Source organism: Flavobacterium sp. N502540 (assembly GCF_025947365.1).
Lineage (GTDB): Bacteria > Bacteroidota > Bacteroidia > Flavobacteriales > Flavobacteriaceae > Flavobacterium.
Map to the genome: position 1 here is coordinate 4,670,986 of NZ_CP110012.1, position 57,671 is coordinate 4,728,656.

The 57,671-nt window shown below is 32.0% G+C and carries 57 protein-coding genes and 1 pseudogene (2 of these 58 only partly in view); 20 read left to right on the top strand and 38 right to left on the bottom strand.

Going from position 1 to position 57,671, the window contains the following annotated elements:
• From OLM58_RS19510 to OLM58_RS19530, 5 genes are all read right to left on the bottom strand, one after another.
• On the bottom strand, positions 1-1,946 hold the 5' portion of the coding sequence (locus OLM58_RS19510) for a S9 family peptidase (RefSeq protein ID WP_264530246.1). It extends 403 nt beyond the left edge of the window; 1,946 of the gene's 2,349 nt are visible here — the first part of the coding sequence; the start codon lies at positions 1,944-1,946; the stop codon falls past the left edge of the window.
• Positions 1,947-2,130: 184 nt separating this feature from the next.
• Positions 2,131-2,961, bottom strand: a complete 831-nt coding sequence (locus OLM58_RS19515; protein WP_264530247.1) for a Cof-type HAD-IIB family hydrolase — start codon at positions 2,959-2,961, stop codon at positions 2,131-2,133.
• A 138-nt stretch (positions 2,962-3,099) separates the two neighbouring features.
• Complete coding sequence (locus OLM58_RS19520) at positions 3,100-3,462, bottom strand: DUF1801 domain-containing protein (protein ID WP_264530248.1); 363 nt, start codon at positions 3,460-3,462, stop codon at positions 3,100-3,102.
• Positions 3,463-3,469: 7 nt separating this feature from the next.
• Positions 3,470-4,153, bottom strand: coding sequence for a hypothetical protein (locus OLM58_RS19525; RefSeq protein WP_264532453.1), 684 nt, complete (start codon positions 4,151-4,153; stop codon positions 3,470-3,472).
• A gap of 137 nt (positions 4,154-4,290) precedes the next feature.
• Positions 4,291-5,241 (bottom strand): PhoH family protein, encoded by a 951-nt coding sequence (locus OLM58_RS19530; RefSeq protein ID WP_017496394.1) that lies wholly within the window; start codon positions 5,239-5,241, stop codon positions 4,291-4,293.
• A 239-nt stretch (positions 5,242-5,480) separates the two neighbouring features.
• Here OLM58_RS19530 and OLM58_RS19535 point away from each other — a divergent pair, with 239 nt between their 5' ends.
• The 6 genes from OLM58_RS19535 to OLM58_RS19560 all read left to right on the top strand — a co-directional run bounded on the left by OLM58_RS19535 (position 5,481) and on the right by OLM58_RS19560 (position 11,680).
• Positions 5,481-6,308 carry an S-adenosyl-l-methionine hydroxide adenosyltransferase family protein gene (locus OLM58_RS19535; protein WP_264530249.1) on the top strand — a complete coding sequence of 276 codons (828 nt, stop codon included), beginning with the start codon at positions 5,481-5,483 and terminating at the stop codon, positions 6,306-6,308.
• Positions 6,309-6,472: 164 nt separating this feature from the next.
• Entirely contained in the window at positions 6,473-6,769 is a 297-nt protein-coding gene (locus tag OLM58_RS19540; protein ID WP_264530250.1) for a putative quinol monooxygenase, read from the top strand.
• 204 nt (positions 6,770-6,973) lie between these two features.
• Entirely contained in the window at positions 6,974-7,699 is a 726-nt protein-coding gene (gldF, locus tag OLM58_RS19545) for a gliding motility-associated ABC transporter permease subunit GldF (RefSeq protein WP_264530251.1), read from the top strand.
• Complete coding sequence (gldG, locus tag OLM58_RS19550) at positions 7,699-9,384, top strand: gliding motility-associated ABC transporter substrate-binding protein GldG (RefSeq protein WP_264530252.1); 1,686 nt, start codon at positions 7,699-7,701, stop codon at positions 9,382-9,384. The genes gldF and gldG overlap by 1 nt, the downstream gene beginning before the upstream one ends.
• A gap of 108 nt (positions 9,385-9,492) precedes the next feature.
• The gene (dnaN, locus tag OLM58_RS19555) at positions 9,493-10,611 is read left to right on the top strand and encodes a DNA polymerase III subunit beta (protein WP_026109975.1); all 1,119 of its coding nucleotides are present in this window, start codon (positions 9,493-9,495) and stop codon (positions 10,609-10,611) included.
• A 439-nt stretch (positions 10,612-11,050) separates the two neighbouring features.
• Complete coding sequence (locus OLM58_RS19560; RefSeq protein ID WP_264530253.1) at positions 11,051-11,680, top strand: DsbA family protein; 630 nt, start codon at positions 11,051-11,053, stop codon at positions 11,678-11,680.
• Between the two features lie 91 nt (positions 11,681-11,771).
• On the opposite strand, the gene OLM58_RS19565 is transcribed toward OLM58_RS19560, so the two are convergent.
• Together OLM58_RS19565 and OLM58_RS19570 are read right to left on the bottom strand one after the other, a co-directional pair.
• Entirely contained in the window at positions 11,772-13,544 is a 1,773-nt protein-coding gene (locus tag OLM58_RS19565; RefSeq protein ID WP_264530254.1) for a MutS-related protein, read from the bottom strand.
• A 68-nt stretch (positions 13,545-13,612) separates the two neighbouring features.
• Positions 13,613-14,446, bottom strand: a complete 834-nt coding sequence (locus tag OLM58_RS19570; RefSeq protein WP_264530255.1) for a universal stress protein — start codon at positions 14,444-14,446, stop codon at positions 13,613-13,615.
• A 181-nt stretch (positions 14,447-14,627) separates the two neighbouring features.
• On the opposite strand from OLM58_RS19570, the gene mnmE reads away from it, so the two are divergent.
• The 6 genes from mnmE (at position 14,628) to OLM58_RS19600 (ending at position 20,070) form a co-directional block, all read left to right on the top strand.
• Entirely contained in the window at positions 14,628-16,028 is a 1,401-nt protein-coding gene (gene mnmE, locus OLM58_RS19575; RefSeq protein ID WP_264530256.1) for a tRNA uridine-5-carboxymethylaminomethyl(34) synthesis GTPase MnmE, read from the top strand.
• A gap of 323 nt (positions 16,029-16,351) precedes the next feature.
• Positions 16,352-16,540: a hypothetical protein gene (locus OLM58_RS19580; protein ID WP_264530257.1), complete on the top strand. Its 189-nt coding sequence runs from the start codon at positions 16,352-16,354 to the stop codon at positions 16,538-16,540.
• Positions 16,541-16,840: 300 nt separating this feature from the next.
• A complete protein-coding gene (locus tag OLM58_RS19585) occupies positions 16,841-17,536 on the top strand; it encodes an SLATT domain-containing protein (RefSeq protein ID WP_264530258.1) in 696 nt (231 codons plus the stop codon).
• Between the two features lie 482 nt (positions 17,537-18,018).
• Positions 18,019-18,891 carry a hypothetical protein gene (locus tag OLM58_RS19590; RefSeq protein ID WP_264530259.1) on the top strand — a complete coding sequence of 291 codons (873 nt, stop codon included), beginning with the start codon at positions 18,019-18,021 and terminating at the stop codon, positions 18,889-18,891.
• Between the two features lie 160 nt (positions 18,892-19,051).
• The gene (locus tag OLM58_RS19595; RefSeq protein ID WP_264530260.1) at positions 19,052-19,426 is read left to right on the top strand and encodes a hypothetical protein; all 375 of its coding nucleotides are present in this window, start codon (positions 19,052-19,054) and stop codon (positions 19,424-19,426) included.
• A 230-nt stretch (positions 19,427-19,656) separates the two neighbouring features.
• A complete protein-coding gene (locus OLM58_RS19600) occupies positions 19,657-20,070 on the top strand; it encodes a hypothetical protein (RefSeq protein ID WP_264530261.1) in 414 nt (137 codons plus the stop codon).
• Between the two features lie 264 nt (positions 20,071-20,334).
• Here OLM58_RS19600 and OLM58_RS22165 read toward each other — a convergent pair whose 3' ends face one another.
• The 3 genes and pseudogenes from OLM58_RS22165 to OLM58_RS19610 form a co-directional block, all read right to left on the bottom strand.
• Positions 20,335-20,706, bottom strand: a complete 372-nt coding sequence (locus OLM58_RS22165) for a DDE-type integrase/transposase/recombinase (protein ID WP_413614485.1) — start codon at positions 20,704-20,706, stop codon at positions 20,335-20,337.
• Positions 20,707-20,909: 203 nt separating this feature from the next.
• Entirely contained in the window at positions 20,910-23,417 is a 2,508-nt protein-coding gene (locus OLM58_RS19605; protein ID WP_264530262.1) for a T9SS type A sorting domain-containing protein, read from the bottom strand.
• A 211-nt stretch (positions 23,418-23,628) separates the two neighbouring features.
• Positions 23,629-24,305: pseudogene (locus OLM58_RS19610) on the bottom strand (IS6 family transposase).
• 222 nt (positions 24,306-24,527) lie between these two features.
• Between OLM58_RS19610 and OLM58_RS19615 the strand changes: the two are divergent.
• The 4 genes from OLM58_RS19615 (at position 24,528) to OLM58_RS19630 (ending at position 29,511) form a co-directional block, all read left to right on the top strand.
• The gene (locus tag OLM58_RS19615; protein ID WP_264530263.1) at positions 24,528-25,520 is read left to right on the top strand and encodes a fumarylacetoacetate hydrolase family protein; all 993 of its coding nucleotides are present in this window, start codon (positions 24,528-24,530) and stop codon (positions 25,518-25,520) included.
• Between the two features lie 246 nt (positions 25,521-25,766).
• Positions 25,767-27,257: a S41 family peptidase gene (locus tag OLM58_RS19620; RefSeq protein ID WP_264530264.1), complete on the top strand. Its 1,491-nt coding sequence runs from the start codon at positions 25,767-25,769 to the stop codon at positions 27,255-27,257.
• Between the two features lie 553 nt (positions 27,258-27,810).
• Positions 27,811-28,848 (top strand): hypothetical protein, encoded by a 1,038-nt coding sequence (locus OLM58_RS19625; protein WP_264530265.1) that lies wholly within the window; start codon positions 27,811-27,813, stop codon positions 28,846-28,848.
• 75 nt (positions 28,849-28,923) lie between these two features.
• Positions 28,924-29,511, top strand: a complete 588-nt coding sequence (locus tag OLM58_RS19630; protein WP_264530266.1) for a hypothetical protein — start codon at positions 28,924-28,926, stop codon at positions 29,509-29,511.
• A gap of 165 nt (positions 29,512-29,676) precedes the next feature.
• Here OLM58_RS19630 and OLM58_RS19635 read toward each other — a convergent pair whose 3' ends face one another.
• The 24 genes from OLM58_RS19635 to OLM58_RS19750 all read right to left on the bottom strand — a co-directional run bounded on the left by OLM58_RS19635 (position 29,677) and on the right by OLM58_RS19750 (position 48,919).
• Positions 29,677-30,426, bottom strand: a complete 750-nt coding sequence (locus OLM58_RS19635) for a hypothetical protein (protein ID WP_264530267.1) — start codon at positions 30,424-30,426, stop codon at positions 29,677-29,679.
• A 49-nt stretch (positions 30,427-30,475) separates the two neighbouring features.
• The gene (locus tag OLM58_RS19640) at positions 30,476-31,237 is read right to left on the bottom strand and encodes a hypothetical protein (RefSeq protein ID WP_264530268.1); all 762 of its coding nucleotides are present in this window, start codon (positions 31,235-31,237) and stop codon (positions 30,476-30,478) included.
• A 60-nt stretch (positions 31,238-31,297) separates the two neighbouring features.
• Positions 31,298-32,227 carry a hypothetical protein gene (locus OLM58_RS19645; RefSeq protein WP_264530269.1) on the bottom strand — a complete coding sequence of 310 codons (930 nt, stop codon included), beginning with the start codon at positions 32,225-32,227 and terminating at the stop codon, positions 31,298-31,300.
• Between the two features lie 132 nt (positions 32,228-32,359).
• Positions 32,360-33,391, bottom strand: a complete 1,032-nt coding sequence (locus tag OLM58_RS19650) for an oxidoreductase (RefSeq protein WP_264530270.1) — start codon at positions 33,389-33,391, stop codon at positions 32,360-32,362.
• A 68-nt stretch (positions 33,392-33,459) separates the two neighbouring features.
• On the bottom strand, positions 33,460-33,909 hold the full coding sequence (locus OLM58_RS19655; RefSeq protein ID WP_264530271.1) for a hypothetical protein: 450 nt from the start codon (positions 33,907-33,909) through the stop codon (positions 33,460-33,462).
• Between the two features lie 5 nt (positions 33,910-33,914).
• Positions 33,915-34,913, bottom strand: coding sequence for a hypothetical protein (locus tag OLM58_RS19660; RefSeq protein WP_264530272.1), 999 nt, complete (start codon positions 34,911-34,913; stop codon positions 33,915-33,917).
• Between the two features lie 6 nt (positions 34,914-34,919).
• Positions 34,920-35,213: a hypothetical protein gene (locus tag OLM58_RS19665; RefSeq protein ID WP_264530273.1), complete on the bottom strand. Its 294-nt coding sequence runs from the start codon at positions 35,211-35,213 to the stop codon at positions 34,920-34,922.
• 32 nt (positions 35,214-35,245) lie between these two features.
• A complete protein-coding gene (locus OLM58_RS19670) occupies positions 35,246-35,659 on the bottom strand; it encodes a hypothetical protein (protein ID WP_264530274.1) in 414 nt (137 codons plus the stop codon).
• 50 nt (positions 35,660-35,709) lie between these two features.
• Positions 35,710-36,510 (bottom strand): hypothetical protein, encoded by an 801-nt coding sequence (locus tag OLM58_RS19675; RefSeq protein WP_264530275.1) that lies wholly within the window; start codon positions 36,508-36,510, stop codon positions 35,710-35,712.
• Between the two features lie 2 nt (positions 36,511-36,512).
• Positions 36,513-37,475, bottom strand: a complete 963-nt coding sequence (locus tag OLM58_RS19680; RefSeq protein WP_264530276.1) for a hypothetical protein — start codon at positions 37,473-37,475, stop codon at positions 36,513-36,515.
• A gap of 45 nt (positions 37,476-37,520) precedes the next feature.
• Positions 37,521-38,228 carry a hypothetical protein gene (locus OLM58_RS19685; protein WP_264530277.1) on the bottom strand — a complete coding sequence of 236 codons (708 nt, stop codon included), beginning with the start codon at positions 38,226-38,228 and terminating at the stop codon, positions 37,521-37,523.
• A gap of 57 nt (positions 38,229-38,285) precedes the next feature.
• Positions 38,286-38,885 (bottom strand): hypothetical protein, encoded by a 600-nt coding sequence (locus OLM58_RS19690; RefSeq protein WP_264530278.1) that lies wholly within the window; start codon positions 38,883-38,885, stop codon positions 38,286-38,288.
• An 82-nt stretch (positions 38,886-38,967) separates the two neighbouring features.
• Positions 38,968-39,699: a YARHG domain-containing protein gene (locus OLM58_RS19695; protein ID WP_264530279.1), complete on the bottom strand. Its 732-nt coding sequence runs from the start codon at positions 39,697-39,699 to the stop codon at positions 38,968-38,970.
• Positions 39,700-40,039: 340 nt separating this feature from the next.
• Positions 40,040-40,795: a carboxypeptidase-like regulatory domain-containing protein gene (locus OLM58_RS19700; protein ID WP_264530280.1), complete on the bottom strand. Its 756-nt coding sequence runs from the start codon at positions 40,793-40,795 to the stop codon at positions 40,040-40,042.
• Between the two features lie 38 nt (positions 40,796-40,833).
• Positions 40,834-41,295, bottom strand: a complete 462-nt coding sequence (locus OLM58_RS19705; RefSeq protein ID WP_264530281.1) for a hypothetical protein — start codon at positions 41,293-41,295, stop codon at positions 40,834-40,836.
• A 74-nt stretch (positions 41,296-41,369) separates the two neighbouring features.
• The gene (locus OLM58_RS19710; protein WP_264530282.1) at positions 41,370-41,948 is read right to left on the bottom strand and encodes a TlpA family protein disulfide reductase; all 579 of its coding nucleotides are present in this window, start codon (positions 41,946-41,948) and stop codon (positions 41,370-41,372) included.
• A gap of 35 nt (positions 41,949-41,983) precedes the next feature.
• Entirely contained in the window at positions 41,984-42,724 is a 741-nt protein-coding gene (locus OLM58_RS19715; protein ID WP_264530283.1) for a hypothetical protein, read from the bottom strand.
• 30 nt (positions 42,725-42,754) lie between these two features.
• Positions 42,755-43,897, bottom strand: coding sequence for a hypothetical protein (locus OLM58_RS19720; RefSeq protein WP_264530284.1), 1,143 nt, complete (start codon positions 43,895-43,897; stop codon positions 42,755-42,757).
• A 51-nt stretch (positions 43,898-43,948) separates the two neighbouring features.
• Complete coding sequence (locus OLM58_RS19725) at positions 43,949-44,650, bottom strand: M949_RS01915 family surface polysaccharide biosynthesis protein (protein WP_264530285.1); 702 nt, start codon at positions 44,648-44,650, stop codon at positions 43,949-43,951.
• 11 nt (positions 44,651-44,661) lie between these two features.
• Complete coding sequence (locus tag OLM58_RS19730; RefSeq protein WP_264530286.1) at positions 44,662-44,970, bottom strand: hypothetical protein; 309 nt, start codon at positions 44,968-44,970, stop codon at positions 44,662-44,664.
• Between the two features lie 2 nt (positions 44,971-44,972).
• Positions 44,973-45,584, bottom strand: a complete 612-nt coding sequence (locus tag OLM58_RS19735; RefSeq protein ID WP_264530287.1) for a hypothetical protein — start codon at positions 45,582-45,584, stop codon at positions 44,973-44,975.
• Between the two features lie 148 nt (positions 45,585-45,732).
• The gene (locus OLM58_RS19740; RefSeq protein ID WP_264530288.1) at positions 45,733-45,999 is read right to left on the bottom strand and encodes a hypothetical protein; all 267 of its coding nucleotides are present in this window, start codon (positions 45,997-45,999) and stop codon (positions 45,733-45,735) included.
• Between the two features lie 212 nt (positions 46,000-46,211).
• The gene (locus OLM58_RS19745) at positions 46,212-48,140 is read right to left on the bottom strand and encodes a histidine kinase (protein ID WP_264530289.1); all 1,929 of its coding nucleotides are present in this window, start codon (positions 48,138-48,140) and stop codon (positions 46,212-46,214) included.
• Complete coding sequence (locus tag OLM58_RS19750; protein ID WP_264530290.1) at positions 48,140-48,919, bottom strand: LytR/AlgR family response regulator transcription factor; 780 nt, start codon at positions 48,917-48,919, stop codon at positions 48,140-48,142. The genes OLM58_RS19745 and OLM58_RS19750 overlap by 1 nt, the downstream gene beginning before the upstream one ends.
• Before the next feature lie 226 nt (positions 48,920-49,145).
• Here OLM58_RS19750 and OLM58_RS19755 point away from each other — a divergent pair, with 226 nt between their 5' ends.
• The 4 genes from OLM58_RS19755 to OLM58_RS19770 all read left to right on the top strand — a co-directional run bounded on the left by OLM58_RS19755 (position 49,146) and on the right by OLM58_RS19770 (position 53,255).
• Positions 49,146-49,889: a hypothetical protein gene (locus OLM58_RS19755; RefSeq protein WP_264530291.1), complete on the top strand. Its 744-nt coding sequence runs from the start codon at positions 49,146-49,148 to the stop codon at positions 49,887-49,889.
• 75 nt (positions 49,890-49,964) lie between these two features.
• Positions 49,965-50,876 carry a hypothetical protein gene (locus OLM58_RS19760; RefSeq protein WP_264530292.1) on the top strand — a complete coding sequence of 304 codons (912 nt, stop codon included), beginning with the start codon at positions 49,965-49,967 and terminating at the stop codon, positions 50,874-50,876.
• 813 nt (positions 50,877-51,689) lie between these two features.
• On the top strand, positions 51,690-52,364 hold the full coding sequence (locus OLM58_RS19765) for a hypothetical protein (RefSeq protein WP_264530293.1): 675 nt from the start codon (positions 51,690-51,692) through the stop codon (positions 52,362-52,364).
• Between the two features lie 213 nt (positions 52,365-52,577).
• A complete protein-coding gene (locus tag OLM58_RS19770; RefSeq protein WP_264530294.1) occupies positions 52,578-53,255 on the top strand; it encodes a hypothetical protein in 678 nt (225 codons plus the stop codon).
• Positions 53,256-53,574: 319 nt separating this feature from the next.
• On the opposite strand, the gene OLM58_RS19775 is transcribed toward OLM58_RS19770, so the two are convergent.
• From OLM58_RS19775 to OLM58_RS19790, 4 genes are all read right to left on the bottom strand, one after another.
• Positions 53,575-54,066 (bottom strand): DUF6985 domain-containing protein, encoded by a 492-nt coding sequence (locus OLM58_RS19775; protein ID WP_264530295.1) that lies wholly within the window; start codon positions 54,064-54,066, stop codon positions 53,575-53,577.
• 77 nt (positions 54,067-54,143) lie between these two features.
• Entirely contained in the window at positions 54,144-54,941 is a 798-nt protein-coding gene (gene mreC / locus OLM58_RS19780) for a rod shape-determining protein MreC (protein WP_264530296.1), read from the bottom strand.
• 1,098 nt (positions 54,942-56,039) lie between these two features.
• Positions 56,040-56,822, bottom strand: coding sequence for a hypothetical protein (locus OLM58_RS19785; protein ID WP_264530297.1), 783 nt, complete (start codon positions 56,820-56,822; stop codon positions 56,040-56,042).
• A gap of 67 nt (positions 56,823-56,889) precedes the next feature.
• Positions 56,890-57,671, bottom strand: the 3' portion of a protein-coding gene (locus OLM58_RS19790) for an N-acetylmuramoyl-L-alanine amidase (RefSeq protein ID WP_264530298.1). The gene runs 136 nt beyond the window's last position; 782 of the gene's 918 nt are visible here — the last part of the coding sequence; the start codon falls outside the window, past its right edge; the stop codon is at positions 56,890-56,892.

A 57,671-nucleotide genomic window follows, 5' to 3' on the forward strand; every position in this document is an offset into this window, starting at 1 on the left:
TAAGACCCTCCATAGATACCTACTCTGTTAGCGTCAATGCCATATTTTTCAACCAAATATTTTTTTCCATCTAAATGATCCGACAAGTCTTTTCCTCCCATAAAACGGTAAATTCCGGTTCTGAAATCACGACCGTAACCATCACTTCCTCTGTAATCTATGTCTAAAACAGTATAACCCAAATCAGTCAATAAATTATGGAACATATATTCTCTGTGATAATTACTCCAGTAATTGTGAGCATTTTGCAGATAACCTGCTCCGTGAACAAAAATGATTGCCGCTTTGTTGGCGCTTTCCGTTTTTGGAGTGTATAATCTAGCGTTTACAGGAGTTCCATCCTGAGCTTTGAAAGTGATTACTTCCGGTTCTCTCCACTTGTATTCTTTAAAACTTGCAGAAACTGAAGATGATATTTGCTGTAAGCTCGCATTCTTTTTATTGTCAGCAATATAAAAATCCCAAGGAATATTTTTATACGAATAACGTACTAAAAGTGATTTCTCGTCCGGAGAAACGACAACTTCATGCGCGCCGTCTTTGGTTAAAACAGGTTCTAAAGCACCACCTGCTGCAGGCAATTTATAAAAATTTCTATTTCCCGGATGTGTGGTATTGGTTGTTAAGTAAAATGTTTTTTTATCGTTAGACAAGGCTACATCACGAACTTCCCAATTTCCTGTAGTCAATTGTGTCTTTTTCCCTGATTTTAGGTTATACGTGTACAAATGTGAATAACCCGTTGCCTCAGATTGGAAATAAATAGTTTCATTGTCTGCTAAAAAGCCTAAAACTCCGGAATCAAATGAATAGGATGGAATTCCGGGACCCGCGATCCATGCATCATCATGCTGATGTTCGATTTCTTTAAACGTTCCGTTCTCAAGGTTCAGATTCACCAGCCATCTGTCTTTATTATCCTGACTTCTGATTTCTACAATTGCTGCAGAACCATTCTCGTTATAAACAGGAGCCTGAGCAGTAATAAAACGATCTTCCTTAGCTTTGTTTTTTAAGTTATCGTACGTTTCATAATACTTCGGATTGTCCTGAATATGGCTTAAAGTCGAAAAATTAACATAATAAACGCTGTCTTTGGCAACAGAATAAATTCCCAATTTAGTCTTTACCAGATTGGCTGTCGACACTTTTTCTTTTGTATCAGGAGTTTGATTATAACCGTCATCTGTTATAAAAACCTCCATCTTTTCTTTTTTATTGTCTGATTCTTCAGCCAAACTAAAAGTGGCAAAATTTCCGTTTGGATCTGCTTTTAAATTGTAAAAATTATCTTTTCCATAAAAATATTCCTTTGCAAAATCAGATTTAATGGCTTTGCTTTTGGCAAGATTCCATTGTTTTTTAGCCGCAGCATCTCTGACAAACTGAAACAGTTCTTTTTGCTGTGTTTTTAAAAAGGACTCTTTATCAGGCGTTTTTTCCTTTTTTACTCCTTTTTTAAAGTTTGTTAACTGCAAAACGGTTCCTTCTTTTGCATTGTACTTGAAAATGTTATCGTTCTGTTCAAAAAAAACAATCCCTGCAGCCGCGCCAAGTTCAACATTTGAAACCGGAGTGCTTTGCTGAATAATTTTCTTAACTGTTTTTGTACTGATGGAATACGAATACAAACCTCCTTTGTCACTGTAATACACTACGTCTGAAGTTGGTTTTCTTTTAAAATCCAGCTTAGAAAAGGCAGCTTCTTTAGGCTCTACCAAAGTTGGCTTTGCCGCTCCTTTTTGCCAGGAATAGGTATTCGCACCCAAATCATTGGTTGGATTCCATTCGAAATATACTTTTTTACCGTCTAAAGACCAGCGTCCGTAAGTCGGTTGATTTCCAGTAAAACCTTCCCCTTTCATTATTTCTTCTAATTTCAAAGTTTGGCTATTGCCCGAAATCGATAGCATAAAAAAGGCAAGAATAAAGATGTTTTTTGTCATGGTATAGTTTTTTGATAAAACAAAAATACACTTTGAAACTTACTAAAAAAATGTTTTTACAACTTCAAGCAGCCAATCCATAAAAGAGATAAAAAAAAGTCTTCAAAAACATATTTTGAAGACTTTCAGATTCTTTGATTGTAAAAGTGTTTAAAGTTTAAAGCAATACAACAAATTCTTATTTTTAATCCATTACGAATTCTTTATTCAAAATCTTAGAAGCGATGTAATTGGCAACACCGTCTTCTGCATTGGTTTTAATTACTTCCAGATCAGGTAAAGTTTCTTTTAGTAAGACCGGAGCATTCCCCATAATTAAACCTTTTCCGGTCGCAGATAACATTTGTAAATCATTAAAACCATCACCAAAAGAGACTGCTTCTTCTAAAGAAAACCCTTCTTTTTCTAAAACACGCTGAATCGCTACAGCTTTATCAACCGATTTATCCATGAATTCCAAACAGGTTGGCAAGCTAAATGCATGGTGTAAATCACCTGATGAATTTGCTAAAATTGCCTCTTTTAGGGCTACCAGTTTTTCGTGATTCTCATGCGAGAAGAAAATTTTAATGGCTGCAAAATCTTCCAGAGTTTTATAATCTACCAATTCAGGGTGGTATTTTAATTCGGCCTGAAAAGCATTTAATCGCTCATTAATTCTATTTGTCTGCCAAACGTTTTCTTTGAATAAAACTACTGTAATTTCAGGATCAATCTCGACATCTAAAGCCGCTTTTACTACATCACTTTTTAAATCGAACGCAAAAAGCTCTTCTCTTTCAGGAGAATGAATCCTTGCTCCGTTTGAACTCACCAGATAAACGGGAATTTCAAGTGTTTCAATAATAGCCATCGCATCCAAATGATGACGGCCTGTAGCTACAACGATAAGATAATTTTGATGGTGAAGTTCCTGAAAAATGGATTTGGTATAATCTGATATTCTGTGTTGAGGGTTGAGTAAGGTTCCGTCTAAATCGGTTACTACAACTTTTATATTTTTAAGCTTCGTCATGTTAAAATTCAGGTATTTAGGAATGACAAAATTACGGCTTTGCTCGCACAAGAGCAAAAATTACAGGCTTCGAAAGCTTCAAAAACAGCAAGTTTATTATATATTTAACTATTACGTTAAGTATTCCATTTTAAATATTCAAACTTTAATAGTTCCGGTTTTGTATAAATGGAGAGCTTGTCTAATAATTTGTTCAATTCTTTCTACAGGTAAATCTTCTTCAGGATCAAAAAGCATAATTTTCATTCTGGATCGGGCCTCCTGAAGTAAAAAAGGTTCATCAAAGTGTTTTCCTTCTACAATTCCGATATATGGCTTTTTGTATTTTTTATGCATCCATAAATAACAAAACATTTTCCCTTTATAACAGAAGAAAGGCATCCCGTATTTTAAAACATGAGTAATCTCTTTGTCCTGTCTTAAGATAATCTCTTTTAAGGCCAAAAAGACTCCTTTCCCGGGTTCTTCAAGTTTTAGGTAGAAATCATCTAGTTGTTTCATTTTACTATTAATTTAAAAAATAATCCTTTTTCCAATCTTTAATTGTTCTTGGATGTTCATTATTATTTGGATAATGTGATGTTACAAACTCAAATTGCTCAAGTGTTAACAAAACTATTCTTCCATCATTTCCTGAACTAATTGGATAAAATTGTTCTTTACTATTTTGAAATCTAAGCACGTTATTTAACATCTCAATAAAATTTACAAATGCAATCCCCCAATCATTTCCATCAAAATCATTATCAAATGCAACATATTCTTTTCCATTTAACTTGATTGTATGTCTCCAATGTTTTTCCGTTTGACTACTAAATTCATCAGAAACATCAAGTTTTAAGTTAAGTTTATCAAATAAAGGTTTTACAACTTCCAAATATTGAATTAACCCTCCTCCTTCAAACAGAGTCTCAGAATCTATAAAATAAAATCTATTATCAGTAAAAGTCAAGTTTTCTCTCATTGTACCTTCAAAATAAAACAATTTATCATATGATTTCTCAAATTCAACCTTAGCTGCCTTTAAATCAGATTTATCTGTTAAATTAAAAAAATTAAGTTTTATTAACTCTGTTACAATTTCTTTTCCTTTTATTTTATTTTTTACTACTCCATAATTATTATTCTGAGCACTCAAATTAAATACGAAAAAAAAAGCTACAAAAACTGGTATGATATTTATCCTTAGCATTCTCAAAATTTACAATTTTTATTTAAAAAAAAATATTCGTTCTACATCTCTCTAATTAAAGATAGATATAAAACGAATATTAATAAATGTTAAAACACATTTTACGATTTACATTTAACATTTCGCTATAATTAAACTTAGTCGTGATTTTCGATCTGCTTGTAAGCGTCAATTACTTTTTTGACTAATCGGTGACGTACAATATCTTTATCATCGAGATAAATAATTCCGATACCTTCAATGTCTTTCAGTACCAAAAGTGCTTCCTTCAGACCGGAAATAGTTCTGCGTGGCAAATCGACCTGTCCGGGATCACCTGTAATCATAAATTTGGCATTTTTTCCCATACGGGTCAGGAACATTTTCATTTGTGAATGTGTCGTGTTCTGTGCCTCATCCAGAATTACAAAAGCATTATCAAGTGTACGCCCACGCATAAAGGCTAATGGTGCAATCTGAATAATTCCTTTCAAAATGTAATCTTCGAGTTTTTCGTTGGGAAGCATGTCACGCAACGCATCATAAAGAGGCTGCATGTAAGGATCGAGTTTTTCTTTCATATCGCCGGGTAAAAATCCCAGGTTTTCACCTGCTTCTACTGCCGGTCGCGTCAATATGATCCTTTTTACCTCTTTGTCTTTAAGCGCTTTTACCGCCATTGCAACACCCGTGTACGTTTTTCCTGTTCCGGCAGGTCCAACAGCAAACACCATATCATTTTTTTTGATGGTATCTACCAGTAACTGCTGGTTAGGCGTCATGGCTTTAATGATTTTTCCGCCAACACCATGAACTAATATTTTGTCATGATCGTATGCTTTTTTTTCATCTTGTCCATCGCTCATAATTACCCGTTCGATTACATTATCGTCAATGTTATTATATCGGGTAAAATGAAGCATAAGCCTCTGGAATCTTTTTTCGAATTCATCTAAAACTTCTTTCTCGCCAAATGCCTTCAAAGTGGTCCCTCTCGCTACTATTTTAAGCTTTGGGTAATACTTTTTAATGATTTCAAGATGCGTATCCTGAGCACCCCAAAAGTCTTTTGGAGCGATGTCTATGAGCTCAATAATTCTTTCGTTCAAATGAGATAGTTTTAAATTAAAAATAAATCAGTTTTTATAAATCAGTAGTTGTCGGGTCTTTTTTTCGTCGCAGTTTCGGCGGGAGTTTTCGGTTGGTGTGACCGAGACTGAAAACTCTGGCCAATAATTGCAATTTGTCTTTTCATTTCTTCATTTTTGCAATTACTATTACTAGCTTTGCATTTCTCAAATTTAATGAAAATTAGATTTAAATACTACCAATAGTTATAAACAAAATTATGTCAATAATTACCCTCACTACCGATTACGGCTTAAAGGACCACTTTGTTGGTTCACTAAAGGGTAAAATACTATCGGAATATCCGGAGGTTACACTTGTTGACATTTCGCATGATATTGACCCATTTAACACAGCCGAAGCTAGTTACGTTATTGGCGCGTCGTATTTGAGTTTCCCAAAAGGAACCGTTCACTTAATTGGAGTAGATATCGAACGCAATAAAGAAAATCAGCATATTGCCATGCAATGGAACGATCATTACTTTATTTGTGCCGATAATGGTATTTTAAGCATGCTTACGCAGAAAATTGTTCCGCAAAAAATTGTTGCCATCAATATACACGACCGCTTTCCCAGCGAATTTAGCGATTTGGATATTTTTATTAAGGTGGCCTGTCACATTTCTAAAGGCGGTTTACTTAATGTTATTGGCAAAGAAATCAAAGAAATCAAGCAAATTACAGAGTTGCAGCCCGTAGTTGCCGGTGACAACAACTCTATAAAAGGATACGTGATTTACATTGACCATTTCGGGAACGTAGTAACCAATATTTCGAAAAGGCAGTTTACAGAAGTTGCAAAAGGACGGGCTTATGAAATTGTAATGAAACCCAAAAGCATCAAAACCATTTTACCCAATTACTCCGACATTGCAAGTTCTGACAAATACCCCATAAAAACTTACGAAGGAGAGAAACTGGCTATTTTTAACGAAGCCGGATTTCTTGAAATCGCTATTTTCAGAAGCAATCCGTCTAAAGTGGGTTCGGCAAACAGCCTTTTAGGATTAAATTACAGAGATGTAATTACGATTAAGTTTTTATAATATTTTTTTGGATTTCAGATCTGGAATTTCAAACTTAAAATACACAAAATTTCGAATTTATTTTTTTTCATCAAAAGAACAATCAATTTTGGTATTTTTGCGCACCTTTAGCATTTGAGATAGCAGTAATCTAAAATCTAAAATCAGAAATTTAAAATTGTAATATGTTTATTCGAATAGTAAAAATGAGTTTTCATGAAGAGAAAATCCCTGATTTTCTGGAGAATTTCGAAAGTGTGAAAAACAAAATACGAGCAGCGGATGGAAATCGTTTTTTAGAGATGTATCAGGATAAAAATAATAAATGCATATTTTTCACTTACAGCTACTGGGAAACTGAAGAAGATTTAGAAAATTACAGACAATCTGAGCTCTTTAATACGGTTTGGAGTTTTACCAAAAAACTTTTCAATGCCAAACCCGAAGCCTGGAGTGTGGATAAGCTGGTGAGTTTAAATTAATTTGTTTCAAGTTTCAAGTTTCATGTTTCATGTTTCATGTTTCATGTTATATGCTGGATTTGAAAATTGGAACCGTTTAACCGCAAAGATCATGCTTAAAAGCTTTTACAAAACACAAAGTTCGCAAAGGAAAGCGACTTGAAACTTGAGACCTGAAACAAAAAAAATTACACGATTAAACAAATAAACGAACAAACGTTATACATGAAATCAATCATTTTAAGAGAAATAAAATCCTTTTTTGGCTCTCCTATAGGTTATTTGGTCATTGCTATTTTCTTAATCAGCAACGGACTATTTTTATGGGTATTTGAAGGCGACTACAATATTTTAAATTCGGGTTATGCTGATTTAACGCCATTTTTCACCCTGGCTCCGTGGATTCTGATTTTTCTGATTCCGGCTGTCACTATGAGAAGTTTTTCTGATGAAAAAAAACAGGGAACACTGGAATTATTACTAACTAAACCTTTATCCATCTGGGAAATCGTAAACGGAAAATTTCTCGGCTCTTTCTTATTAATTGTTTTGGCCATTGTTCCAACACTTATTTATGTGAAAGTCATTTCAAATTTAGGTGCTCCCGAAGGAAATATTGATATGGGAAGTACTATCGGTTCTTATTTTGGACTATTGTTTTTAATTGCTGCTTACTCGGCAATCGGAATCTTTACTTCTACCCTGTCCGAGAATCAGATTGTTGCTTTTATCATAGCTGTTTTTCTGTGTTTTATTCTTTATTTTGGTTTTGAAGGACTCGCATCACTGATTCCGGGATCTTCTGCTATTGTTTCAGTATTTGGAATGCAGGACCATTTTAAAAGTATGAGCCGCGGTGTAATCGATACTCGTGATGTGATTTATTTTTTAAGTATCACTGCATTATTTCTCTCGTTTACTGTTTATCAATTAAAATCTTTTAAAGCGTAATGAAGTCATCTACTCAACAAAATATTAAGACATTAGGCATCACCGTTTTTGTTTTAATCGCTTTAAATGTATTGGGAAGCTTATTCTTTCAACGATTCGATCTAACCAAAGACAAACGATATACTTTATCCGAAACTTCGTTGCAAATCGTAAAACAGGTAAAGAATCCACTATCGATTAAAATTTATATGCAGGGTGAACTTCCGGCAGACTTCAGACGTCTTCAGCAAGAGACTCGTCAGTTACTGGAAGAATTTCAGGCCTACAACAGCAATGTTGTTTTTGAATTTGTTAACCCTCTGGAAAACGAAGACGAAAGCATGGACGTTATTAAATCGCTGTATCAAAAAGGTCTTACACCTATAAACATTACGGTCGATGATAAAGGAAAACAATCGCAAGCAATGGTTTTTCCGTGGGCAGTTGCAGTTTACAATAATAAAGAAGTTAATATTCCATTGTTGAAAAACATCATGGGGGCTTCAACAACTCAAAAAGTAATCGGATCAATTCAGCATTTAGAATATTCGATTGCAGATGCGATCAATAAAATTAGTAAAGACAGACAAAAAAAGGTAGCTATTATAAAAGGAAATGGAGAGCTAAACGAGATTCACATTGCCAAAATGCTGCAGCAAATTCGTGAAAGCTATTATATTGGTCCGTTTACATTAGATTCTGTGGGACAAAACCCAACAGGAACTTTAGCTGCCTTAAAAAAGTATGACTTAGCCATTATCTCAAAGCCAACCGAAACTTTCACAGATGAGGAAAAACAGGTTTTAGACCAATTCATCATGAACGGAGGTAAAACTTTATGGCTAATTGATCAGGTTGCCGCCGATATGGACAGCTTGTACAACCAGGCGGGAGCGACTCTGGCTTATCCCAGAGATCTGAATCTTAACGATATGTTTTTTAAATATGGAATCCGAATCAATCCTGATCTGATCAAGGACGAACAAGGAAGTCCGCTTAAACTGGCTACAGGCGAACAAGGAAGCGCTACACAATATCAGGATTTCATATGGAAATACGCTCCTCTGGTGCAGCCGAGCAGTCAACATCCGATCGTTAAAAATCTGGGGGGAATCAAATTTGATTTCGCCAGTCCGATTGATACTTTGAAAAACGGAATCAAAAAAACGGTTTTACTACAATCCTCTCCTTATTCAAAAGCAATCGGCACTCCGGCTCCCATTACTTTAAATAGCGTTACCGAAAAAACGACTCCGCAGGATTATGCAAACAAAGGAAACATTCCGCTTTCGGTTTTACTGGAAGGATCCTTCCACTCTGCTTTTGAAAATCGTGTTTTACCTTTCAAAGAAAACTCGTTTTTAGCAAAAGGAAAACCAAACAAAATGATCGTAATAGCTGATGGGGACCTAGACAGAAATCAACTCGACAAAAATATGATGCCGGTTGAATTGGGCTACGATCAGCGTACCGGAAACCTGTACGACAATAAAGATTTTATGATGAACTGTATTAATTATTTATTGGACGATACAGGACTTATTAACATTAGAAGTAAAGATGTCAGTCTGCCATTATTAGACAAAGAGAAAGTTTATGAAAATTACACACTCACGCAATTCATAACTATCGGACTTCCAATTCTAATTTTATTGATTTTCGGACTGGCATTTACCTACATTCGAAAAAGAAAATACAGCAACTAGATGTTAATAAAAAAAATGCGCAAATTAAGATTGTTTACGATATATTTGTAAAACCTATCTTAGTTGAGAAAAGACTAAAGAAAAGAGCAAAAAAATAAAACAATAGAGATGAAATTTATAGTATCGAGTTCGTACTTATTAAAACAATTACAAGTTTTAGGTAGTGTAATTAACAGTAACAATACGTTGCCCATTTTAGACAACTTTTTATTTGAACTAAACAACAGCGAGCTGACCGTTTCGGCTTCAGATCTTGAAACTACCATGTCTGCTACGTTGTCAATCGATTCTACAAGTAAAGGAAGCGTTGCTGTACCGGCTAAACTTTTGCTTGAAATTTTAAAAACGTTCCCGGAACAACCTTTAACTTTTACCGTTGAGGAAAACAATACCGTTGAAATTAGCTCAAACTCGGGAAAATATGCTTTAGCATATGCTGCAGGAGAAGAATTTCCAAAATCAGTAAGTCTTGAAGAACCATCTGTAACGCTTGTTCCTGCTGATGTTTTGGCAACTGCTGTAAGTAAAACTATTTTCGCAGCCGGAAATGATGATTTACGTCCGGTAATGTCGGGGGTTTTCTTCCAATTCTCACCAGAAGGATTAACTTTCGTAGCAACAGATGCTCATAAATTGGTAAAATATGCCCGTACAGATGTAAAAGCCTCTCAGGTAGCCGATTTTATCATGCCAAAAAAACCTTTGAATATTTTAAAAAGTATCCTGGGAACTTCTGATGCTGAAGTAAAAATTGAATACAACGATTCAAATGCAACTTTCTCATTTGACAATTATATTTTAACCTGTCGTTTGATTGACGGAAAATACCCTAACTATGAAGCGGTAATTCCAAAAGAAAATCCAAACAAATTAATGATTGACCGTTCTTTATTTTTAAGCTCGGTGAAACGTGTGGCCATTTTCTCTAACAAAACGACACACCAAATTCGATTAAAAATTGCCGGAGCTGAATTAAACGTTTCTGCAGAAGATATCGATTACTCTAACAAAGCAGAGGAAAGACTAACTTGTGATTATCAGGGAGATGATCTTCAAATTGGTTTCAACTCACGCTTTTTAACTGAAATGCTGACTAACTTACAATCAGATATGATTATGTTGGAAATGTCATTACCAAACAGAGCAGGAATCCTAACGCCGGTAGACGGTTTAGAAGAAGGAGAAACTGTTACAATGTTAGTAATGCCGGTAATGTTAAATAGTTAACATCAAAACTTCTTTTTGTTACAGAGATCTTTTTTAGTTTCAAATTAAAGACATATCATTGTAAAAAAAATACAACATCGCTATTAACCAACCATTTTTTATACCTAGAAACCGCAATTCCCAAAAAGAGTTGCGGTTTTTTATTTTTGGTGTTTTTTTTGTTTCAAGTTTCAAGTTTCAAGTTTCAAGTTTCAAGTTTTAAGTTTTAAGTTTCAAGTTGAAATGCGATCAAAGATTGAGCAGACTTTAACCGCAAAATTTTTAATATTTTTTTTACTTAGTTTGTACTCATTACCGCAGTGTTCGCAAATCCTTGCGGTTAAATGCACAATAAATTTAGGTTTGAAAGGTTATAAATACCTCTCGGATCTATATCATTTAAATCAAATCCAAAACTTAAAACCTGAAACCTGAAACATTTTTTTTTTAACTTTACAAAATGAAAATAGAAATTTGGTCGGACATCATGTGTCCGTTTTGTTATATCGGAAAAAGACAACTGGAAACAGCTTTAGCTGAATTTCCTAATGACGAGTTTGAAATTGAATGGAAAAGTTTCCAACTTGATCCTACTATTGAAGCACAAACAGATAAAGACGTTTACACCTTTCTTGCCGAACGAAAAGGGATCTCTGTTGAACAATCTATCGAAATGCACAAAGGAGTCGTAGAACACGCTAAAAGCGTTGGTTTGGATTATCATTTTGATAAAGCGATAGTTTCAAATTCACTGTCGGCACATCGCATTATTCAGTTGGCTAAGACCAAAAATATTGCCGATGAAATGGAAGAAATTTTCTTTAAGGCTTATTTTACAGAAGGAAGAGACTTAAACGATCCGGAGACTTTAATTGAACTTGGTGTGAAAGCAGGTTTAAACGCAGAGGATGTCAGAGAAACAGTTGAAAATGAAAAACTCTATATAAGCGATGTACATACTGATCTTATTCAGGCGCAGAATATGGGCATACAAGGAGTTCCGTTTTTTGTTTTTGATCGAAAGTATGCAATTTCGGGAGCTCAGCCTGTCGAAGCTTTTGTGAATACAATCAAAGAAGTACAAAAATAAATTATAGATTTTTAGATTATTCGATTTCTGGATCTTTAGATTACATACAGAGTTTATACTTTTACTCAAAATCCAAAAATCGAATAATCTATCATATCACTCCCATTTTCTTCATCAGGAAGGTTGCGCTCTTATTTTTACAAATTCCATCACGCAGCTTGTAATCAAAATGAAGTTCATTGTCTTTAATTTCGACTTCAAAACACTGATTGGTTAAAACCTCAGGATATTCATTTGTTGTCAAACACACCTCAATATCGTGTGTGGCAATCGCACCAATTGCATTCTTAGCGATTACTTTTTTAACGACTTCGATAGTTCCGTTTCGTTTATCATCAGAGTTTGTTCCTCTCAAAATTTCATCTAACAAAACAAAAGCAGGACGTTCTTCCAAAGCGTCCATAATTTGCTTCAAACGTTTAATTTCAGCAAAAAAGTACGATTCACTATCGGCTAACGAATCAGACAATCGCATTGAAACCAAAACAGGAAGTGGATGCATGTTAGCTTTTGAAGCACAAACTACTGAACCAATTCCTCCCAGTACCATATTGATCCCTAAACTTCTTAAAAAAGTACTTTTACCCGACATGTTAGAACCTGTTAAAATCATGAAAGATTCAGGATAAAAGTGAGTGTCATTCCCTACTCTCGTAGCCGAGTTTAATAAAGGATGACTCAAATTTGAAAACCCAATTTTATAATCGGAATTAATTTCAGGAAACACAAAATCAGGATTATTATACGATAAGTTAGCTAAACTGTTCAGTGCTTCAAACTCGCCAACAATATTAATCCATTGCTCTAATTTTTCAGAATAGTTTTCTTTCCATTTCAAAAGCGCTTTTAAAACATGTAAATTGAATAAAAACATACCGTTAAAAACCATTGCTGTTACAAAATTGTTAATCGTATCCATCCTGGAAAACAGCTCCGAAAGATCTTTTAAATGCTGACTCGCCGTTGCATTCTTAAAAATAAGCTCCTGCTGCAAGTCAATCAATCTTTTTGACTGAAAAGTTTCTGTCTCGATTTTTTGAACCAGTAAACTATATTGCTTAATAATTTTATCCACATTATCAGCCTTCGCTATTTCAGATTGAATTCGTTTAAAAGAACTTCCCAAAACAATCATATTGGCGATAAAAACATAGGTCAGATACGATAATAAAATTATTTTTGAAGTAATAAAATAGGCTGCCAAAAAACCAAAAAACAAAACTGGAAGAATAACAGATAACGCAATTAAAACTTTAGGTAATTTATTATTTTGAAATGATTTCCAATAAATTAAAGCATCATAAGTATTCTTTGTGTCATAACTAATCATTGCCAAGGCCAAAAAATCCTGACGCCAATCCATTTTAGTTTTCAATTCCTCAATTGCTTCCTGATTTTCGAGAATAGTTTCATTGGAAGACAAATTCAGCAATTGATTTGCCAGTGTTTTTTCTCCGATATAAGTGGCAGTTCTGTTTAGATTTTGAAATAGCGAATGCTCTCCAAAAATATCCAGATCGTAAGCATAAGGATGACTGAAGTCATTGAATTCGATTCCATTCTCAAAAGGAATTCTTTCCCTTTTCAAATAAGTAATTTCATTCTTATTGAGTTTTAGAATTGCCTTAATATGTTCTCTCCTAAAAGATAAATGCGAATGAATACGCATTAAAAAAAGAAAACCAACAAAAGACAGAAAAGCAAAAGCTACGCAAAGTATTTCATTCGTTTTTATGTAGTAAAACAATAAAAACAAACACAGAAATACGCTTAAAAGACGCAGAATACTGATGCTGTTGTATTTTTTGTTGATTTTATTAAAGAGTACTGTATAGTATTCAACTTTATTGTGATAGACTTCCATTCTTATAAATTAATGAAACACAAATATAGCTTTTACACTTACATTTAAACACTAATTAGTCTTTGAATTTAGGTTTCATGCATCACCAAAACCGGTATCGAAACTTCCTTGGTTATTTTTTTACTGAAACTGGATTCGAAAATACTTTCAAAGAAAGATTTTTTGTGTGTAATAACAGTCAGAACATCCACATCTTTATACAGTACAAAATCGAGAATAGTCTCTTTTACTTCATCACTTGGCAAGACCAAAAACTCTACATTTTCATGAGCAAATTCTTTATCCCATTCTTTAATTGTGGCATCAGAAACGTCTGTATTTGACGCTCTAACGTATAGACTTTTTACTTTAGCATTTGTTTTCTTTGCGATTTCCAGCACTTTTCGAAGCTCGGCCTTGTCTTTTTCACGATAACGGGTTGTAAAACCAATTGTTTTTATTTTTTTGAATTTTGCATCTGCGGGAATACACAAAACGGGGACTTTGACCTCCGAAATTACAGAACTTGTATTCGATCCGAGGAAAAATTTTATCCAGTCTGAAACACCTGAAGTTCCCATTATCACAAAATCGATATGATCTTCTTCTACTGCATTTTTCAGATTAAAAATCAAATCACCGTCCATCAAACGATGTTTGATTACAATGTGATCTAATTTACGTTCCGCGGCAATAGTTCTAAGCTTTGGAATCTCATCCTTAAACATTTCAAACTTTGCCAGTTCGATTGAGCTGTAAATAGAGGCATAATTTTCGGGGAAAAACTGACTATCGTAAACCGGAATCTCAAAAGTGTGTAACAAAACTAATTCGGCGTTTACAATTTTGGCAAATTCTAAGGCATGAACAAAAGCATTTGTTGCCGCTTCAGAAAAATCTGTGGGAAATAGTATCTTTTTCATTTTGCTTGAGATTAAAGGTTTGTTTCTCAAATTTAAACATTCTAAATACAAATCAAACTGATAATTATCAGTATTTTAACATTTAAAAAATTACTAAAATTGACATCTAAAAGATCGGAAGTCTCCTTATCAACTCTTCTTTGAGTTCGCAACTTTATGGCTTTTTTTATACCTTTGCAACATGATAAATCAAGATTCTATAGTTGCATTGGCTACCCCATCCGGGGCTGGAGCTATTGCGATCATCCGTATTTCAGGCTCCGATGCTATTACGATCGGAAATTCGGTTTTTAAATCCATAAAAAACAAGGACTTAACCGTCCAAAAAACACATACTTTGCATTTAGGTCATATTGTTGATGATTCTAAAACACTTGACGAAGTATTAGTTTCTGTTTTTAAAGGCCCTAACTCCTATACTGGTGAAAATACGATCGAAATTTCATGTCACGGTTCCACTTATATCCAACAGCAGATTATTCAGCTGCTGTTGCGAAAAGGATGCCGAATGGCTGATGCGGGAGAATTTACCCTTAGAGCTTTTCTAAACGGCAAACTTGATTTATCGCAGGCAGAGGCTGTCGCCGATTTGATTTCATCTGATAATGAAGCGTCGCACCAAATCGCCATGCAGCAAATGCGCGGTGGTTTCAGCAATGAAATTGCCAAACTTCGTGAAGAACTTTTAAATTTTGCTTCTCTAATTGAACTGGAACTAGATTTTGCAGAAGAAGATGTAGAATTTGCCGACCGTACCCAATTTCATGAGTTATTAAATAGAATTGAATTTGTTCTAAAACGTCTGATTGACTCTTTTGCCGTTGGTAATGTTATCAAAAACGGAATCCCGGTCGCTATTGTGGGAGAACCAAATGTGGGTAAATCTACTTTACTGAATGCCCTTTTAAACGAAGAACGTGCCATTGTTTCCGACATTGCAGGAACCACACGTGACACGATCGAAGATGAATTAGTGATTGGAGGAATCGGCTTCAGATTTATTGATACAGCTGGAATTCGTGAAACCAAAGACGTCGTAGAAAGCATTGGAATCAAAAAAACCTTTGAAAAAATTGATCAGGCTCAGCTTGTTGTTTTCTTATTTGATGGTTTCAGGTTTCAGGTTTCAGGTTCTGATTATATTGTAGAGATTGAAAAAGTTAAAAACAAATATCCACTTAAACCCATACTAGTAGTTGTCAATAAAGTTGATTTATTGAGCGAAAATGAAATTGAAAACATCAATCAAAAACTTCAAACTTTAAACCTGAAACTTCTAAAAATTTCAGCTAAAGAAAATATTGGAGTGGAAGAATTAAAGAGTCAATTGCTTTCTTATGTCAACACAGGTGCACTTCGTAATAATGAAACTATTGTAACCAATACAAGACATTACGATTCTCTACTTAAAGCTCTGGATGAAATTCAGAAAGTAAAATTCGGTTTAGAAAGTAATCTTTCAAGCGACCTGATTTCGCTTGATATTCGTGAAGCTTTATACCAATTTGGTCTTATTACCGGTCAGGTTTCCAACGATGAATTGTTAGGGAATATATTTGCAAATTTCTGCATTGGTAAATAGCTTTCATAAAACATTACAAAACAAATAATCCCTTTTAAAATGTTATTCAATAGCATTTTAAAAGGGATTATTTAATTAAATATTTTTTTTATTAAACTATGAATGTTTTTCTAAGTACAGCACATATACCTATTAACATTACGTCTTCACTTAAAACAATTATAATTAATAAAGGAAACATCACATAATCTCTAATCTTACTTTATTCCGGATCTTTTCTTCATATGCACAAAATAACTTTAAAACGAGAACCAGGGACGAGCTGCAGAAAGCCAAAATAACGTAAAAAAGAAAAAGCGCTTACATCTGACCAATTAAGAATTATGAAAACAAGTTTTATGGAGGTAAAAGTTATTATCGAAAGAGGAACAGATGAAAGTTATGGAGTTTACATTGGCTCTGATAATATATCTTTTGGAATTGTTGGAGATGGCAAAACTGTTGAAGAAGCAAAAGAGGATTTCTTCAACTCTAATGAGGAAATGAAAGAATATTACAAAGAACAAAATTAAAACTTTGCAGAATTCAAGTTTTAATTTCTTGTTGTAAAATAAAAATTTCGATTCTACATAAACTCCTCTTAAAAATGTGACTTAATTTTAAAAATATACCATATAAATAATTAGTATATTTTATCTATAAGCAGCTATAAATTAAATAAAGATATTTCCTATATTAGCTTGAAATAAGTACAAACTTATGACATAAAGTTGATTAAATTTGATTCTCTTGAAACCATTGTATAACTACAATAAATAAGTTACCAACAATTATAAAAAAGACTGTATTAATAAATAACCTGCGAAAAACTAATGATTGAATATTTTTATAAGAAATGGAAAGCTATAAAAAGAGCAAGGAATATACGTAAGAACAAAAACAAAATCCCGCCATATCTCAAAAACAATAGCTTTGAAGAAGAATTAAATTATAAATTATGGTCAACAAAAGGAGCAAGATTTGCGGCAAGTCACAGAAATCATACTTTAAACAAATTATCTTCTAAATCAATCGGATATTTATCTGCATATCTAATAATTATTGGGGTGGTCAATTTGTATGGTATTGATTTATTAGGCATTAAAATATTAGACAATCAAGTTGGCTTCATTTCAACTGCTTTTTCAGTCCTAATACTTCTTTTTAGTCAACTTGAAAGTTCTGAAAATTTTGCCCTAAAATCAGAACGATATCATAATTGCTCTTTAGATATTTCTGAACTTTATAGTAGAGCAAGGTTCACAAAAGACTTTACAACAAATCCTTTAACTAAACAAAATGAGCTTCAACAAATAAGTACTGAATATGATACAATCCTTAAAAAGTATGAAAATCATTTACCAATAGATTATTTGCAATTTCAGCTAACTAAGCCCGAATATTTCCGATTAAGTTTTATAAAGATAAAATGGATTTGGTTAAAATATTACGGAAAAGTATATCTTGTTTATCACATTTTGATATTTGGACCATTACTTACATTAATTATAATAGCACTGACAAAATAATAACTGTTGCATACACTTGCCACAATAGATTTAGGTAATTGGCTTAATTTAAGTTGTAAGTTTTAGCAAAAGGTTTATCTGATACGAAAACAGATATGATTAAATGGTTAGTTGGGTTATTTTTTTGTGCTAGCATTAATGATCATGGGGTTATACTTTAAGTAACTATATTTTAAATCCTGCTTCGGTAGGATTTTTTTATATTATAACTTTTATATCGAATCTTTTTCGGACTTTTTTATGAATATTTTGTTTCCTGCTGGTTTTATAAATCATCAAAAAAATGCTTTTAATTTGAAAATATACTATATAAATAAATACTATAATTTATCTTTAAAACAGTAAATAAATTAATAAAGATATTTCCTATATTCGCTAGAAAGAAATATTGACTTATGATGTAAAGACAATTCATTTTGGTCTTATTGGAGCCACTATATAGCTCGAATAAATAAGTTAGTGACAATTTTAAAGAAAGCCTGATGATAAAACAACTCATTGAAGATTTAACGTTTGACAAAATAAGTTTAAGCCAAGCTCTGACAAGAGCAAAAATCATTGCCTATAAAATAAATAATAACGATTTTAAAGAATGGCTTGTCGGAGAAATTAATGGAGGATACAAAGGTCGCGAATTACCAAAACATAGAATTATTCCCTGTGATATTTATGCTGAAGTATCAATTCCTTTTCAAGGAACAAAAACGATTCCTATGGATGTAACTTCAATTAAAGATTTAGCTGGCGACCATTCTTTTAATGAAATGAGAATTACTCAAAGCATTGGTACTTTAGAACTTGGACAAAGTCAAAGCGGAAAAAATCAATATGGCTTTGAATATTTCCCAATGGATTTGACAAATCACTTCAAAAAAATGACGGACGAAGGTGATAGTATAATTGCTATCAAAAGAAGAATTCAATTATCACAAATAGATTATATATTGGAACAAACAAAACAAAGATTACTTGATACGCTTTTAGAACTCAATGAAAAATTTCCGAACTTAGAAAATGATTATGTAGATTCGAATGCTAATAATCAGAAAGTCCAAAATATAATTACTCAAAATATTTATGGCAATAATTCAAACTCAAATATCGCAGTTGGAGATAACATAAATCAAAGTGTTGTTGCTGATCAAAAAATTGAGGAACTTATTAAAGAACTTCAAAAATTAGGTGTAGATTCTAACGAAACAACTGAATTAAAAGGTATTCTTGAACAAGAAGACAAAAAAGGAATTGGAAAAAAAGTTCTTAATTGGCTTGGTAAATTATCTACTAAAGTGGTTGAAAAAGGAATGCAATTACAATTACCCGTAATTATAGAAAAACTTCAAGACTATTTGTAAATACTGCTCCTAACAGCGGTTTTACGAGATTACAGGTTAAGCGCTAAATCCACCTTTATTTTTCGAAAGACATTCAGCAACATCGCGAAGCTTGTAAACGTTACCAGAAAGCAAAAAAAAAAAGATAAAAAACATTAAACTTAAAAGAGAAAATACAATTATGGCAGCAGCTTTTGACATCGCAATATTATGGACAGTATTTAAAGACATTGGAACTTTCTTAAAGGAACAAACAGATAAAAATAAAGAGAATGTTATAAATGCGCATAAAGATATTAATACAGCATTCATAAAAACATATGATTATCTAAAAAACAATAATGGAAAATATATTCCGAATACGGAATTGGCGGAGGTATGGAATCAAGCATCAGCATCCATATTACGAGTTGATAAAAGACTCGGAGAAACGCTTTATAACAAATCAAGATTTTGGTTAAACCCAGAATTGTACATAAATCTAAATCGAGATTCTGAAATTATTGAACTTAATCAAGTGGTTGATGAAATGGAAAGACTAAGAATAAAATTGTAAAACTATTGATATCTGAAAATATTAAAACTTCAATACGCAAAAAAGACCATCTACTAAAAATTCCTACAACCGATTTGGGCAATTGGCTTAATAGAAAGTTGGTTTTGTATTTGAGATGATTTGGCAAATCCGAAAACAGAGCTTAATTTAAGCCCAAACCCACTGTAGTAACAGAACATTATGAAGGATAACTTGGACGAATATAATACAAAATACAACTTCACAAGTCTATGAACAATTCAAATACTATAGCATTAATTTTAGGTGGAATTGGATTTGTAATTTCAATTATCACTCTAGTTTTTTCCCCGAGAATTGCTTTAAAATCAAAACGATTAGAGAAAAGACTTGAATACAGATTCGAGTTATTTCAGAAAATATTAGAGTTATGGGAATTTACTCATAAATCAAACAGCGAGAATGATGTTAAACCTTTGATGCTCGAAATTAATAAACTAATTCAACTGTATGGATATAATTCCGAAATTAACTCATTTAAAGAATTGATGAATTTTTACAATTACTATGCTCAAAATCAAGGTGAAGATAATAGACAAAAACTCATAACAAAATTTAATACTTTTTTTTCAATCTCTTTTAATGCGTATAGAAAAGAAATTGTTTTAGGGAAATTAGTAGATTAATAATTTGTAACTCGAGTTTAACATCCTTGTTATGGATATTCATCTTTAGTTGAAATAACTTCAAATTTAAAGTTGCATATTTACCCTGTAGGATTAAAAAACTAAAATTTAAACTAGTTAAATCAATTCTAAAATGGATAAAAAAATAAAAAAAAGTATTAGACTTTTAGCATCAAAAGAAGATTTAGCAAAATGTTTATATGATATAAAAAGGTTCTGTCGCATCTATCAGAATCAAATATTAGAATTTAAGCAATTTAAAAGTTAGCTCGCCAATTTACAGAATGATTTATACATAGTTTTCACAGGTTCAATCATCTGATTCTTTCTCAACATATGTACAACTTCTATTCCACTTAATGTTCGTCTGGCTGATTCAAAACTTTTAAAGCCTAATCTGTTTTGTATCCACCACCTGATAAATCTATGATCCTGTTTTACAATATTATTGAGATATTTACATTGGCGAATCTTAATCTTTGAAAACGAACGCTTGTTGTAAACTTTGATTGCGCTAGTGTTCGAACCGCTTTTGTCTATATTTATTACAGCTAGGTTATAGTTATTATTTATTGCTCTAATTAGAAATGACTGAGCACTAATTCTCTGTCTTCTTTTAGTGAGTAGAAAATCCACTGTGTTACCGATTACTTAATTTGATACACTAAGGTACAATAAAAGCATTTTAAGGCTTTTTAAAATATCAAAAACAAAAGAGACGACCTGCAGGTCGTCTCTTTTACCATTCAAAAATTACAAATTTATATTCTCTTTCACGTAGTTAAATCGCTAATATGTAAAAACACCTAATCTGATACACTACAAATTACTCCGAGCGCCTACTTTTTAACAAACCGCATCACACCATCGCCCAGTTCCGTCTTCACCCGCATTACATAGCTTCCATTAGCAAGTGTTGTAACATTCACATCGCCTTGGGGTCCGGGTCTTACATTTTCAAGTACCGACTGCCCTAAAAGATTATACACTGTTACCGACTGAACATTAACTTGTTTGGGAATACTGATGAATACCATATCGCCCGCAGGAACAGGATAAAGTGCCAATTTAATCGTTTCAAATGATATAGTATGCAAAGACGTCTTCACCGTCACGGCCGAAGTATTCGTCACAACAGGGAGATTGTAGTCAAAATAAATCGAAGCTGTATTCTCTAGCATAGCACCTTCTGTAAGCGAATTCAATGAACGAATTTTAAAAACCAAATAGCCATCATTATTCTCATCGGCAAACCCTAGCTGTATGTTGTTGAACATAAACTCGACCTGATTACCTTGTATCACGCGGGTAGTAAAAGGATGGCTACCGTCTACTGGACTCAAACTAGCGATATCAAATTTAGTGGTATCAATCATATCGGTCACCTTAATGTTTTGCGCCGATGCCGTACCCAAATTCTCGAATCGGATGCGGTAATACATATAATCACCTACATGTTCCGGGCGCACATAGTCACCTCCAAGGCAAATCTTATCATTAGGATCAAACGAATTTACTACCGTTTGCTCCAATGTAGCTTTATCATTTGTCGCAACTTCGTCTTGAGCAATGTTTGCCACTGCTGAAAATTTCAATACATCATTGGCATTCAATGGTGGCGTATCGGTAGGGGTGTTTAAGTTTAGTTTTACAATATATTTAACTTCAGATAACGGCAATAAACCCTCAACATTCCATGTCACAGAGCCAAAACCTGCGCTTGCGGCCAAAGGGGTACTTTGGATGTATTCCGCCGTAGCGGCATCGTAGGTAAATCGTACAGTACCTGTTGCCGTTTGATTGCCATTGTTCCTAACCAAAACATTATAATAGGCGTCAAAACCTGGTGTCGCTCGGTTAATTGGCACTATTACAACCGACAAATCATGGTGGCTTCCGACTGCGGTCACACAGAAATTCTGGTTTGCATAATTCGTTGCCGATGGCATATTCAGACTGATACTTGATGGCGAAACACTGAACCAAGTCGGATTGTCAAGTATAGGCGTGATAACACTTGTGCCATTTTTGAGCATTACACCATGGTAACCATTGGAACTGGAATAATAAGAACTTTGGGTCGCACCGTTCACCAGTTTGTACTTAAGGTATGGAAATCCGGGATCGGCATCGGTACACCCATTATTTTGCATGTCAAGTCGGGTATAGCCGTTTACAAGGTAGCTATCAGTACCGAGTAAGCGAATCATGTTGGTCTTATTATTCTGGCCTCCAATGCTGTTATAATCACCGCAGTGTAAGATCATGCCGTTAGGTTGCTGCAGGACCCTGCGCACCTCCGCGTATTCTGTAATCATAACGCTAGTACCAGCCGTCGATGGCGAAAAAGAATAAGTTACTGAACCGTTTGGTAACAGCATAGCAATACCATAAATACTGCTCGCGCTAAAATTACCTCCAATCAGGATATTGCCGTTAGGTCGCACCAAAATGTCATTTACCACAGGATTTGTGTCATATATTGGGGATGTAAACGTGTTGTCATAACTTCCGTCGGGGTGTAGCCGTGCTAAGCTCTTAGAATTTTTGCCGTCGCAAGAATCGAACCTTCCACCCACCAGTATTTTTCCGTCAGGCTGTAATGCCAATGAAGACGTATAACCATTCCGCCCCATAAAACCGGCGTTGATATCAAATGTTGGATCTATTGTGCCATCGGCATTTAGTTTTTCAAGATTGTAAGACGTCCCCTTCCCTCCTGGGTCCGGCATGCGTATTGAGCCGGCTACAATCAACTTGCCATCTGGCAATACCAATACGTCAATGCACTGCTCTATTTCGGGATGCTCAACATAAAAAGTGGTATCTAAAGCACCATCGGCGGTCAGGCGAAGCAGTTTTTTAGAAGAGGTATTTCCAACCAGTAGCTTCCCGTCTGGCAACAAGGTCAAACAGTAGATATAAGAAGATGCTGGCAAAGATGGCGTGTCGAAGGTTGTATCAATAGTACCGTCGGTGTTCAGCCGAATCATAGGTTTAATTACACCTGCTACAGTAAATTGGGAGCCTAATATAATTTTGCCATCGGACTGTATCACTATCGGACATGTATGCCAATTTGCCGTATTATCGGTCAATACCTTAAAAGCAGCATCACTCGAACCGTCTGCATTGAGTCGTTCTATGGTTCGCGTCCATCCCGTCTTGTAATTATATTGGGTAGCCTCAATGACAATTTTGCCGTCGGACTGAAGCGCCATATCGTTGACTTGTTTTTCATAATTATTCCAAACCGTAGCAGGAATAAATCCCGGATCGGCACTAGCTGCATTTTGCGCTTGAAATAAAGAAGGAAGCAATAACAGTGAAAGTAATAGTTTTCGCATATTTCAGATTTTAGCCAAAGATAGTAAAGTAATGAAAAGAAACGCATTTAAATAGCAAGTGGACTTGATACCATTTCTGCCACAAAAAGTTAAGGTGGTTTTTAATGATATTTCACTCGTCTAAGTTTTGTGGCAAAATCGTGGCATAATTAGTTTGGAGGGTTCTGTCGCATCTGCCATATAAATCCGAAAGAAATCCGGACCCCGAAAATTATGGAGTCAATTTGCAAAATGATTTGAGCATACTCGTTCCCGCCTGAAGCATCTGATTCTTTCTCAACATGTGCACAACTTCAATTCCTCCTAAGGTTCTTCTGGCAGATTCAAAACTTTTAAATCCCAAACCGTTTTGTTCGCACCACTTGATAAAACGATGATCTTATTCTACAATATTGTTGAGATATTTACACTGTCAAATTATAATCTTTGAGAATGAACACTTGTTACAGACTTTAATAGCAGCAGTATTAGAACCACTTTTATCAATGTTTATTACTCTTGGCCTGCAGTTATTACTAATTGCTTTAATTAGAAATGACTGCGCGCTCATTCTCTTCCTTTTTCTGGTCAAAAGAAAGTCTACTATATTACCTAATTTATCTACCGCTCGATATAAATAACACCAGACACCTTTTACTTTTATATAGGTCTCATCCAATCCCAACTTTTCCCAACTTCTTTGTTTCGTTTCTTTAATTGCGATTCAATAAATGGACTAAATTTATAAACTCAGCGTTGAATCGTGGCATGATCTACAATCACTCCCCTAATCTTCATTATTTCTTCAACATCTCGGTAACTAAGTGTAAAGCTTAATTTGAAATATACTGCCTGAAGAATTATGTATTTTGGATCACAATGACCTTTAGTATTCCTTTTTTGATGGATTTAAAATTCTAAAGATAAAAGTTATTTCCAGATCCGACAGAACCGCTCAATCCAAGAATGGCTATTATTTTATAAAAATTGAATTTATTATGGAGTAGCTGTAAATGTATCTTTATTTCATATATTCGTTCTAAACATCAAAAACTGCGTCAAATACTTTTGACAACTAATAATGAATCAGTTAAACTTAAAACGAATAAAAAAACTAAACGAAGTATTATAATGAAACTAGCATCAATAGATAATAACACCAGAGATGGAGAACTGGTTGTTGTAAATAAAGAACTGACAAAAGCCATCCGCGTTACTGAAATTGCCGTAACCATGCAACAGGCAATCGATAACTGGCCAATCAATGAAAAGAAACTTCAAGATATTTACCAGCAATTAAACTCTGGCAAATTAACAATCGGTAGTTTTGATTTTACAAGCGTGCGTGTCCTAGCTCCAATTCCAAGAGCTTATCACTGGGCAGATGCAAGCGCCTATGTTACTCATGTCGAACTTGTTCGAAAAGCAAGAAACGCAGAGCTTCCTGAATCTTTTTGGACAGATCCTCTAATGTATATGGGGGCCTCGGATGCTTTTATTGGGGCTTATGATCCCATAGAGATTGAAAATGAAGAGTGGGGAATTGATTTTGAATCTGAAGTTGCCGTAATCACTGATGATGTTCCTGCTGGTGTAAGTGCTCAAGATGCCTTAAATCATATTAAATTTGTAACAATAATAAACGATGTTTCACTCAGAAACCTAATTCCCAACGAACTCTCTAAACAATTCGGATTCTATCAATCCAAACCTTGGACTTCTTTTGCTCCTGTTATCATCTCTGTAGATGAATTAAAAGACGAATTTATTAACGGTAAACTGCACTTACCATTGATATCAATATTAAATGATGAAATTGTAGGGACTCCCAATGCAGGCGTCGACATGACCTTTAATTTTGGCGAATTAATTGCCCATGCTGCAAAAACCCGTTCATTAATGGCCGGTACAGTTATTGGTTCAGGTACGGTGGCCAATCAGGGAAGTCCAACGGGATCCAGCTGTATTGCTGAGATCAGATGTCTGGAAACCATAAAAGACGGAAAACCTTCCACTCCATTTATGAAATTTGGAGACAAAATTGAGATTGAAATGAAAAATGCAGTCGGTGATTCCCTATTTGGTAAAATTAATCAAAGAGTAAAAAAATACGAAAAGAAATAATTTCCCCTTACTTCTATGCGATCAACGAGCCCTATTTGATTTGTTCAGATAGGGCCTATGCATTCAGGCGAATCTTTTCTATTGCAATGAAAATCAATTGAGTCCGACAATAGAGTTGTTATGGAAAATAGATGAATGAACTCTTCGATTACCCAAAAAAATAATTATACAAAGGGAATAGGTTGTGAATTTAGAAAAAAAGATAAAATGGTTTTTCAAAAGAAACTCAAAGATGTATAAGAGACTATGATCAAAGCAAATAAAAAAAATAAATTAAAACAAATTTTACCCCTTCTACTTTTTACTTTCAGTTTTTCCTTTGGGCAAAAAACTGAATCGGAAAATTCTTTATTGGATAAAACTTTACGTAAAGACAGTATTATTTCTGAATTTACTGTCCTATATAACTTGACAAACACCATCCATCCAGGACAATTTATGTTTTGTACAGAGAAAGAATTTAACAAAACGTATCTGAATTTAAGAAACTCAATTAAAAGCGATCTTTCAATTGTTGATTATTATAAACTAACAGCTACTTTATTGGCAAAAATTAAAGATGGGCATACAGCGGCTGACAGGAGCAATATTAGCAAACTTCTTAATGACAACCCTGTTTTTCCTTTCAGTATTTATAAAATCAGTAACAGCTTTTATTTAGACAAAACAACAAAAGAAAATAAAGATTTCACAGGTTGTAAAATATTAAAGATCAACGGTGAAAATATTAATACAATAGTAAACGAAATTCAAAAATACATTCATCTTGAGGGTAGAAACGAAACGGGATTAAATGTAAGATTTAAAAATTTTCCATTTTATTATTTCATTTACAACCAATCTGAAAACTTTAAGATAGAATATTTGGATAGTAACAATGACAAGAAGAATATTGATTTAAAAGGAGTAAAATTTGAAGATTTTACAAAAATTATAACTGAGAATATTGAACCATTATCGACAGAATTTAGAAACAATGGAATTGCCATTTTAAAATTTCACTCTTTTGAAAATGGTTATAATGAAGTTGATAGAAAAAAAGCAGAAAAACAATTAGATGCTTTTTTTGCTAAAGCAGATGATTTAAAAATTACTGATTTAATTCTTGATTTAAGAGGTAACAGTGGTGGTTCTGCTGATATTGCTAATTATTTATTTTCCTATCTAACGAACAGACCTTATTATTACTTTGATTATACTGGAGCAAAATTTAATAGTGTAAAAGAATGGAAACATTTTGCTCAATATCCTGATAATATTGAAGAAATAAATCTCGATGAAACCAAATTTAAAAACGGATTAAACTGTAATACAGAAACTGACGGAACTGATAACTGGTGGTTTGAAAAACAACAGAATAAGCCAAATTTCTTTAAAGGAAAAATAAGCGTTTTAATTAATGGTGCTTGCTTTTCAACAACCGGGCATCTACTAGCTTTATTGAAAGACAACAATATTGGAATATTCTATGGAGAGTATACACAAGGAAGTAATTATAGTAATGCGGGGGGACAGGCATTTGTCTTACCATATTCAAAAACTTTGGTTTGGATCCCTACTTTTCAATACAAAATGAGAACAGCAAACTTTAAATATGACCCAAAAGGAATTAAGCCAGATTTTGAAATACAAATTCAACCTAATGACCTTAAAGCGAATTTTGACAGACAATTAGACTTTACTATAAAACAAATTGAAAGAGAAAATCTAAGAAGTAATATTCTAAATAAAAAATAAACGTCGCTTAATTTTTGCGCCGTTTTTAACTATTTTTTTTAAGTTTTAAATTAGGAATCGTCTCTTTGACCGTAACTCTGCAACATTGATGTCAAGCTTCATTGGCTTAGAACTATAACCTGCTTTCCTTTGATTTCTTAGATCTTTCAGATCTAGTCCAAGCCCTTTTAAAAAAGGTACAATGTCAATGAAAGATCTATCTTTGTTTTGAGGCCGAAAACTTTTATTAGCACTAGCTTTTAGTGTATACCTTTTTCTTCTTTTAAGCCGATGCTGGTGATGTGCCCAGGCTAAACACAAAAAAAATATACCTTGAGTTTTGCGGTAAAATCGTGACACGGTATCTTTTTTAAACAAGGAGTTCAGTAAAACTAAAACCTAAGAAGTTTAGGTTCGGGTATATATAACATCTGGAAATATAAAAATTTCTACTATATAATTAAATTTTATAATTTTAAGTTTATAAGCGGGCTATTAATACTAAATAAATATAGAATATATTTACTAACAATAGGATCTAAATAAAAGTACTATTATTGAATTTTACAAAAAAATGCCATACTCAAAATTTAAACTTATTTCTTTTTTAACCAGCATTTTTATCTGCTGTGTCATCGTTAATGGCAAAGCACAAGTAATAGTACCTTTTTACATTGCTATTCCTTTTGAGGAAGAAATTTATTTTACAAAAACAGTCTTTCCATTCAATCCATCTTTTATGAAGAACAATAAGGTAAAAAGTATTGTTCTAAAAAATAATGACGAAAACGGGATAAATTCTATTTATGATTTTAACCCAGACGGTCAAGTGGTGAGTATAACTAACATACGATACAGTAAAGAGAGAACAGATACGACTTTCTATATAAGAAATTACTATAATTCAAAAGGGCTGATAGATAAAAAAGCAAGGATTGATTATAATAATGGCATCGTAAAAATTAGTTCTTATCAATATGATGAAAAAAACAGAATTGATAAAATTCGGATTTTTTCATTGAACTCCGAAATGCCTAATAGACTCCAAAATAGTGGTTGGCTGGGAGAATCAACCCCGGGTGTAGATAAAATAGTGACACATGGTACTTTACCAGATGAAAACCTGCTAAATAAAATGATCGAGGAAAACTCTTTTTCTTCATGGCACTATCGCTATTATAACGAAAATAGATTTGAAGTCGAAGAGTGTACGGAATACTATGATTTTTTAAAGAAGAATGACAATCAGGAGACTTGTAAGCAGAAAAAAACGTATTATTATTTAAACGGACGTCCTGTTGCTTTGTTTCTTCATAACGGCTGTGCTGATAAGACTACTCCATCTAAATTATACCAATTTAAAGAAGGATTTCTCTCAACTCTGGCTGATGTTCCAAACAGCATTGAACCCCAAAGCGAAAAATACATCTACAATAAAAATAAAAACCTGGTACTGATGGAGGATATATGGAGTGCGCAAAAAGTAAGTGAATTGGTGATGACTTATGATAAAAAAGGCTTTCTTACAACAATACAAAGAAAATCAGATACAGCTAAGATGTCTCATTATTTTGAGGACCGAATTCTAAACATAACCTACAGCTTTTATTAATTGTCGAACTTAAATTTATCTTTCTTAAATTCGTTTCAACAACTGTAATGTTTAATTTCTAACTCCTAACAAGAAATGGGTTTTCAGAATAATGAATTTTCAAAAATAGAATCATTAGAATCAAAGAAAATAACTTTTATAGTAAAGTTGTTAGGGACTGTTATTTTTACCGGTACCGTTTTAGGAATAATTTACTTGGAGATAATTATTATCAAATCTAAACTATCAGCTGAATTTAAAATTTCTTCTGCAGTACTATCCGTACTTCTTTTATTTTTTTTGGTGTATTTTGCAGTAAAGGATATGATTATTCACCAAAAAAACAAAATTACAAAAGTAATAGTGGATCGAAATGGTTTGCATCATTATAAAGATGAAATAGTTGTTGAATCCCTAACTTTTGAGTCTTTATGTCCGCCTCCCGATCTGAAAAATTATGATATCGTTTTATCAATGGGAGAAGATGTAGCTCATGAGATTTGTGTGTATTATTTCGATAACTACAGAAATGCAATAACGTATAAAGCCATTACATTCAATACCCCATTTTCAATACGCAATGCAAAAGAACTAAAAAGACATTTCATAAAAGGGGTTTTAAAGTTCCGATCCGATTTGAAAGTTTCACCAAAGGTGTTGGATTTTTTAAATTTAAAGAGCTGACACAATTAAAAAAATGTCTCATCCTGAATGTATTGTATTCGAAGTCAGACTTGTACCTGTCTCACAGATTCTTCATATTTAGTATGGGCCCCGCCTACCCTTGCAGGGAACAGTAAAAAACTTCAAAGTCGCTTTTTAAATAAAACGTTGACTTCCCACTGGCCTTTATCTTGTTTTAATAATATACAACTCATTAGGGCCATAACTTTTGTGTCTTACAAAAAATGCGACGTCTGCTATTTTTTGAAATTTTACAGGCAATTGGTAGACACTCATATTCAATTCATAGTCCCATTTTTCATATTTATTCGAAAAAAAATTTTGAGCAAATACTTCCTCTATTTTGAGTTTTAAGATTTCAGTTTTCATTCTCAAATCAATATATGCAGTTCCTTCCCATGTTATATTTCTGCCAGAACCAGTGGGGCTGCCATATCCTCTAAAAGGATTCCAGTTATAGCAATATCTCTCTTTTGAAAAATATCGAACATCGACCATTTTATTATTGTAAAGAAGAATTTCTTCTAATTTTATGCAATGTTCAAATTGTTTTTGTTGTTCATTTTCTTCTGCAGATTCCGTTTTTGAAAGCAAAGCTCCACTCCTATCAAATATATAAGTGCAATTGCTTATTGCAGCTTCATCTTTTTGTTCATCATAATATTGATGTTTTAATGGAAGAATGAATTTATGGTTTATAGTATCAAAATTTATATTTCCGGATACTACATCTTGCAGAATAACTGTTGAAACCGGAACAAGAACATAATTTTTGGCAGCAATGCCTTCTTGGTAGTTTTTGTAGGTCGCATCATAGCGCATTTTATAATACATTATTGATACTTTGTTGGTTACAAAAAGTATTATAAAAGGCATAAAAATCAATAATAGTATGATTGTGATTTTTTTTGTCATATTAGGTAAGTCGAAAGTTTAAGAGCCAAATAAAATACAGCTGTCTGTATTAATTGGGACCATCTATTATTGGCTTCGGATCTAATTTAAATTTATTGGTTTTTACATTAAATTTAATGGTTAAATAACCGCCCATTCTTCCAATATCGTTCCAGACAATCAACTCTTTTTTCTTATTATCGGTTATTTCAACGTTATCGAAAATTATAGTTCTTATGTTACCGGTCAAAGTTTCTATTTTTGAAAAATCAATTATTTGAAAAACAGTATTGTCTTTTTTATTGATAATTTTCAGTTTGTCCATTTGTGCCTGATCGTGATTGCTCTTTTTGGAATATAAACCAATAAAATAGAATTCTGTTAAGGAACCCGCCTGCAAAATTTCAATATTATTAAATTCATTTTCTTCTATTTGATCAATTAAAATAGAGGTATTGGTTAATTGTAACGATAAATGCTGATTTGTCGAAAGATTCGTCCAAACTCCAACACATTTCTCTTTAGAGAATTCAAACTCAAATGTAGCGGTGTATTTTTCATTACTGATTTCATATAATAAAACTTTATTCTTCTTAAAATCAATTACACCTTCAAGTCTGATTGGGTTGTTATAGTTGTCATATTTATAAACTCCAATAAGATTGAAGCTTTTTTTGTTTTTTTCTCCAAAATAGCCTTCCTTAATTTGGAAGGAAAGAGAAATAGGATATTTATCAATTTTACCTTTGTAGCTAAAACATTCGTACCAGCCTGCATAGGTTTTTGTTACGATCATTATAAATATCAAAATTGCGAATATTGGTTTCTTCATGTTCCTTTTTTTATTTTCTTTGACTTTGCAGATTGGTACAGCAGACGCTAAAAGTTCTACTTAGCAGTAATTTTTCTTAATTTCGTCTACACTTCTATTGAATTTGTCAAAAACTATTTGTTCTTCTATATCATTACGCGGTTTCCATTTTTTAATGGTTGTAATTTTATTCTTGCTTTTATAAGTTTGACTTGAAATTAATCTGTCTTTCATAGGGTCTCTAAAATTAATCTCTGCTTTTGTATTCAAATACTTCTCTACCATTTTGGGCATTTCCAAAAAGTATTTTGTTTCATTATTAACATCAATTATTTTACTTTGAGGGTCTTTTGGAAATAGTTTATTTAACCACCATTGTTTTTCGTATTTTGTATAAATAGGGACTACATTCAAATAAAGCATATAACCTTCATAATATTCTATAAAATCACTATTCACAGTGTAATTATAATAGATAATAGTATCAATAGATTGCCAACTTATAAAACAACTCTTCTCAAATAATGGCATTTCTATAGTAATTCCCTGATCATCAGAAAACAGTTTATCTTGTCTTTTCTCTATTTCTCTTTGTTGTTTTTCGGAAATTGAAAATCCAAACAACAAACCATAAATTAAAATTAATGGTAAAAAAGCAAATGCAGAAACGGTTATCCAGCCTAATAAATCAACATCCCATTTTAGTTTAATGGCCAAAAACAGCACTAAAAACCCTATTATTGAAAATATCGAAAGTGGTAAAATAAAAAATACTAAACGTGAATGTTTCATCATCCATCTCTCCGATTGTATCATTTTTTCGCCATTAACCCATCTTGAAATGTTTTCTTTAAAAATAATTGATCCCGAAACGACAACAAAAACAATAGGAATTACGTATAAACCGAATGATTTATACCCGCTTTTGATATAAAAAGAGATTATGGTTAAACTCAATACTAGTATAAGAATACCGATTAACTTAGCAATTTTTTTTTCATTTAAATTCATACAACTTTTTCATCATAAGTTTTTTTTTCAATGAAACTCTGTTTGCCATTCCAATTTTGCTTTTGTTTCGAATAAATAATAAAGGCTTCTATAATGATCTACTCCATTCTATCGGACATTCCAATAGTATTGTTAATGACGATTGTCACATTGAAGAAAAATCTCTTCATTTGATTGGTCAATAACTGAAATTGACGGGCATCCGAAAGAAATATATTCAAAACCAAAAACAACAAGGGGTTTATTTTTAAAAAGTTTTCCTGTCCATTGATTAATTTCGTTGTCCCCCTCTTCATAATTCAAAGGAGCGGGAGAGGTACCTTCGCTTTGACAGTAAAACTTTTCAATAATGATATCGTTAGTTTTAGAATCGGTCACTAAAAGACGTCTGGCATAAATTGTTTTATTAGCATCTAAATATTCTTGTAAAAAATAGTGATAATCCGTTGTTTTAAACGAGTAAGCAGTGCCAGTCAGCTTGTTTTTTAACAAAGTACGATCTTCTCTTTTCATTGGTCTTGACGGATATTCTTTACCCGCAATTTTTTTCCAGACAATTGGCTTTAAACCTACTTTCGAAAATGGATTTTCTTTACCCACATATACTAATGCATCTCTAAAATATTCACTAAAACCATTTAAGTGTTTCTTATTGATTTCAAATCCAATCATAAAATCATAATTGTGATAAGGCCAATCTCCTTCTGAAGAATATACATTTAACATCGCAGCGGTCTTTAGGTTTTTCACGGCAAGCGAAACCAATTTGTGCCTCGCATAATCGAATATAAAGACAGAATCGCTTTCGGATATATTTGTTTTAGATAAAAATCTTTTTCTGTAATTTTTATCAAAGGTAAAATACTGAGCATCGTGTTTTCCTAATTTTTCTATGTTAGGTAAAACAAGTGTATCTTTTTCGTCATTTACAGGATAAATATCCGAAAGAGAAATAAAAGCAACATCACTACTGTCTTTTGGCATTAAAGTAAACAAATTGATGCTTTCTTTTTTAGGAGTTTGCTCTTCTCCTTTTTGTGTGGAATCGTTTTCAACCTGATTATGTTGAGCTAAACCCGATTGGGCACTTTTAGGATTCTCTTTTTTATTGCAGGAAAAAATCAAAAGCAGTAAGCTTGCAGACAGAAGGTGTGTTATTTTCATTTTAATTATGTTTTTGTTTTTTTAAGATCAAATTTATAAAAGTTCTTTTTAGAGCTATGCTTCCATTGTCATGTTTTACTTATTCTTGAAATATAATTAATCGAGAATATTGTAGCAATAGATAGAGTTAAAACAGGCAAAATAGAAAGGGAAAAAGTGCAGAAAAATTCTTCTTTAAAAGTATAAGTACTCCATGACGATTCACGTTCAACAAAAACGGTGTAATTCCAGAAACCCCAGATCGAGGATAATAGCAGCAGCTCGATTGTATTTTTTAAATATATCTTTTTGAGAAGAGAAAGCAGTAGAAATACTATTGTTAAGAAAACACTTGTCAGCAGCGATATAAAATAAACATCTTCAATAAAAGAGCAATCTATACATCCACTTGACATTCTTTCAGAAAATTCCCCCATAGACCAGTAAATCTCGATAAAGGTACCTGCAAAAAATAGCAACGCCATAAATAGTGTTTTCTTCAAAACCCGGATTATCTTATTTTGGAATATTTGTTTCATTAATTTTATGGTTTCTGAGGATATAAATCTCTTAAAGGAATAACGATACCGTTTTTAGAAATTTCGCATTTAGAATAGGCATTTTTACTGAGCTTGAACGTCAAGGTAGTCGCTTCTAAAGCATCGGTTTTATTTAGTTTTCTGAAGGCATTTAAAATTTCAATCGGACTCAATGCATATTGAATATTATATTCTTTTTTGTTTTTATTTTTCCAATAAATGTAAAATGTTCTTGGAATATTCCGAGCCACAGCTGTATCATTATCGGTCGCGATTTCTATTTTTTCGTCTATAAAAGAATAGGCGTAAACACTTGTCAATACATCTTGTTCTTCCATTTCAATCTTCAAAAACCATTTGTATTGATCTTGAAGTAAATCTGAAAAATCGGTAATATTCTCAATACTTTCAAAACCATTATATTTTCCTCCTAAAGATTTTTCATAAACCAGCATATTCAAATTTCCTGTCGTTTCTTTGGCCTTAAACGTTGCTACAAGTTGGGTTTCGGCATTTTCTTCTTCATTTTTAATTATTTTCAGCTGAATTTTACCTTTTGGATGAATTTCTAAAATTAAAACAGGAATATTCGTCTTTTCTTTAACCCAATCTTTCATTTTTTGATAAGGAAGCGGAGTGCTAAGCCGATAAAATTTACGCTCGTCGATAGAGAAATATTTCAAATTTAAAGAATCGGGCAGAAGTTCTTTTTCCCAGATTTTAAAATCAACAGAATTCTCACTTTTAGCACTTGTTAGTTCTTTTGAATCATAATCAATACCGCTTTCAGAATTGTTGAAATTATTAGAAAAAACGGCTTCTATAATTTTGATGGCATTTGAATGTTCTGACGAAGAATCTTCTGCCACACTATGAATTTCGGCTTTCCAAAACAGCTTATCGTGCTCTCTATTTTGAAATCTTACGGCAAAATTGAGAATAACTAATACTCCGAGAATTACAGCTAAGAAAATGTTGATATAATCTAATGTTGTTTTTTTCATACTCTTTTAGTGTTGATATGCTCCTCCTAAAGCCATTAAAAAAGACAATACCACAAATAGAATAATGGAAACAACGAAAAGAAATATCGAAAAATATCTGAATTCTTTTTTATACGTCATCTCTTTCACAAAAAACAAAAGTAAAAGCGAAATTAAAGGCACTATAAAGAAAACTACAGGCATCAGAAAACCAGCATATTCAGATGATGGCACTATCAAATTGGTGTATTCTATATAAATGTAGAGCAGTATTTCTATGCAAAACAACAGAAAAACTGTAATAAAGGGATTGCTTTTCATTGATTAGTTCGCGTTTGGATATAGAAATTTCATTATTCTGATTTTATAAACGACAAATATTTTTCATCGCATTGTGTAAAATGTTCATATTCATTCATCGAGTTTCCATAATTCTGGATTTGGATTTTATTTTCGCTGTACATTCCTCCCATTTTTCCAAAAGTGAGATAGAGAACATTATCGCTTTTTTGCTTTTTAAGTTTACCTTTTGCAATTATTTTATTCTTATCAAAAACTAAAAACAAATACGCTCCCGCTTTCTTCTCAATTTTAATCTTAAATCTCGAATTTTCGCAAGATGTCAAAACATAAACACCCGTAATTTCGGGATCGCTATTATCTCTAAATATATTTTTCGTTTGATTTATACTTTTAAAGCTGACTAATGATAAAAATGCTACCATCACTATTGCACTAAATGTTAACTTTTGGGTTAGTTTTTTCATTTCTAATTGTTTTTTTATTTTTCAAAAAAATAGCTTTAACTCTCTTTTTATCAATACGAAACAATGTTGTAATTTTTATCAATCTTAAAATATTTTGTTTCCTCACCTCCTATCCTGCCAATTTCTTTATAAGATAAAAACCCGTTTTGATTCGCTTTAAGCAAGAGAAAACATTCTGAGTCTGCTCTTGAAACAGAAACAATTAATGTGGTTGAATGAATATCGTTTTTAATAAAAAAACATTTATATTTTTCTCCTTCATACCCAATTGAAACTAAATATTCTTCGGTTACAGCCGTAGGATGATAACTGTTTTCAATTGGATTGGGTAAATTATTTATGTACTCTTTTAAATCAAATGGAACATTCATTAATTGATAAGGCTCATCATCGGCTACGAATGCTATTTCTTCTGAATTTGCTTGTTTCGCAACACTTTTGGGATACACTTTAAGTCCGATTTCTAAAAGCTTTTCTCTCAATAAGGAGTTGTTATCATTTAAGATATTTCCTTGATTCTTATTCAAATGAATACTGCTCAAGTTTTTATTTTGGTCACTTTCAAAAAGGTAGGTTTCAAAATATTCGCCTTCGATTTTTTCGTCAATATATTGTGTGATTTCAAATTTTATTTCAACCGAATTGGTGTTGATTTTTCTTGAAATTTCGTCATAAATCATTGCACATCCCGAACCACAGTCGATGGTAAATGATTCTTTGTTTGCAGTATTACTTTGATTCTGGACAACAGTATTTTTTAAATTCTCTTTTGAAACATTTTCCTCATTATTACTTTTACAACCCAACAAAGCAAGCTGTAAAAAAATCGAAAGAAGTATCTTTTTTTTCATTGTTATCTGTTAATTTGAAAATCATCAATTTTCCAGCCGTTTTTTTGTTTTACCAAAGCAAAAATAGCACTGTACTTTTCTGCTTTTTTGTCTTTAAAAGTAATTTCCCAATCTTCATTAATAGTAACTTTTTCTCCAAAACTACCACTGCCACCCAGAGCTTTTATACTTACAATGTTCTGATATAAAATCAAATCTCTTTCGATTTTCTTTATCATTTTTTCCGTACAGTATTCTTTTGCCGTTTCAATTTGCTGCTGTGCCATTGCATAACGAAAATAATCAGCAGTACCATTTGCACTTAATTTAGAAATAAAACCAACCGAATTTTCATCTTTAATTAATTCGCACACAATCGTACCATTCTCGCTCATAATGGTTACAATTCCGTCTTGGTATTTTACTGTAATTATTGCTTCTTCATTATTTTCTTTCTTGCTGTATTCTGTGCGCTTTATGATTTTGACGACTCTGTTTTGGTTATCATATTCGTTGGTAATGCTTTCGGTGCGGTTATAATTTTCGCCCACAAAATATTTTTTTTCGTACCCTAACACAAAACATTTTGAATTGTAAACTGTTTTTATTTCTTTCCGAACCTCATAACTTCCAAATTCTAAATAGGTTTCAATCATGGTGTTGTCTTTATACACATATTTTGCACGCTCTTTCTTAGTGTATGAAGTCGTATCTTCTTTCTGAATTTTTTCCCAATCTTTTTTATAGGAGAAAAAACTATTCAAATCGTTTTTTTTGTAAACAACACCATCAATTTTTTCAATAAGAGTGTCTTTATTTTTAAAATTTAAAAATTTATTGGTTTTGAAAACTTCGTAAGCAGTTGTCGAAAGTTTTTCTTTTTTTGAAGGAGAATACACTTCTGAAATCACCAGTGGTTCTGGATTATCCTGCGCATTGCATCTCATCAAAGAGGATAAAAGCATAAAAAGTAAAATGTTTTTCATAAACATTATGTTCATTTTTTAGTAGTTTTTCTTTCTGTTAAGTCTTTAGTCTATAAAATTCTCATACTCATTTGTAGTCAAGACCAAACTCCTAAATGGATAAATAGAATTCTTGTCCTCCTCATTGTACTCCTTCGTAATGTTATACACATTCTTTCCATTAATTCTGTTCTCTCCAAGTCCAGTAAAATAAAATGCTGTTGTCCCATTTTTTCTATTTGAGCGAAATAAAACCATTGTCCTTTTGTGCTTGGCTGAATAGTAAATTACATGATTCGTAGTTTCTTCCATTAATTTAAAATCCCCTGAAATTTTTTGTTCTTTGTCAACACAGCCATGTTCGTGCTCCATAAATTGGATGTTCTTTGGGAATATTAATTTGTCACCAAGTTTCAAGTTAAAACTAATGTCAGTAGAATAACAGTCCGGTGCTCCGCAATCAGGTCCGTGTACATTAAACGATATATTCACAGCAACGCTGTCATTGAAAATTGTCGCCACATTCCTTATATACATTTCCTGAAGAAAGCTTTCTTTCAATATTTTATTTTTCTTTCCTTTTAAAATTTTATTCCGAAGGGAGTCTTGATGTTTTTCCCAATTAATAGAGTCTTTCTGGGGCGTTTTGTTATTTACCTTTTCCACTTTCACTAAAACAGCTGAATTATTAGCACTGTCCAACGAAGTTGCATTCCGGGATATTTTAGTTTGTTCGATTTGCTTTCCACAGGAATACAAAACTAATATTGTCAAAATTATAAGTATTTGTCTCATTCTTAAAATTACTGGTAACGTTAGCCGTTCGGTTTTTTAGTATAAATCGTTTTCAAATGGCTCTACATCTTGTATTTTTGGTAGCGGTCTTATTACTACTTTTGTTGTAGATTTACTTTCGATTTCATCAGTACCGACTTTTTCCATTTTTTCATACCTTAATCCTGTTGAAAGATTAAAATCTATTATTCGAATTATTTGTGGATTTTCTAAATAGGTTGCAGAATAACCAATTAATTCAAAATTTCCGTTTTGAAACCTAAATTTGTGTTCTAAATGCCCCCGTAAAAGCCCATAATTTACAATAACAATGTTTTTTTTTATGGTAATATTTTCTAGACTATTTCCAGTTAAAAATCCGTTTCTACCATTTGGATATTGAGGAGCAATAATTTTTCTCGAAGTTGCAATAGTTTTATAATCCCCATTTGAATTGGCAAAAAATATTTCTAATTTAAATGGTGTAATTTCGTTTACAGTATCCTGCATAACTACTACTTTATCATCTAATTTATCATTATTCAAATCGCCTTTAACCTCTGTTATTTTAAAATTAAAATTTTCTTTTAGATTTATCGTTTGTGAATTCGCAAAGAACTGAATTAAAATAAAATTCATTAACAATAATCTTTTCATATTTTTTTTAAGTATTTTGTTTTAAGCTGACGGCTAACTAATCAATTGCATTCCCGAAAAGCCTTTATTTATGTAAGTTTCTTTATCCTGCGACTGCCAATCTGATAAATTTCAGTTTGTTATTTTTAAATTCAAATTGCCAATTATACATAAATTCATTTTCGGAATGATAGTCTGTAAATTCGTCAAAATTTTCAATAATTTCAGAATGAGTCATGTAGTTGTAATAGATATTTATCTTTTCTTCATTTATTGAAATTTCATAAACAATTTTCACAAAACCATTGTCTGTCGTGGTACTATTGAGCCCTTTATTTTTATAATAGTTTATATCGTCAAGATTGATTTTATTTAAAACCTCTTTAAGCGATTTCGGTTCATCATCTCCAGTCTGATTTTCGTAGAAAAAATTAAATTTAGATTTAAGTTCTTCTTTATTGCCTGTTAAAACAAGGTTTTTAAAAACTTTTAACTGATTGGTTAATTCAGCTTGTTTTGCTTTGAGTAACTTTGTTATGTCTTGAAAAAATTTTATGTTTTGTTTTTCGATTTCATTAAATACGATGCTTTTGTTGTCATTCTTTGCTTTGTACCACGCCTTCCCAGCAAAGTAATCTTCAAATCTGCCTCTTTCAAATTGATACCCTTTTCTTGCAAATATTTCATTTGTTAAAAGTCGGATTTCGTCAATGCACAAACCATTGATTTGTTTTTGTGTGATTATTTTTGTCGAGCAACTCGAGCAATCTTTTAGTACTTGAGCTGTTGTTTTAAAGCAGCAAAATACCAATAGTATAAATAATATTTTTTTCATTTTAGTTCCTTTTTTAAATGATAAATAAGGCAATAACAAATTACAGGAACAGCTGTAAATACGACTATCATCATTGACGAAAATTGAAACAAGAACTCTCCAAACTCTTTGCTTTCGCTAAAGCACCAAACTTCATTACCCTAAATATCAACTCTATTACTGTTCTTCTTATAAAATTACAATAGTTTCTATTTTCAATACAAATTTGAAAATTAAAAGGGCACAAATTTTAGTCGATATAAATTCGCCTCAAATGATTCGATATTCGCGAAGCTCTTTTTTAAATCCGTTTTTTTTCTCTTTTTATATGCTATATACTAAATAGTAGTTATTATCTTTTTTATCTGAATGGTTTTGTTATTTTTCGCCATATTCTTTCGGCAAAACTTATTCTTTTTCTTGTTACTATAAATTCAGTTAATTTAGCTTCCCGCCCTACTAAAACAATTACACCTAAATCTGTACTGTTACTTTCAGTACTTATTTCAATTTCTTTTTGTTCAAATCCAATAGCTCCTATTGATAGTATTATTTTTTCATTTTCAAGGCCTGGCAAATATTTCATTTGAAAATCACCATTCTCATTTGTTACAGTTCCCGTTTTAGTTCCTTTAATTATTATATAGGCATAAGCATCGGTTAGGTTTTTTTTTGCGATCGAATCATAATATTCAACTTTACCGCTTATTAAAATTGAATCGTTACCTATTTTAACTTGTTCTGTACATTCTTCATTCTTCTCTTTGTCATTGTAAACTTTGTTTAAACAATATTTTTCAATTTCTTTGTTTTCTTTGTTTTCTGAATTTGCTAATGAAGTTGTTGCCATTAAAGTAGTCAATCCAACACTTAAAGGGATGTTTTTTTTTGATTGTTTAATTTTTGCCAGTTGTTCAGGTAAATAAAAACCACACGTAGATTCATTGGTTTCAGCCATTTTAAAAGCAATATCAGTAAAAGACATTTTTGAAAAATCGATGATTGTCTTATTGCATCTCTGACATAAACGTCCGATTTCATTCGGTTGCATTTCGTCCCAATACATATCACATTTCTTTAATCTTTTTAGACTATTCTTAAAATTTTCTAATTCCATTTCGATTTATTTTTTGAAACAACAATTAATTTTTGCGCTTATTTTATTTTGGCATAAATTTTTCCTTTCCAAAACATTAGCTTTTCTGGATTTTCGGGATGGTCAAACTTCATATCAAACTGGGCTTTTAAGATGTCTTTTTGCATCACTTTTTTGTCCATTTTTATATTACCTTCCTTACATAGATAGGTATATTTTCCGCCAGCAATACTATTCAGCTCAATTCTTGGATTTCTGATGACATTATTGACAATATAAAAACGTAACGAACAATGGGTTGCCGCATTTGCCATGGTATAACACTCAATCGTGTCTTTATGCAATCGTTTTGCTGTTATTTCGGTAGCGCCCGCATATTCGTAACACCAGGCCTCACATTTTAAACTGTGTTTTCGTGAAAAAGAAAAATCGCCATCCAGATTTCCGACCCATTGTATCTCGAAATCTTTGAAAGAAAATAGGCCAAAAACAAGACTGAATAAAAGGATTGTATATTTCATTTTGAAAATGTTGGGCTTAAAGTTTTCGGGAACATTTTGATGCTTTGCGTTCAGGCATGACGTTAAACCTTTTATTAGCGGGAGTTCTTTATACGCTCTAATTTTTCTATTAATTCATAACTGTTTCCGCCTCCACAAGAAGAATGAATTACTTTTCCATTTGAGTTAATAAGAATTTTAGCCGGACTACAATACATATTATAATTTAAAATTTCAGGTTTGTTTTGCGATTTTGTATTGTCAATTTGCTCAAATAAAATTTTAGAATTTTTCAAATATTCATTCAGTACGTTTTCGTTTTCAACATAGCCCTCAATTATACCTACAAACTCGATTTTGCCTTTATATGCCTTATAAATTTCATTTAATTCTTTAGTCATATCATAAGTATCGCTCATTTTTAAATAGGACTTGTCATAAATGAATACCACCAAATTTTTGTTTTTAAAATATTGAGAATTAAACAGTTTACCACTTAAAGTTTTCGCAGAAAAATGCTTTGGTGTTGCATTCATAAAAAAATCAATTTGATTTTTTCTCAATTCCTGAGCTTGCTTTTGAAGTTCTTTTAAATTATTCTCCTCTTGTTCTTTTTTGTTCTGACAAGAAATCAGAAATGGCAAAATAGCTAGTAGTGCTAAAATTCTATTCATCCTAAATTTATAATTATGGTTATTGACTGAAACTTTTATTTAAATTCATTAAGTTCATCATTGCCCAAATCGTATTCATACAGTTTATGATTTTCGGTATCGTAATACAGCCATTGAAAAATATTGGTCCGATTTTCAAATTCATAACCAATTCCCATAACTGTAAAATCTCTATTTTCTCTTTTTCGATTTTCTATCGAATAATTTATTTGTTCTTTACTTTTGAGATGAAGTTGCAAAAGTTTGTTTTTTGAGTTGGCAATGTAATATTCTGTCACTAAATAGATATCGTCTAAAAAACCCTGCGAGTAATTTTCCTGCTCACTCCAATGATATTTAAATTCTGTTTTCTGCTCTTTTCTCAACTTAGAAACATTGCCATCTTTAATTTTATTAACCGAAACCAACCAATCCTCAAGCATTGGCGTCTCTCCATCACCTGCAATATAAATGGTGTCTTTTTTCCATTGAATTTCACAAATATCGCCTCTTAACAAACTCCGGTCCTCATTTTTATCATTAACAAAACCGTATGATTCATCTCCTTTTTTTACTTGAATATACGAATAGTCTCCGTCGTCATTGTAGGCTACAAATTCAAAAACATCCTTAAAAATTTCTTCTTTAGTCTGGACAATTTTAAGATCAGTTTGTTTTGTTTTGGATTGATTTGTTTTTTTTATCTCGACTGTATTTTTTGTTTTATTTTCGCAAGATTGCAGAACGAAACTTAAAAAAGTTATCATTGATAAAAATAATGTTCGGTTATTTTTCATTGTTTTTCTTTTGATTGTGGGCGGAAGTTTTTATTTTACAAACATTCCCGAAAACAACATTTTTTTGTCAAAATTCAATGTTGTTTTGTAAGGTCCATTTTTTATTTCAATGTAGTTAGCGAATTTTAAACTTTCATAATCAATTATTGAGTTTTTGTCAAATAATTTGACCACATCTTCGAATTTCATACCTGTTTTCAATCCGTTTTCAAATGAAATTTCAACCTTCCTAAAATCGTTTATAGCATATCCCATAATTTGGTTTTCTTTCCTGTTTTCAGGATTCTTTTTACTTGCAGATAAATAAAAATAGAAATCATGATATTCATTTTGATACATAATTTCATTTACATTTCCTGTACTTCCATCAATTTCTACCATCCGTTCAAAATTTTTGTTGGTTTGAGATTGCACAAAATCGTCTTCGGTTGATTTTCCCACAATTAAATTGTTTAGATTCCAATTTTTATCGATTTTTATGATGGGTTTGTTTTTAGTATCTTCGGGTTTTGTTGCGTTTTTCATCAATTCTTGGGTGTATTTCTCGTTGTCGCAACCTCCAAAATCAAGAAGTCCGTTAAAAGTATCCCAATAACACGTTTTAGATAAATTGGTGTTGTTTAAAATGATGAGTCTGTCATAATCGGGCGCAAAAAAAATATATTTGTTTTCCTTTTTCAGGTTCCAATATAAACCATTATCTGTATTTGGATTTTTTGTACCCTTGCCATATTTTAACTCAATTTTCTTTAAAATTTCCGATTTTAAACCCGGAGTTTTCATTTCTATTCTCAGTCCGTAAATTTTATTCTCGGCATTAAAATTTTGTAACGTATTCGATAATTCGTTTTCATTTTTGATTGGTTTTAAATCAATATGAGCACCACCAAATCTTGAAATACTGTCTGTTTTGAGTTTTTCGGCGTTTATTTGAAAGATGATTTTTTGTCCTTCCAGATCAATTCCTTCAAAACTATATTTTTCAGATTTTTTTACTTCAATTAATAAACAGAACGGATATTCTACAGTTTCAACACCAATACGTAAATTGTCATTAAAATCTATCACATTTTTTATTGGTTCGTTTAGATTTAATTTTAGTACATCTATTTTCTTTTGTCCGTTGCAAGAAATCATTAAGGGTAAAATGGCAAGTAGTAAAAGTTGTTTCATAAAATAAGCCGAAAGGTTAAAAAAATCAATATTAATCAAAATATTGAAAAATCAGTTAATTATATTTTTATTCCATAAGTTGATTGCAAAGTTTCTAAAAACTTTTGGGCTTTTTTCAAATGCTGTATCAAATTTATAATTGCCGCCTTCAAATGTTTTTTCTCCGTTATCGTCAATTCCTACTTGAACCTTGCTTTCTCCGCGCATGGCAAATTTTTGTTTTCCTTCATACATGATAATTTTCATTTCGCAAGGACTCACATCGCCATGGCATACAATTTTGTACATTAACCAAATTTCGGCAATTTCGTTATGGTCTAAATCAGTAATTTTAAAGGTGTTTTTTACAAATGACGCCACAATATCAACCGGACAATCATCGATGTAATCATATACTTTCCAAGTTTGAATTACCTGGTTGTTTTTTACTAAAAAATGATACCCAAATAATTCTGCATCACCACTTTCGTCATATTCATGCTGAAATTTTTCATTTCTGCGGCTTCCTGTTTCTGTAGTGATTACAATATTATCTCCTAATTGATCTTTCCATCGAACGGCATTTTTTATGAATCCTTCATATTTTAATGATTTTGGAAATTGTGAAGAATCAATATCAATTATTTGTAAATTTTCCTTTTTCGGCTCAATTGATTTTTCATTTTCAAGTTCTATTCTAAGCTGTTTTGTTTCCTGCTTGCAACCAATAAAACTTGCACTCGATAGTATTAAAATTAGAATTCGTTTTTTCATTTTTAATTGGGTTAAAAAATTCCGTTAGCATAAACTAAAGCAATGACCAAAATAGTTATAAATAAACTCAAAATCATTGCTGCATTACGCAAATTAGTTTGTTGTTGTTTCTTAAATATGTAAATTTCTACTAGCAGAAATAGTAAAAATACAATTGAAAAAATCAAGCTTAATTCAAAAATCCTATCAATTTCGGCAATAAAACTAAAGCTATCTTGTTGTATGTATTCTGGCAAAGTATAATAAGCTCCGTTGTAAATTATTAGGAGAGCCCCCACTACTATTGCAATTCTGATTAATATGAATTTGTGTGTTTTCATCTCTATATTCCGTCCGCAAAACCCGGATTATTGCATTTAAAGTTTTTTGGGGTTTCAATTTCAATAAATTTCATTTCATTCAAATTTATTTCCCAAAGTTTATGAATGTTTGTCAGAATTGCTTTTGAATTATCCTCATATTCCATTAAATACTTACTTTCTTCTCTATTTTCTAATTTTAAAGTAATTGTTGAATAACATTTTTTTGGATAACTACTTCTGACAATCAGTTCATCTTTTATTACAAAATTTGCTTTTACTTCGTCATAATAATTAATAAATTGCTCTATCGTTATTTTACTTTTTCCATTTCTGCAATTGCCAACTTTTAAAGAATATTCTGAAACTGCATATTTTTCATTTTCGGAATATTCTTCAATCATTGCCCCAAAACATATGTGAAAATTATACTTATTTAATTCTTTCGTTGTTCTTCCTATAAAGGAAATATCCAAACTATCTTTATAAATTACTTGAGCCGTTTGCAAATTTATTTTTCCTGAATTATCACTTTTTGTATTTGGCTTAATTTCTAATTTGCTTTTCTTCTGCAAATTATCATTACAACTTATTAGTAGTTGTCCAATTATAAAAAGATAAATTAGTTTCTTCATTTTAATTAATCTGTTTGTTAATTACGGATTTTTCAAAAATTACCGCCAATTAAATGGCAATAGAGCACAAATTTTAAAAAAGATAATGTTGATCAACCGATATAAATTCGCCCGGAATAATTAAATATTCGTGAAAATTCTTTTGTTTTTATGCCTTTTTTGAGTTTCGAGATTCTAATTCTTTCTCCATTTCTCGATACAATATTTCATTATTTTTAGAATTTTTAATAATTAGGTACCCGATTATTAGAGGAAAGAAAGTAAAAAATCCAAAGCCTTTTTGCACAACGCTATAAATTGCGATTCCAATTGTAAGGCCAATAATTGCGGCATCAACTATTTTATCGGTTTTTAATTTTTTCATTTTCTGCAAAAGCTCTTGATCACTTAATCCTGTAAAGTATTCAGATTTCATATGTCTATTTTTATTATTGATTGTTAAATTTGATCTCCTTTTTTTAGTTTATCTTCAACCGAATACAAATTTTAAAAAAAAGACAATGTAAATGCAGGCCAATATCAATTCGCTTGAAATAATTGAATATTCGTGAAGATTCTTTTTAAATCTGTATTAATTGAATATTTCTGCTTTTTAATTACAGTTCTTTCGACTTTAAAACTTTCGATCTACTTCTGGTTTTTTATGGGAAGTGCCAGTAAAACAACCGTTCCTTTCTCATTCGAAACAATTTCTATATTTGTTTTTATTTTGTTTTCTCGGGCTAAAATCTCCAAACGTTCTCGGGCTATAGCACCTGATAAAGACTGATGATTCATCTCTAAATTCGATTTGTCCTGATACCCTTTTCCGTTATCTGTAATTTTTACCAGCAATTGATTCTCCTTCGCAACAATTTCCAACTTTATAAATCCTTTGTCAGACAGATTTCCAATACCGTGAATGATGGCGTTTTCAACAAAAGGCTGAATCAACATTGGCGGAATTAACAATGCCGATGTATCTGTATCGGGAATTATTATTTCGTAAGCAAACGTATATTCGAAACGCATTTGCTGCAAACTCAGGTAATTTTCTATTGCTTCAATCTCTTGATCGAGCGGAACATCATTTTTTCGGCTTAATTCTAAACTACTTCGAAGTAATTTACTAAACTGACTTAAATATTTTATCGATTTTTCTTTTTCGTCAAATCGGATAAAACTTTGCAATGCCGATAAAGTATTGAAAATAAAATGCGGTTCCATTTGAGTTCTCAGTAATTGCTGTTGCAATAAAATTTTCTCTTTTTCCTGCTTTTGTCTTTTTTGCCTTTGGAAAAAATAAAGCAACAACACCCACGAAACCGCCAAAAGGCCCAATAATCCAACAATAAACAACAACAATTTATTACGTTCCAGACGATTTGTAGCAGAATCAATCGTTTTATTCAATCCGTAAATAGATTTGTCTTTGGCTTGCAGTTCGTAAATCGTCGCCATTTCTTCTGTCGCCTGAATGCCCGAATTTCTCAGAATATTATCTTTTAGTTCTAATACCTGATTCACTTCGTTCTGCGCTTTGAGATTATCGCCTTTAGCCAAATAAAAGTGCATTTTTGCCTTTTTATTCAGGCATTTTTCATAATATGACAAGATTTGAAAATGTTGCTTTTCAATTGTATCAGCCTTTTTAATTAAACTTTCTGCTTCTGGAAACTGTTTGGTTTGCACGTATAAATCGATAAGATTCGCCAAAGTCGTATACAGATTTTTTATTGCAATTGATTTTTCGGGCTCTTCGGTGACCATTTCTGCATCATATTCTTTTACCAAATTATAATGCTGTATCGCTTTATCGTACTGATCGCTTAGCAAATAATAATGTGCTATATGCTCATTAGTAAATCTAATTTGCATCGGATCATTCGTTTGTACCGAAATACTTTTTAGTTTTTTAATATAAAATAAAAGCGAATCTGTCTTGTAAATTTCACTTTCTTCACAGGCCGTAAACAATTGCGAATAAGCTCTGAAGTTGTATTTAAAATTATCTTCGGGCAGTTTTTTTAAAATTTTTAATGCCAATTGGTTTTGCTCCACCGATTTTGGATATTGACTAATTTTGTTATTGTCCTGAGCCGCATTGAGCAAGCAAATCACTTTTGCCATTGGTTTACATTGCAGTGAATCGTCATTCATAATGATCGCCGCCGATTGATTAAAATAATAAACCGATTGGTAGAACTTGCCTTCGTGCTCTGAAATTAATCCGGCACCGTTGTAAATCGTAAATTTAAGCGCATTGAAACCTTTTTCTTTTTCGATTAAATTTAAAGCAATATTAATATGATTTTTGGCACTGTCGATATTGCTTTTAGCCAGATTCTTAGCCAAATTGTAATGTATAAACGCTAAAGTCGAACTTGTTTTTGAGAAATCTTTTTCTTTGAGCTTACCCGACCAAAAAATAAGTTTATCAATTTCCGGATTCTGATCTATGCTATCACTGATTACCACTAATTTTTCGAGCATTTTCTCAGGATGAAGCAATTCTTTTTTGGATTTCTGCTGACAGGAAACTAATAAAATCAGTACAAAGAATACAATTTTGCGCATTATCTCAAAGGATTTAAATGATCTATAACAAACTCTTTTCTGCGGGTCGCAACGGGAATTTCAGCAGCATTTTTCATAACAATTATGCCTGTTTTCATGTATTTGTCAATAAAATTTTTATTCACAATATAGGATTGATGTGTTTTTATAAAAAAGTCATCCGGCAGAATCTCTTCGTAGTATTTTAAAGGTTTCGAAGCGGTTATAATTTTATTATTTTCCTGATGAATTTGAGTATAAGAGCCTTCTCCCGAAAGATATATAATTTCATTCAGCCGAATTATCTGCATGCAATCTAAAGAAGTGATACAAATACTGGAACTCATTTCAATAGTTTTTACAGCACTGTATGCTTTCAAAACATTAATCTGCGTGAGATAATCAGTCTGTTTGACTTTCTTAACTTTTTGTATGGCTGCTGCAAATTCATCGCTGTCAACTGGTTTTAGAAGATAATCTAATGCGCCATACTTGATCGCTTTTATAGCAAAATGATTATAAGCCGTAATAAAAATGATTGGGCAGGAAACCTGTTCTAATTGATTCAATATATCGAAAGCTGTACCATCTGTCAGCTGAATATCCATCAAAATTAAATCAAGTTCTGTGTTTTTTATGATCCGCAATGACTCTTTTACTGAACCCGTCATAGCTTCTAACTTTAAGGATTCTTCTTGTGAAACCAACCATTGTAACTCTTTTCGTATCGCCGGTTCGTCTTCTATAATTAAGGTTCGTATTTTGCTCATATATGAAATAACGGTTAAATAAATTCTCATTCAACAAATGATATTTTGCCTGAATACAATTTAAGCCACGAATATATCATTTTTTATTTCAATGTTTTAATAAGGCAAATCTTGATTTTTATCTTTAAAGGAATACGAATTTAAAAAAGTTACTATCGAATTTCCTCCAACTTTCTCCGAATTTATATTGATTTTGATTTACAATGCTTTTTTTCTAAAATTTGCAGGTAATAATTGCTACTTTTTATCAAAAATTATGGTCTGCAAAAAAATTATATCGGGTGTTTTTTTTAGTTTATTGGTATTTGCTTGTCAAAATAAAAATTCGTTAGACAGCACTTTAAAAAAGAAACCTGTATCAAAAGCAACAAACAAACAGACAACTCCATTGCAATCAGCAGCTTTAAAAAAAGACACTTTAGGCAGCGAAATAACTGAATTTTTAGAGAACTATAATTATGTGATTCAATATGAAGCTGTTGGTTTTCTTAATCAGGATAACTTTAAAGACAAAGTTTTGATTTTGCAAGAAGACGAAGAATACAAATCGCTTGCGCGTATCACCCTTGTTTTATTAGGTAACAAGCAAGGTTTTGAGTTGTATAAAAAAAGTTATACCATCATGCCGCCCGAATATAATGCTGATAATTATAAAAAATTCGATGTGGAGGATGTGGCAATCGAAAACAATAAAATTGTATTTGATTTAAGCGCCGTTGGTCCTAACGGACATATTTCTTTTGAATTTATCTTTCAAAATAATGGTTTACAACTACATGAATTTACCGGGTATTTTATGGGAGCAGGCTCACATACTGAGTATGTTTATAAACCTAAAAACCAAACTGACGGCACGCTCGAAGAAACTACCATTAATACAATGGAAGATGATATGCCCTCAACAACAAAAGCGTATAAAATTAGACTAAAATCACCTGCAGACTTTGAGAATTTCGATTATGATAAGTTTTTAAACGAAATTATTCAGCAGGCCAATTAAGTTTAAAAGTCGTAAAGCTAAAAGAACCAAACTTTGTTCAAAATACTAAAAATAAACACTTTATACATTTATATAATGAAAAACAAACCTGCTTTTAGATTCTTAAAATGCCTTTTTGCATTGCTATCTACTTCGATTATTTTTATTTCCTGTCAGGAAAAATTCAATGGAAAAAATGAGCAGGATTTCAAAATTTCAAGAGAAAAAATAAAAAAAAATCTCGATCAAAACGAAAAAAACAATTTAGAAAAAGCAATGCGGGTTATCGCCTTAGAAGCGATGCGCTTAAAATGGGAAAATCCTGAAAAATACGATAAGAAATCTTTCAACAAAATTTCGTTGGAAATAATTGACGGCCAATCATTTTCTTCAGTTATTACTTTAGCAGAAGACATTTTAAAAGCCCGAAATAAAAAGGAAACTGAAAAATTAACAAATGAAATTGACCGTTTAAATCTTCAAAAAAACGAAATCGAAAATACTAGAAAAACCTTAGATTTATTTAAAATTAGCAGATTGCAATTAAATAAAACGGATTTTTTTGATGAAATGGTCCCCGAATTAGAAATTGATTATCAATATATGGGTAAAAAGAAACTAATTGGCAGTCAAACCATTCAATTTGTCATCCTAAAAAAATCTACCGCTGAAGTCCTTAAATCTGAAATTTATATTCACGGAAATAACGAAAGTATTCTTGAAAACGGAGAAATAATAACCGAACACATTTTATTGAGTCAAACCAAAGAAAGCAATCCTAAACTATGGAATTTTTCAAAATATCCTATTCAGAATCCGAATCTTTCCGATTATAATTTGCTTTTAAAAGCTACTGTATTGAGCTTAGTTTTTAATGGTAAAAAAATTGAAATATCAAAAATAGATGTCACGCAAATAAATGACAAAATTAAAAATAACCATACAAAATTGGCAGAATTAAAATCTGTAAAAGGAACTTTGGATGAATTAGAGTTAACTGACCAATAAAAAGTCAAATTATGCAGTACGAACAGGGGTTTAGACGCTTAAGTTCTAATCCTGCTTTACTCTCATTAAAACATAAATAAAGCTATTTTTCTCCCAAATATATTTTACACTTTTATACTAACCTCCGGATTGATGTGTGTTCTTAAAAATACAGTTCTACAAATGAACAAAATACAGTTATTCGGTTGAAAATTTCGTAAAGGTTTGTCTGTTTTCGTTTCGTTTTATTTTGCTCAAATTCGTACTTTTCTTGTACCTCAAATTTACCAAAATTTGCAGGCAATCCCATAAATCTGCCATCGAGTTGCAGCATCGTTCATTTTACCTTTAGCTTTAGCAGAATATTACAAAAAGCATTACTGTTTTTGCTAAACAAATGTCTCTTATAAGCTGTTAGTTGTACCTACAAACAAAAAAAACTTAATTTATTCAAAATCAAGTATTTATACGCTATCTCATGATTTTATAAAAAAGTAATTTTGAAGAGTAATATTACAAAACAAAAAACTTTCAGTAAGCAAATTTTTACATTACCAAGCGTAATCAGAATACGATATTCTAGAAGAATAAAATAAAAAATACGGATTTATGGTCTTGCTTAATTCGTTTACTGGTAGAAAAAAAACAATGCTGCAGCACCCACTTAAACAAACCTTCCTGTAGAGGTTTTTACTACAGGGGCGGAAACTGAAAAGCCTCATGAGTAGGGCAAATACTTTAGAAACACCAGAAAGTCTGGTGATCTGAAGTTAGTTGTTACAGGTAGTGATAAATTCTTGTAGCAATGATTACAACCCCAAAAACAAATAAACAATGAGCACTATTATTGACAATTTTGAGAAACATGATTATGTTATACTTGAAACACGTGGCGTTACTAATGATGGCACATGGATACATACAGAAGGAAACGATTACATTTTCTATTATAAGTTAGATATGTGGACCCCAGAGCAAAATCAAATAATGGGACAGGCATTCTTAAGAGCCTTGCAAGTTCCTAACAAAATAAAAGATGCTGTGCTGGCCACTTCGGGACAAAAAGTGGTGGATGGTCTTTATACACTGGATCAACCTGCTATGGTAAAAGCTTTGAATTCTATAAGAGGAATGTCACAAACTAATGTAGTTCAAAGAACATTAATTGGTAATGGTACTATACAGCAAGCAAATGAGCAGTTGTTTAACGATATCTTATCTGGTGTAGGGGGTTCAGTAAACCCAATGCGGGACTATCTTAATAGAGCGATGGCGGCAACTCAGGCTGCGGCTGCGGGTAACACAACAGCTCAAAACCTTGGTACAACTATTACGCTTCTGTCCTTAGTACCTGGTCTGAATATACCTACAACGTCTGTTGTATATGCAGTTTCAAAAGCTTCTTCTGCTGCTGTACTGATCAAGCATAAATGCTCTAGCGATTCAACCAAATTTTCTTATAATGTAGACTATACAAAAGTTGGTTATTCCTATGTAGAACCTTTTTAGTTCAACAACAAAACTTTTTCGGAACTCCTGTTTCGTAAAGAGAAATTAATTTGTGTCAGTTTATGCACTTCTTTGAAGGAATACTAAATCTATTCAATGAAAAAGAGTGCATAAAATGGCCAAATTTGTTTTTTCTGTAATCTAAAAACAGTTTTCGAACAAGTTTTTAAATTACAATAAGGATCTTTTCATACACAACAAAAAAACACACCCATGAACAAATCTATACCATATTGCATTACGCCTACCCTGGATCAGGCATGGCTGCACACCTGTAATGAAAATTTACTACTGGCATTGTTACCAAAGGGTACCGATAACAAAATAGAAACAATCCTTTTGGAAGCCTTTAAAAATGCGCTTGTAGTATTCGTTGATATAAGAGCCGCCCTAAAAAAGACATGCCACACAACACCTTTTGTTGGAGGATTATATTTGGTAGACGGCCCCGAAATGCAGCGCGCCATGAATACTATAAATGGAATGGGAGAAACATCTGCGTACTCCAGCACAAAATCGTATAGCGGTACGCCCTCTGCCGTGAATCTACAATTCTTTTCAGATGTACTAGGGATTTCGAGTGACCAACTAAAATACCTGGAATCAAATCTATTAAGATATATGAAAATTATACAAGAAGATGCAAAACGGGCAACAGCAGAAACGATTGGCATTTTAACTTGCGTCGTAGGCTATGTTGAACTAACAGAAACAACCGTGACCACCTTTACTTATGTTACCGCCACCACAACGACCAAAGATCAATTTGACAAAATAGACTGTGAGTGTAATGATTTAGAAAAATTTGACTATGAATATAATGTTGTAAAATTTAACTATTCGCCGGTCAATTCTGTCGCAAATCCGGTAATTGCCAACGAAAATAACTAATTGATTCTATTCCAACGCTGGTAGAGTGTAGTCTTGCTTACCATGCTAACTGGCTGAAGTATCCTTTTTAGATAAAACCATGAGTCTCCTACACAAACACTACGCTGTGCAAAGTCTCATGGCTTTTACTTTTACTTTCTACTGGAACTCCCCAGACCAACCTGTCAGTTTCATTATAAACTTGTACTGGTCTACCAATACAATCATTGATAAGCGCATATTTGCACTCATAGAACAAGAAAACAGAAGAAGATTATAATAAAGCTGTACTAGGACTTATGGAGATTGATACCGTTAATTCAAATGCGTAAGCTTTTTATCACGTTTCAGCAATTCCGCCAACATTCTCTATTTGACCGTTTACAAACTTAAATTCGAGCCCATGTTCTGTGTCTAGTTTGTAGCGAATGGATACTTTAATGGTCTTCTCGTCTAAAATTCTCAGGTACATAATCTCTTTAATGTTTTCATTATGTTTATCCAGGCTGTCAATATTTAATGCCGGTTCTCCTGATTTTTCAGAATCTTCATAAAAATGAGCATATAGTTTTAAATATCTTTCATACGCTTTCTTTTGAATACTCTTCAAATTACTTTCAATATTCGCTATAAAATTTTGATACGTTTCTTCAAATTGCGTCAATTGATTTTCTGTTGGCGATTCTTCCATTTCTTCTCCGTCTTCGTCATATTCTTCTCCTAAAAAAACTTCTACATCCTGTTGGTCAAAAAAGGGATTCGTAAAAGTTACGTCCGAAGAAAATCCTGCCCAGTCTAGTTCTACTTTTCCCCAATATTTATGTGTTGTCATACTTGTTTTTTTATCAGACATCTACCCGATTTACAATTGCCTAAATTATAAAAAATGTAAAAAGGTCTGGAACTGGGTTACCTTTTTTTAGCATTTTTAATCGGTATGCTTTTTAACACGCACATATATTCAAGATTCGTCATATCGTTAAACAACTTTACATTAATAACAAAAGAATTGTTTTCATGTAATGTTTTATCGACGATTCCAATATCTACATTTTCAGGAAAAATTTCTGAGATCCCACCTGTCACAATTGTATCTCCTTTCTTCACAGAACTTGTCCTGGGAACATCGATTAACTGAACAAAGCCCGCATTTTTCCCATTCCAACTTAGAGTCCCAAAATAGTTACTATTTTTAACTTTTGCATTTATAAGAGATTTTGTATTTAAGACACTTGTAACAAGTGCAAAGTTCTGTGAAACTTTATCTACCACTCCAACAATACCACGATTGTTAATTACTCCCATGTCGCTCTTGATACCGTCTTTTAGTCCAGAATTAATAGTAAGGTAATTCTGTTGGAGTGTATAGGAATTACGAATGAGTTTTGATACAATTATATCATCAGATCCTATACCAAAAATACTATCTATCTCTGGGGCGTTACCTTCTTTTTGTTTACGAAATAACATTTCTAATAACTTAGCATTCTCTTGCACTAGTGAATCATTCTTATTTACTAAATTAATGTATTCCCTTATTTCATCAACTTTTTTATAAATTCCTCCGGACAACAAATCTGTCGCACCAATGAACTTACTTCTATGAAAAGAATGCGATTGAATTGTCAATCCCAAGGAAAATCCTAAAAGGAGTAAAAATAATACACCATTACTATTTTTATATAAAAAATTAAATATTCGACGCATCTTTAAATAATTATTGTAATAATTTTAAGGCCGATGCTTTCTCTCGAATACACAGATCTTAATCCTCAATTCATTCTGTTAAATTCTATTCAGATTTGAATATTGCAAACTCAACCTACAAATAAGAAATCTTAACAAATTTGATCTCATAAAAATTAAAAATCACATTTTTGGAAATATAAAAATATTACCGACTTTTCTGAACAAAAAAAAGGAATCTAAATTTATAAAAAGAGTATTTTATTATCCTTTAATAATATTATTTTATCCAAATGAAAATTCAAGCTTTTAATCAATGTAATAAAAGTCAAACTAATTTCATTTTTTCTGAGTATGTCTTTTACCACCTAAAGTAAAAAATCATTAACATTTCACTCCCTACATTTTATACACCTAAAAAGAATTTCAGTTATTTATAAAAACAAAAAAAACTTATCACTTCACCTTTGTAATAAGCCAAAAGGCTTTTTATTAAAATTAAAAATCTAATTTTTTTCACATTTCTACCCTGTTTGTTTCTTTTTAGAAGTTATTAATAAATCAACCAATTATTTATTTTTAGGATAACATTGTATACAATAGAGATAATATATCATTAAGAAAAATTTCAAAACCGTAAGATATTTGCTACTCAATTAATTTTAAAACCTTAGAATCATGAAAAAATTGAGTTTAAAAACTGCAGAAAAAGTGCTTTCAAGAGCTGAAATGAAAACCATTTCAGGTAGCGGCCCCACAGGTTGGAATGAATGTTGGCTTTGGTGCCCATCACAAGGAGGGTACTGCGAGTACTATTATGGATCTTATGAATGTCGAGTAGGATAATCTATTGATATATTAGAAAATATTTCTAATATATCAATACGATTCTAAACACCTCTGCATTGAAAATACAGAGGTGTTTAGCAGTAGGCAAAAGTCCCTAGTTATACCATCTAAAAACGAAACTCAAATTATTATCTCGCTTATAATTAATTGAATAACTTTACTCATCTTTAAATCTTTAAATCACATCTATTCCCACAAAACTAAAACGCCCAAAATCTCTAACTTAAAAACAATTTCCTATAAGTCCTCTTAATAATTTGTCCGATTTCTTTAATTTGACAATTTTATAATTTCTTTCTTGTAAATCTCCGGTATTTCCCAGCTATATTTGGTATCAATCATTTTATATACCGATTTCCATTCTGTTGCATTTTTATTTAATAAATTATCTTTATTTTTAGATAAGTATCGGCCAATTTCATAAACATTATGAAAACCATTATATGAATTTTCAGATTCTGTAAATGATTCTATTGCAGAATTTACATCTTTGTCAATTAAAAATTTAAAACCAGCTAATTCATGCTTTTTAGCATTTACAAAATCTTTACTTGACTTCATTTGGGCGTCAATCTTATTTCGTTCATTCTTTATAGAATCTAATCTTTTTACATTATTTATAGAGTCTTTATTTAATACTCTTTCTAACGAATCGAGAGTAACAGATCTTTTATAATCTTTATTGATTGTATCTAAATAATCTTCCCAAGATCCTTTAAGCCTACTATTTGGTGCAACTGTAGCAAAGTACCTAACTAATTGTCGTCGTTGCTCCAGCTTACTTAAATCTCTGACATCTTCAGTATATTTTTCAAAATATTTCATTTCTTCAATAGCTTCTCTTCTTTCCTGATAAAAATTTGCCACTATAATCGCTACTGTTGGCAGAGAAAGAGTAATTAATGCCCATTTGAGATACTCAATAAACTTATCAATTTTATCATTTTCTAAAGTTGATTTGTTGATCAATTTATATACTATAAAAACAAATGAAATACCAACTAGTACAACAAATAAATACAGTAAAAGCGAAACCAGACCAATGTTTGACATATCTTTAATAGATTAAGTTTTAATTCATACACTTCATATAAACATTTTACATATCATTTGTAAAACATTAAATTTTAGGTTTTAGAAGACTTGAATGTATCCATCCCTCCATTTTAATACTATGTTTCCAATCCTTGATATCTTTAATATCATTCACTAAGTAAACTTTAGACCATTGTCCGAAAGTTTCAATTAATCCCACTTCATAGCCATTTTTTAACGTTCGGATTGAGCTTGAAGTTTTGTCGGGTTTTGTTCTAAATTCGGCAACTCCATCAGAAACTGAGTTCACCAAAAAGATCTTTCCAATATTGTCTGTTTTTCCAAAAACATTTGTTTTAAAATCGTCCCAAGGAAAAGCAGGTCCCGGATCCGGTTTTCTTGCCGGTGAGATATCGTCGTGTCCCACTACAAAGGATAATTGGTAGGTATCAATCAGGAGTTTGCTCAATTTGGAGACTGCTGCTATTTGGGCGTCTGTATATTTAAACCAATATTGGTTTTCTTTACTGTCCCAAAATTTATGTTTGTGTTTCAATTTTACAATTCTGTCTTTTTCTGACGCAGGATATAGTTTATAACTGGGTGTTCCGTCTTTGTTCTCTCCTACTCTTCTTCTGAAGCTGCCATCTGTCAATTTTTCACAGAAACCGGGATTTACGATTTCAATACCAATAGCATATTCATTCATTCCGGTTCGTCCGTCCCAACTGCTGTAGCCGGCGTGGTTGCATCTGGTGTTAAATGGAGCAAGCTGCGTAATTGTTCCGTCGAGATCAATTACAATGTGAGCACAAATCCGGTCTGTATTTTTTTGTGCCGGAGTCTGTTTAAACCAGGTTATCGCCC

Excerpts from the sequence above, each read along its gene's own strand:
- OLM58_RS19515 (WP_264530247.1), bottom strand. The coding sequence starts at position 2,961 with ATGACGAAGCTTAAAAATATAAAAGTTGTAGTAACCGATTTAGACGGA.
- OLM58_RS19520 (WP_264530248.1), bottom strand. The coding sequence starts at position 3,462 with ATGAAACAACTAGATGATTTCTACCTAAAACTTGAAGAACCCGGGAAA.
- OLM58_RS19525 (WP_264532453.1), bottom strand. The coding sequence starts at position 4,153 with ATGCTAAGGATAAATATCATACCAGTTTTTGTAGCTTTTTTTTTCGTA.
- OLM58_RS19535 (WP_264530249.1), top strand. The coding sequence starts at position 5,481 with ATGTCAATAATTACCCTCACTACCGATTACGGCTTAAAGGACCACTTT.
- OLM58_RS19540 (WP_264530250.1), top strand. The coding sequence starts at position 6,473 with ATGTTTATTCGAATAGTAAAAATGAGTTTTCATGAAGAGAAAATCCCT.
- gldF (WP_264530251.1), top strand. The coding sequence starts at position 6,974 with ATGAAATCAATCATTTTAAGAGAAATAAAATCCTTTTTTGGCTCTCCT.
- gldG (WP_264530252.1), top strand. The coding sequence starts at position 7,699 with ATGAAGTCATCTACTCAACAAAATATTAAGACATTAGGCATCACCGTT.
- dnaN (WP_026109975.1), top strand. The coding sequence starts at position 9,493 with ATGAAATTTATAGTATCGAGTTCGTACTTATTAAAACAATTACAAGTT.
- OLM58_RS19560 (WP_264530253.1), top strand. The coding sequence starts at position 11,051 with ATGAAAATAGAAATTTGGTCGGACATCATGTGTCCGTTTTGTTATATC.
- OLM58_RS19565 (WP_264530254.1), bottom strand. The coding sequence starts at position 13,544 with ATGGAAGTCTATCACAATAAAGTTGAATACTATACAGTACTCTTTAAT.
- OLM58_RS19570 (WP_264530255.1), bottom strand. The coding sequence starts at position 14,446 with ATGAAAAAGATACTATTTCCCACAGATTTTTCTGAAGCGGCAACAAAT.
- mnmE (WP_264530256.1), top strand. The coding sequence starts at position 14,628 with ATGATAAATCAAGATTCTATAGTTGCATTGGCTACCCCATCCGGGGCT.
- OLM58_RS19580 (WP_264530257.1), top strand. The coding sequence starts at position 16,352 with ATGAAAACAAGTTTTATGGAGGTAAAAGTTATTATCGAAAGAGGAACA.
- OLM58_RS19585 (WP_264530258.1), top strand. The coding sequence starts at position 16,841 with ATGATTGAATATTTTTATAAGAAATGGAAAGCTATAAAAAGAGCAAGG.
- OLM58_RS19590 (WP_264530259.1), top strand. The coding sequence starts at position 18,019 with ATGATAAAACAACTCATTGAAGATTTAACGTTTGACAAAATAAGTTTA.
- OLM58_RS19595 (WP_264530260.1), top strand. The coding sequence starts at position 19,052 with ATGGCAGCAGCTTTTGACATCGCAATATTATGGACAGTATTTAAAGAC.
- OLM58_RS19600 (WP_264530261.1), top strand. The coding sequence starts at position 19,657 with ATGAACAATTCAAATACTATAGCATTAATTTTAGGTGGAATTGGATTT.
- OLM58_RS19605 (WP_264530262.1), bottom strand. The coding sequence starts at position 23,417 with ATGCGAAAACTATTACTTTCACTGTTATTGCTTCCTTCTTTATTTCAA.
- OLM58_RS19615 (WP_264530263.1), top strand. The coding sequence starts at position 24,528 with ATGAAACTAGCATCAATAGATAATAACACCAGAGATGGAGAACTGGTT.
- OLM58_RS19620 (WP_264530264.1), top strand. The coding sequence starts at position 25,767 with ATGATCAAAGCAAATAAAAAAAATAAATTAAAACAAATTTTACCCCTT.
- OLM58_RS19625 (WP_264530265.1), top strand. The coding sequence starts at position 27,811 with ATGCCATACTCAAAATTTAAACTTATTTCTTTTTTAACCAGCATTTTT.
- OLM58_RS19630 (WP_264530266.1), top strand. The coding sequence starts at position 28,924 with ATGGGTTTTCAGAATAATGAATTTTCAAAAATAGAATCATTAGAATCA.
- OLM58_RS19635 (WP_264530267.1), bottom strand. The coding sequence starts at position 30,426 with ATGACAAAAAAAATCACAATCATACTATTATTGATTTTTATGCCTTTT.
- OLM58_RS19640 (WP_264530268.1), bottom strand. The coding sequence starts at position 31,237 with ATGAAGAAACCAATATTCGCAATTTTGATATTTATAATGATCGTAACA.
- OLM58_RS19645 (WP_264530269.1), bottom strand. The coding sequence starts at position 32,227 with ATGAATTTAAATGAAAAAAAAATTGCTAAGTTAATCGGTATTCTTATA.
- OLM58_RS19650 (WP_264530270.1), bottom strand. The coding sequence starts at position 33,391 with ATGAAAATAACACACCTTCTGTCTGCAAGCTTACTGCTTTTGATTTTT.
- OLM58_RS19655 (WP_264530271.1), bottom strand. The coding sequence starts at position 33,909 with ATGAAACAAATATTCCAAAATAAGATAATCCGGGTTTTGAAGAAAACA.
- OLM58_RS19660 (WP_264530272.1), bottom strand. The coding sequence starts at position 34,913 with ATGAAAAAAACAACATTAGATTATATCAACATTTTCTTAGCTGTAATT.
- OLM58_RS19665 (WP_264530273.1), bottom strand. The coding sequence starts at position 35,213 with ATGAAAAGCAATCCCTTTATTACAGTTTTTCTGTTGTTTTGCATAGAA.
- OLM58_RS19670 (WP_264530274.1), bottom strand. The coding sequence starts at position 35,659 with ATGAAAAAACTAACCCAAAAGTTAACATTTAGTGCAATAGTGATGGTA.
- OLM58_RS19675 (WP_264530275.1), bottom strand. The coding sequence starts at position 36,510 with ATGAAAAAAAAGATACTTCTTTCGATTTTTTTACAGCTTGCTTTGTTG.
- OLM58_RS19680 (WP_264530276.1), bottom strand. The coding sequence starts at position 37,475 with ATGAAAAACATTTTACTTTTTATGCTTTTATCCTCTTTGATGAGATGC.
- OLM58_RS19690 (WP_264530278.1), bottom strand. The coding sequence starts at position 38,885 with ATGAAAAGATTATTGTTAATGAATTTTATTTTAATTCAGTTCTTTGCG.
- OLM58_RS19695 (WP_264530279.1), bottom strand. The coding sequence starts at position 39,699 with ATGAAAAAAATATTATTTATACTATTGGTATTTTGCTGCTTTAAAACA.
- OLM58_RS19700 (WP_264530280.1), bottom strand. The coding sequence starts at position 40,795 with ATGGAATTAGAAAATTTTAAGAATAGTCTAAAAAGATTAAAGAAATGT.
- OLM58_RS19705 (WP_264530281.1), bottom strand. The coding sequence starts at position 41,295 with ATGAAATATACAATCCTTTTATTCAGTCTTGTTTTTGGCCTATTTTCT.
- OLM58_RS19710 (WP_264530282.1), bottom strand. The coding sequence starts at position 41,948 with ATGAATAGAATTTTAGCACTACTAGCTATTTTGCCATTTCTGATTTCT.
- OLM58_RS19715 (WP_264530283.1), bottom strand. The coding sequence starts at position 42,724 with ATGAAAAATAACCGAACATTATTTTTATCAATGATAACTTTTTTAAGT.
- OLM58_RS19720 (WP_264530284.1), bottom strand. The coding sequence starts at position 43,897 with ATGAAACAACTTTTACTACTTGCCATTTTACCCTTAATGATTTCTTGC.
- OLM58_RS19725 (WP_264530285.1), bottom strand. The coding sequence starts at position 44,650 with ATGAAAAAACGAATTCTAATTTTAATACTATCGAGTGCAAGTTTTATT.
- OLM58_RS19730 (WP_264530286.1), bottom strand. The coding sequence starts at position 44,970 with ATGAAAACACACAAATTCATATTAATCAGAATTGCAATAGTAGTGGGG.
- OLM58_RS19735 (WP_264530287.1), bottom strand. The coding sequence starts at position 45,584 with ATGAAGAAACTAATTTATCTTTTTATAATTGGACAACTACTAATAAGT.
- OLM58_RS19740 (WP_264530288.1), bottom strand. The coding sequence starts at position 45,999 with ATGAAATCTGAATACTTTACAGGATTAAGTGATCAAGAGCTTTTGCAG.
- OLM58_RS19745 (WP_264530289.1), bottom strand. The coding sequence starts at position 48,140 with ATGCGCAAAATTGTATTCTTTGTACTGATTTTATTAGTTTCCTGTCAG.
- OLM58_RS19750 (WP_264530290.1), bottom strand. The coding sequence starts at position 48,919 with ATGAGAATTTATTTAACCGTTATTTCATATATGAGCAAAATACGAACC.
- OLM58_RS19755 (WP_264530291.1), top strand. The coding sequence starts at position 49,146 with ATGGTCTGCAAAAAAATTATATCGGGTGTTTTTTTTAGTTTATTGGTA.
- OLM58_RS19760 (WP_264530292.1), top strand. The coding sequence starts at position 49,965 with ATGAAAAACAAACCTGCTTTTAGATTCTTAAAATGCCTTTTTGCATTG.
- OLM58_RS19765 (WP_264530293.1), top strand. The coding sequence starts at position 51,690 with ATGAGCACTATTATTGACAATTTTGAGAAACATGATTATGTTATACTT.
- OLM58_RS19770 (WP_264530294.1), top strand. The coding sequence starts at position 52,578 with ATGAACAAATCTATACCATATTGCATTACGCCTACCCTGGATCAGGCA.
- OLM58_RS19775 (WP_264530295.1), bottom strand. The coding sequence starts at position 54,066 with ATGACAACACATAAATATTGGGGAAAAGTAGAACTAGACTGGGCAGGA.
- mreC (WP_264530296.1), bottom strand. The coding sequence starts at position 54,941 with ATGCGTCGAATATTTAATTTTTTATATAAAAATAGTAATGGTGTATTA.
- OLM58_RS19785 (WP_264530297.1), bottom strand. The coding sequence starts at position 56,822 with ATGTCAAACATTGGTCTGGTTTCGCTTTTACTGTATTTATTTGTTGTA.